Origin of the sequence: Streptomyces sp. DSM 41931 (assembly GCF_050271085.1) — a bacterium.
Lineage (GTDB): Bacteria > Actinomycetota > Actinomycetes > Streptomycetales > Streptomycetaceae > Streptomyces > Streptomyces albogriseolus.
Genome location: NZ_CP189902.1, coordinates 3,521,640 through 3,578,304 on the forward strand (window position 1 = coordinate 3,521,640; position 56,665 = coordinate 3,578,304).

Here is a 56,665-nt window from a genome sequence, read left to right on the forward strand (position 1 = left end):
CACCCTGGTCGCGCCGCTGGTCGCGCTGACCGACCTGCCGTCGTTCGACACCTCCGCGATGGACGGCTGGGCGGTCTCCGGCCCCGGCCCCTGGGACGTACGGGAGGAGGGCGTCCTCGCCGGGCACACCGCGCACGCGCCGTTGACCGACGGGGAGGCCGTGCGGATCGCCACCGGCGCGCGTATCCCGCCGGACACCACCGCCGTGCTCCGCAGCGAGCACGGCCGTACGGACGGCAAGGGCCGGCTGCACGCCACCGCCGCCACCCGGGCGCCGCACACCGTCTCGCACGGCCAGGACATCCGCCCCCGTGGCCAGGAGTGCCGCAACGGCGACCAGTTGCTGCCCGTGGGCACCCTGGTGACCCCGCCGGTGCTCGGCATGGCCGCGGCCGCCGGGTACGACACGCTCACCGTCGTCCCCCGGCCCCGCGCCGCCGTCTTCGTGCTCGGTGACGAGCTGCTCGGGGAGGGGCTGCCGCACGACGGGCTGATCCGGGACGCGCTGGGCCCGCTGCTGCCGCCGTGGCTGCGCGCGCTCGGCGCGGACGTGGTCGACGTACGGCGGGTCGGGGACCAGGAGGACGCCCTGCACCAGGCGTTGACGGCCTGTGACGCCGATGTCGTGGTCACCACCGGCGGCACCGCCGCGGGCCCGGTCGACCATGTCCATCCCACTCTGCGGCGGCTCGGCGCCGAGCTGCTGGTGGACGGGGTCGCGGTGCGTCCCGGTCACCCGATGCTGCTGGCGAGGATCTCGGAAAAGCAGTACCTCGTCGGACTGCCGGGCAACCCGCTCGCCGCCGTGTCCGGCCTGGTCACGCTCGCCGAGCCGCTGTTGCGGACCCTGGCGGCCCGGCCCGCCCCTGAGGGGTACACGCTGCCGCTCAGGGACGCGGTGCAGGGGCATCCGCACGACACGCGGCTGGTGCCCGTCGCCCTGCGCGGCGACCGGGCACTGCCGTTGCTCTACAACGGGCCGGCGATGCTGCGCGGGATCGCCGCGGCGGACGCGCTGGCCGTCGTACCGCCCGGGGGCGCGAAGCCCGGGCACGAGGCGGAACTGCTGGATCTGCCCTGGGCGTCCGGGGGAATCGGGGTGTGTTTCACGTGAAACTTCCGGGCCAGGACGCCATCGCCCGTCAGGCCGACGAACATCTGGTCACGTATCGGGTCAAGCTGCCGCGCAAACTGGTGGAACACCCGATCCGCCAGGTCGCCAAGCGACTGTCGATGGCCCTGCTGGTGCTCGTGGTGACGGCGTTCATCGTGTACGCCGACCGGGACGGGTACAACGACAACTCGGACGGTTCCCTCGACCTGCTCGACGCGTTCTACTACGCGACCGTCACCCTCTCCACCACGGGCTACGGCGACATCACGCCGGTGACGGACGCGGCCCGGCTCACCAACATCTTCGTCATCACGCCGCTGCGGGTGATGTTCCTGATCATCCTGGTCGGGACCACCCTCGAGGCCCTCACCGAACGCACCCGGGAGGAATGGCGACTGAACCGCTGGAGGTCCACCTTGCGGGATCACACCGTAGTCGTCGGGTTCGGGACCAAGGGCAGGTCCGCGATCAGGACGGTCTGTGCGACAGGGCTCCGCAAGGAGCAGGTCGTGGTGGTCGATCCCAGTGCCAAGGCGATCGAGGCGGCCACGGCGGACGGGTACGCGGGCGTCATAGGGGACGCGACGCGCAGCGAGGTGCTGAAGCGGGCCGAGCTCCAGCGGGCCCGCCAGGTCATCATCGCCACCCAGCGCGACGACACCGCGGTCCTGGTGACGCTGACGGCCCGCCAGCTCAACCGCAACGCCAAGATCGTCGCCGCGGTCCGCGAGGAGGAGAACGCGCCGCTGCTCAAGCAGTCGGGCGCCGACGCGGTCATCACCAGCGCCAGCGCGGCCGGGCGGCTGCTGGGCCTCTCCGTGCTGAGCCCGGCGGCGGGCATGGTGATGGAGGACCTGATCCAGCAGGGCACCGGGCTGGACGTCGTGGAGCGGCCGGTCATAAAGGCCGAGGTGGGCAAGACCCCGCGGGAGCTGGACGACCTGGTGGTGAGCGTGGTGCGCGGGCACCGGGTGCTCGGTTACGACGACCGTGAGCTCGGGACGCTGGAGCTGACGGACCGGCTGATCACGATCGTGCGGGCCACACCGGTCACCCAGATCGCCCCGGACGTCCGCCCGCTGCGCGGCTGAGACACGCCACGGCCCGGCCGAACGGAGAAACGGCCCCGAGGATCCGCTCCTCGGGGCCGCGCCATGCCGTGCCCGCCCTACTTGCGGTTGTACAGCCGCATCGTCACAGGTCCGAAGACGGCCACGAACAGAGCCGACCAGCCCAGCGTCCACATGACGTCCGCGGCCGGCCAGTCGCCGGCCATCAGCCCGCGGACCGCCGACGCCAGGTGGGTCACCGGGCTGTTGTTGACGAAGGCCTGGAGCCAGCCGGGCATGGTGCGCGGGTCGACGAAGACGTTGGACAGGAAGGTGAGCGGGAAGATCACCATCATGCTGACGCTCATCACCGACTTCTCGGTGCGCAGCAGCAGCCCGAACATCGTCCAGATCCACGAGAAGGCGAACGAGAACAGCAGCAGCAGCGCGATCCCGGCGACGACCCCGGGGAAGCCGCCGTCGGCGCGGTAGCCGAGCAGCAGGCCCATGGACAGCATGATCGCGGACGCGATGGTGTAGCGCAGGGCATCGCCGAGGAGATAGCCGACCATCGCCGAGGGCCGCCAGATCGGCAGCGAGCGGAAGCGGTCGAAGACGCCCTTCTCGATGTCGATGTTCACCGAGACGCCGGTGTACATGGTGATCATGACGACCGACATCACGAGGATGCCCGGCAGGACGAACTGGATGTAGTCCGTCGGCGAACCCGCCAGCGCACCGCCGAAGAGGTACGTGAACATCAGCAGGTTCATGATCGGGAAGGCGGTGACGTCGAACAGCTGCTCAGGCACGTGCTTGATCTTCAGCATGGCGCGCCAGCCGAACGTCAGGGACGTGGACAGCGAGCTGGGCCGCTGCGGCCGCTCCTTGGCGACCAGCAGTGCCGCCAGGGACTCGGTGCTGACGGGCGCGAGTTCCTTGGTCTCCGTGCTCGTGGCCGTGCTCATGCCGCCACCTCGTCCTTCGGGTCGCTTCCGGCGCCGTCCGCGGCGCCGGTGTCGTGGCCGGTCAGCGCGAGGAAGACCTCGTCGAGGCTCGGCTGGCCGAGGGAGAAGTTGTCGACGGTGACGCCGGCCCGGGACAGCTCGGTGAGCGCCCGTGCCGCCTGGTCGGCCGCGCTGTCGCTGGTCGCGGCGTTGAGCCGGGCGGTGAGGGCCACGGGATCGTGTTCCAGCTGCACCTCCGCGAGCAGCAGGTCGCGCAGCAGCCGCTCGGCGTCGGCGCGCCGCTCGGGGTCGCGCAGCCGCACATGGACGGAGCCGGCGCCCACGGACGCCTTGAGCTCGCCCTTGGTGCCCTCGGCGATCACCCGGCCCTTGTCGATCACCGCGATCCGGGAGGCGAGCTGGTCGGCCTCGTCCAGGTACTGCGTGGTCAGCAGCACGGTGGTGCCCTGGGCGACGACCGCGCGCACGATGTCCCACACCTGGTTGCGGCTGCGCGGGTCGAGTCCGGTGGTGGGCTCGTCGAGGAACAGCAGGTCGGGGGTGTTGAGGATGGACGCGGCGATGTCGATGCGGCGCCGCATGCCGCCCGAGTAGTGCTTGACCTGCTTGCCGGCCGCCTCGGTGAGACCGAACGCCTCCAGCAGCTGGGCGGCGCGCTCGCGGGCCGTGGCCTTGCGGTGACCGAGCAGCCGGCCCAGCAGGATCAGGTTCTCCGTGCCGGTGAGGTCCTCGTCCACCGACGCGTACTGGCCGGTGAGGCTCACCCGGGAGCGGACCGCGTCCGCGTCGCGCACGACGTCGTGACCGAAGACACGGGCCTCACCGCCGTCCGGGCGCAGCAGGGTGGCGAGCATCTTCACGGTGGTGGTCTTGCCGGCGCCGTTCGGTCCGAGGACGCCGTAGACCGTGCCGGTGGGCACCGTGAGGTCCACGCCGTCGACGGCCCGTGTCTCACCGAAGGTCTTGACCAGGTCGGCGGTCTCGATCGCCGGGCCGGACGTCTGCGTGCTCATGCTTCGGGTCCTTCCGCGTGCTTGGGCTACGCATGGAGAGACTTTTACCGTCGCGCAAACTCATCGGTTCCGCACGCGGATTTATCGGCGTTCGCGCCGTGTGCGGGGGCGTTCGGGGGCTCTGCCCCCGGACCCCCGTTTGCGCAGTTCCCCGCGCCCCTGGGCGCGTGGTTTCCCGGCACGGGCACTGCCTCCGTGTCGGGTGCGGGTCGTTCGGGGGCTCCGCCCCCGGGCCCCCGTTCGCGCAGTTCCCCGCGCCCCTTGGGGGGTGCAGTCCCCCCGCCCTGGGGGTGCGGGGCGTCCCGGGCATGGGTGCGGGGGCGGGGGTACCGTCCCTCTCATGCATGCGATCACGATTCCCGAACCCGGTGGACCCGAGGCGCTGGTCTGGGACGAGGTCCCCGACCCGGTGGCCGGTGAGGGCGAGGTCCTCGTCGACGTGGTGGCCACGGCTGTCAACCGGGCCGACATCCTGCAGCGCCAGGGTTTCTACGACCCGCCGCCCGGCACGTCCCCCTACCCCGGCCTGGAGTGCTCCGGTCGGGTCGCGGAGATCGGACCCGGGGTGAGCGGCTGGGCCGTCGGCGACGAGGTCTGCGCGCTGCTCTCCGGCGGCGGCTACGCCGAGAAGGTGGCCGTCCCCGCCGGGCAGCTGCTGCCCGTCCCCGAGGGGATCACCGTCGACCGTGCGGCCGGGCTGCCCGAGGTGGTGTGCACGGTCTGGTCGAACGTCTTCATGGTCGCCCACCTGCGTCCCGGCGAGACGTTCCTCGTGCACGGCGGCTCCAGCGGCATCGGCACCATGGCCATCCAGCTCGCCAAGGCGGTCGGGGCGAAGGTCGCCGTGACCGCGGGCACCAGGGAGAAGCTGGAGCGCTGCGCCGAGCTGGGCGCGGACGTCCTGATCAACTACCGCGAGCAGGACTTCGTGGCCGAGCTGCGGGAGGCCACCGGGGGCAAGGGCGCGGACGTCATCCTCGACAACATGGGCGCCAAGTACCTGGACCGCAACGTCCAGGCCCTCGCCGTGAACGGCCGGCTGGTGATCATCGGCATGCAGGGCGGGGTGAAGGGCGAGCTGAACATCGGCGCCCTGCTCGCCAAGCGCGCCGCGATCACCGCCACCACCCTGCGCGCACGGCCGGTGGAGGAGAAGGCCGCGATCGTGGCGGCCGTACGGGAGCACGTGTGGCCGCTGGTGTCCGGCGGTCACGTCCGTCCGGTGATCGACCGGGAGATCCCCATGCCGGACGCCGCTCAGGCGCACCGGATCGTCGAGGACAGCTCCCACATCGGCAAGGTCCTGCTGGTCACGCCGAGCTGACTCCCGTTCGTAGCCGACGGTCAGCGCGCCCCGCGTTCCTGACGCATCCGCAGTCCGAGGAAGGCGAGGGCGAACCCGAGGCCGATGAGGACCAGGCCGCTGCCCAGCGGCAGGATCCGCAGCACCGGCTCCACGGCGGTGCCCGCGACCGTGTCCGGTTCGGCGGCCCGCGAGGACGTGGCGGGCGCCGGGGCCGCCGCCGAGGAGTCGGACCCCGACGGCGCCGTCCCGCCGGAGTCGCCGGCCGGGGACTGCTCCGCCGCGTCGTCGTCGGCAGGGGCGGACGCGTCGAGCCGGGTGTCCGGCCGTCGCACCCCGTGGCCGTCCGGCCGTCCGGCCTCCTCGCGGGGACCCGTGTGCTCCTCTTCCGCACGGCCCCGCCGGGGCGGCGCGGTGTCCCGGGATTCCTCCCGTGTGTCCCGGGACTCCTCCCGTGCCGTCTCCGGCCGCCCGGGCCGGTCCCGTCCCTCGCCCGGCCCGCTCCCGGACCGGGACGCGGAGGGCGAGGCCGGGGCGGAGGGGGAGCGGGACTCCGCGCGGGCCCGGTCGCCGGCGTCGGAGCCCGGGGGCGTCCGCTCCGCGCCGTGGGCCACGCCGGCCGCACCCGGCGGGCCTGCGAACGGGCCGTAGGGCAAGGGCAGCAGCACGGCCCCCGCCCCCAGAACGAGCGTCGCCCCCAGTGTGCGCAGCCATGGAGTCACGGCCGGGACCTCCCGCGCCGGCCGGTGCTCGGCCGCACCGTCGGCAAGTTGGGACGGATGGACGCCCACCAGCCTGGCACCGGGGGACGGGACCGGCATGCCGGACAGGGCCGTACGGAGGACCCGCCGCCGGGGCCGCTTCCGGGGGCGCGCCGTGCCGTGAAGGGGGTGTGCGCGACAATGGCCGAATGGAGATGCCGAGGAACGAACGGTCGCCGGAGAATCCGCAGATCCTGGTCGTCGGCCAGGACGGTATGGCGCTCAGCGGCGGCAAGGGGGACGAGGACTCCCGAGAGACCCCGGTGACGGAGCAGGTGGAGCAGCCGGCGAAGGTCATGCGCATCGGCAGCATGATCAAGCAGCTGCTGGAGGAGGTGCGGGCGGCTCCTCTCGACGAGGCCAGCCGCAACCGCCTCAAGGAGATCCACGCCAGTTCGGTGAAGGAGCTCGAGGACGGCCTGGCGCCGGAGCTGGTCGCGGAGCTGGAGCGGCTCTCCCTGCCCTTCACGGACGAGGCCACCCCCAGCGACGCGGAGCTGCGCATCGCGCAGGCCCAGCTGGTGGGCTGGCTGGAGGGGCTCTTCCACGGGATCCAGACGACGCTCTTCGCCCAGCAGATGGCGGCGCGGGCCCAGCTGGAGCAGATGCGCCGCGCCCTGCCGCCCGGCGTCGGCGAGGGACCCGAGGACTCCCCCCACACGGGCGGTCGCTCGGGCGGCCCCTACCTGTAACGCGCCTGACGCGGCGGGGGACGCCCCCCGCCCCGACGCACCGAAGGGGCCCGGCACGGATGCCGGGCCCCTTCCTTATGTCCCTATGCCTGACGTCATGTCCGTATGCCTGACGTCCGCATGCGTGCGGCGCTCCGCGGGGGCGGGGCGGGCCGGGTCAGGACGTCGGCGGGTTGCCCGTCGAGACCTTGAGCGTGATCTCCGGCATGTCCTCCGGGTCGACGTCGGTGCCGGCCGGCGGGAACTGCTCGCGGACCGAGCCCTCGCCGTAGGTGTTCTCGTCCACCGTGACGATCTTGAGGTTGCCGCCCCAGCCGGCCGCCTGGAAGCACGCCTTCACCGAGGCGATGTGCTTGAACTTGAAGTCGGGCAGCCGCACCAGCTCGGGGTCGTTGTACGACTCCTGCGGCTCCTCGCACTTCTCCGGGTCGATCGTCTTGGACGTGTCGGGGCCGCGGTAGCCCTCGGGCTTCGCCGTGGCGGACGCGCTGCCGCCGCCCGCCTTCGGGTCCTTGTCGCCCCCGTTGTTCAGCGCCAGCGCCGTGACCAGACCGCCGACCGCCAGCACGGCGACCAGCACGGAGGCGACGATCACCGGGGTGTTCCGGCCGCGCCCCTGGGCGCCGCCGCCGGAGCCCTGCGGCGAGATCGTGTACGGCGCGGGCGTCGACGGGCCCTGCGGGGCGTACGGCGTCGGTGTCGGGTAGCCGCCCTGCTGCGGGTAGCCGTACGACGGGGCGGGCGTGGCCGGGGCCGGGGTGCCGTACGGGTTCGGCGGGGGCGTCGGCTGGTAGGGCGTCTGGACGCTGCCGGCGGGCGCCTGGCCGGACTGGTCGACCGGCGGGAACACCGCGGAGCCGACGCCGGCGCCGCTGGGCGTCTGGCTGCCGGGCACGATGCTCGGCGGGGCCGCCTGGAAGGACTGCGCCACCCGCAGGCACTCCCCGCGCATGGCCTCCGCGCTGGGGAAACGCTCGTTCGGGTTCTTCTTCAGGGCGCGGGTGATCAGCGCGTCCACGGCCGGCGGCAGCGAGCGGTTGATCGAGGAGGCGACCGGCGGCTCCTCCTGCACGTGCGCGTAGGCGATGGCGAGCGGCGAGTCCGCGTCGAACGGCAGCCTGCCGGTGACCAGCTGGAACAGCATGATGCCGACCGAGTACAGGTCGGAGCGGGCGTCGACGCCCCGGCCGAGCGCCTGCTCGGGGGAGAGGTACTGCGGGGTGCCGACGACCATGCCGGTCTGCGTCATCGACGTCACGCCGGACTGCATGGCGCGGGCGATGCCGAAGTCCATCACCTTGACCACGCCGCGCTTGGTCATCATCACGTTGCCCGGCTTGATGTCGCGGTGGACCAGCCCCATCTCGTGGCTGATCTCCAGCGCCGCCAGCACATCCGCGGTGATCTTCAGCGCCTTGTCGGCGGGCATCGCGCCGTGCCGCCGTACGTCCTCGTCGAGCACGGAGCCGAGCGGGCGGCCCTCCACGTACTCCATGACGATGTACGGCGTCGTCATCCCGTCGACATCGTCCTCGCCGGTGTCGAACACCGAGACGATGTTGGTGTGCGTGAGCTTCGCCACGGACTGGGCCTCGCGGCGGAAGCGCTCACGGAAGGCCTGCTCCCGGCCGAGTTCCGTGTGCAACGTCTTGATGGCGACCTGGCGGTCCAGCACCGTGTCGTAGGCGAGATGCACCGAGGCCATGCCACCCTGGCCGAGCAGGTCCCGCAGTTGGTAGCGTCCGCCCGCGAGCGCCCGCCCCGTGTGCCGGCCCTGTGCGCCGTCCTGGCTCATGTTCCGCGTCCCCCGTAGCCTCTCCGGCGTCCGGCGCCGCCGTCGGTGACTTGTCTCGTCGTAGATCGAAAGTGCTATTCCCGGCCAAGTCTGCCCCAGGGCACCGACACGTCAAGCGCGGTGCCCGTTCCGTGACCGTACGCGAAAGAAGCGTCGCGGAAGCGTTACAGCGGTCGTACGGCCGGTACACGGAATTTGCACGACAGTACGGAGAGCGGGTTTGATGACCGGTCCGTCGCGTGCCGGATCCGGCAGCCCGTCCCGGACCGGAGGCCCCGGCAAAGGCTGTAGCGTGGCCGACGGAGACCGTAACAACACCGCGCGCACCGCGGGCAGAAACGACGGCGAGGACTGATGGCACAGCAGCAGCGCGCTCAGGGCCCGTCCGACCCCGAGGCGACTGGCGGCGGCATGTCGGACGCGCCGGACAACTGGGGCAACGGCGGGCTGGTCGGCGACGGCCGGTACCGGCTCACGCACCGGCTCGGCCGGGGCGGCATGGCCGAGGTGTTCGCCGCGGAGGACGTACGCCTCGGGCGTACCGTCGCCGTGAAGCTGCTGCGCTCCGACCTGGCCGAGGACCCGGTGTCCAAGGCGCGCTTCACGCGCGAGGCCCAGTCCGTGGCCGGCCTCAACCATCACGCGATCGTCGCCGTGTACGACTCCGGCGAGGACAGGATCGGCGGCCAGTCCGTGCCGTACATCGTGATGGAGCTGGTCGAGGGCCGCACCATCCGCGATCTGCTGATGAACGCGGAGGCCCCGGGCCCGGAGCAGGCGCTGATCATCGTCTCGGGCGTCCTGGAGGCCCTGGCCTACTCGCACCAGCACAACATCGTGCACCGCGACATCAAGCCGGCCAACGTCATCATCACCCACAACGGCGCCGTGAAGGTGATGGACTTCGGTATCGCCCGCGCCATGCACGGCGCGTCCACGACGATGACGCAGACCGGCATGGTCATGGGCACCCCGCAGTACCTCTCCCCGGAGCAGGCGCTCGGCAAGGCCGTCGACCACCGCTCCGACCTGTACGCCACCGGCTGCCTGATGTACGAACTGCTGGCGCTGCGCCCGCCGTTCACCGGCGAGACGCCGCTGTCGGTGGTCTACCAGCACGTCCAGGACATCCCCACGCCCCCCTCCGAGGCCTCGGACGCCTGTCCGCCCGAGCTGGACGGGCTGGTGATGCGCTCCCTCGCCAAGGACCCGGACGACCGGTTCCAGACGGCCGAGGAGATGCGCGGGCTGGTCCAGTACGCGCTGCAGATGCTCTACGACCAGGGCGGCCACACCGGCACCTGGAACACCGGCCCGGTCGACATGCACGAGGGGCCGCGCACGCCCGCGGCCGGATACGCCGGCGCCGCGGCCATGCCGCACCCGGAGCAGTCCGGCACCACGGCCATCCCGCAGCCGATCCTGCCGGGCGGGTACGGCGGCGGTGACGACGGCGGCTTCGAGGGCCACGGCGACCGGGGCAGCGGCCGCGGCAAGCTGTGGATCCTCGCCGTGCTCGCGGTGGTCGCCGTCGCGGCCGGCGTCGCCCTCGCGCTGAACAACGGCGGCGGCGGGGGCGAGGGAGGCAAGACCGACACCTCGCCGTCCGTCTCGCAGAGCACGAAGGAAGAGCCGGCCAGCGAGTCGCCGACCGACGAGGAGACCGAGGAGACCACCGGTCCTGACACCGACCCGGGCTCCGGCTCCGGCGGCAACGGCGGCTGGACCCCCAGCTACGAGCCGTCCTGGACCCCGACCCAGCCGGACACGGAGCAGCCGACGGAGGAGCCGACGGCGACGCAGCCCACCGAGACGGGCGGCACCGAGGACGGTGGCACCGAGAACGGTGGCACCGAGGACGGCGGCACGGAGACCGGCGGCACCGAGACCGGCGGTGCTGGTCCCGGCGGTGCGGACGCAGGCGGCGCCGACGCGGGCGGGCTCAGCGCCGGAGTGCCCGGCGGCTCGGGCGGCTGACCGGCGTTATCGCCCCCCAACCGAACAATTCGCCCTCCCCGAGGGCACCCCGTGACTTCCCCGGCGGCACCCCGTGCCGCCGGGGAAGTTTGCTCTTCCCGTGTCCGGCTCGGCCGGGATAACGTGCCGTTGCTCCGGCCTCCTGCAAGGCTGTGACCAGCGAGCCTTCCGGGCCTACCCCGATTTACTTGGATATCCAAGCAAAATCGCAGGTCAGAGGGGGTTTCACAGAAATGTGGAGCACTGGGTAACGTGCTGTGTGCAGGGCGCTCGCCGGGGCACCTGTCACGCCTGTTCCCGGTCGAGTGGCACCCACCCCGTGCCCGGTGGTCGGAACAGGTGAGCCGCACTGGCCTACCGGCAACCCCGGGGGCCGGACCGACGGAGGAGCACACGTGACCGTGGAGAGCACTGCCGCGCGCACACCGCGACGCAGCGCCGGAAACAAGGCCGGCACCACCGGCACCAAGCGCACCACCAGCACCACCAAGAAGGCCACCGGCGCCGGGAAGAGCGCCGAGCCCGCCCTCGTCCAGCTGCTGACGCCCGAGGGCAAGCGCGTCAAGAACGCCGAGTTCGACACGTACGTCGCCGACATCACGGCCGAGGATCTGCGCGGTCTGTACCGCGACATGGTGCTCACCCGTCGCTTCGACGCCGAGGCCACCGCGCTCCAGCGCCAGGGCGAGCTGGGCCTGTGGGCCTCGCTGCTCGGGCAGGAGGCGGCGCAGATCGGCTCCGGCCGGGCGCTGCGCGACGACGACTACGTCTTCCCCACCTACCGTGAGCACGGCGTCGCCTGGTGCCGCGGGGTGGACCCGACGAACCTGCTCGGCATGTTCCGCGGCGTCAACAACGGCGGCTGGGACCCGAACAGCAACAACTTCCACCTGTACACGATCGTCATCGGCTCCCAGACGCTGCACGCCACGGGTTACGCGATGGGCATCACCAAGGACGGCGCCGACAGCGCGGTCATCGCGTACTTCGGCGACGGCGCCTCCAGCCAGGGCGACGTGGCCGAGGCCTTCACCTTCTCCGCGGTCTACAACGCTCCCGTGGTGTTCTTCTGCCAGAACAACCAGTGGGCGATCTCCGAGCCGACCGAGAAGCAGTCCCGCGTGCCGCTGTACCAGCGCGCGCAGGGCTACGGCTTCCCGGGCGTGCGCGTGGACGGCAACGACGTGCTGGCGAACCTGGCCGTCACCAAGTGGGCCCTGGAGCGGGCCCGCGTCGGCGAGGGACCGACGCTCGTCGAGGCGTTCACGTACCGCATGGGCGCGCACACCACCTCCGACGACCCGACCCGCTACCGCACGGACGACGAGCGGATCGCCTGGGAGGCGAAGGACCCGATCCTGCGTCTGCGCCGCCATCTCGAGGCCGCAAACCACGCGGACGAGGGATTCTTCGCGGAACTGGAGACCGAGTCCGAGGCGTTGGGCAAACGAGTGCGCGAAGCGGTCCGTGCCATGCCGGACCCGGACCACTTCGCCATCTTCGAGAACGTGTACGCGGACGGCCACGCGCTGGTGGACGAGGAGCGGGCGCAGTTCGCCGCCTACCAGGCGTCGTTCGCGGACGAAGACGGGGGTAAGTGACATGGCTGAGAAGATGGCTCTGGCCAAGGCGATCAACGAGTCGCTGCGGCGCGCCCTGGACACGGACCCGAAGGTCGTCGTCATGGGCGAGGACGTCGGCAAGCTGGGCGGCGTGTTCCGGGTGACGGACGGCCTGCAGAAGGACTTCGGCGAGAGCCGTGTCATCGACACGCCGCTCGCCGAGTCGGGCATCGTCGGCACCGCGATCGGCCTGGCCCTGCGCGGCTACCGCCCGGTGGTGGAGATCCAGTTCGACGGCTTCGTCTTCCCCGCGTACGACCAGATCGTCACGCAGCTCGCGAAGATGCACGCCCGTGCGCTGGGCAAGGTCAAGATGCCCGTCGTCGTGCGCATCCCCTACGGCGGCGGCATCGGCGCGGTGGAGCACCACTCGGAGTCGCCCGAGGCGCTGTTCGCGCACGTGGCCGGTCTGAAGATCGTCTCGCCGTCGAACGCGTCCGACGCGTACTGGATGATGCAGCAGGCCATCCAGAGCGACGACCCGGTGATCTTCTTCGAGCCGAAGCGGCGCTACTGGGACAAGGGCGAGGTCGACACCGAGGCGATCCCCGGCCCGCTGCACGCCGCGCGCGTGGTGCGCGAGGGCACGGACCTGACCCTCGCCGCGTACGGCCCGATGGTGAAGCTCTGCCAGGAGGTCGCCGACGCGGCCGCCGAGGAGGGCCGCAGCCTGGAGGTCCTCGACCTGCGCTCGGTCTCCCCGATCGACTTCAACGCCGTCCAGGCGTCGGTGGAGAAGACCCGCCGTCTGGTCGTCGTCCACGAGGCGCCGGTGTTCTTCGGCTCCGGCGCGGAGATCGCCGCCCGGATCACGGAGCGCTGCTTCTACCATCTGGAGGCCCCGGTGCTCCGGGTGGGCGGATACCACGCCCCGTACCCGCCGGCCCGTCTGGAGGAGTCCTACCTCCCGGACCTGGACCGGGTGCTCGATGCCGTCGACCGCTCGCTGGCGTACTGAGGAGAGGGTCGTGACGACGATGACGAACGCGTCCGTACGCGAGTTCAAGATGCCGGACGTGGGCGAGGGCCTCACCGAGGCCGAGATCCTCAAGTGGTACGTCCAGCCCGGTGACACCGTCACCGACGGCCAGGTGGTCTGCGAGGTGGAGACGGCGAAGGCCGCCGTCGAGCTGCCCATCCCCTACGACGGCGTGGTCCGTTCCCTGCACTTCCCCGAGGGCACCACGGTCGACGTGGGCACGTCCATCATCGCGGTGGAGGTGGCGGGCGGCGCGGCCCCGCCGCAGCAGGAGGCCCCCGCGGTCCCCGCCCCCGCCGCGGAGCCGGAGAAGCCCGCCGAGCAGCCCCCGGCCCGTCAGCCGGTGCTGGTCGGTTACGGCGTCGCCACGTCCTCCACCCGCCGCCGCCCGCGCAAGCAGGCGCCGGACACCGCGGCCGGGCAGGCCGCCTCCGCGGTCCAGTCCGAGCTGAACGGGCACGGGGCCGCTCCGGCCGCTCCGGTCACCCCGCCCGCTCCGGCCGTCCCGGCGGCCCCCGCGCAGCGTCCGCTGGCGAAGCCGCCGGTGCGCAAGCTGGCGAAGGACCTGGGCGTGGACCTGGCCACGGTCACCCCGACCGGCCCGGACGGGGTCATCACCCGCGAGGACGTCCACGCGGCCGTCGCCGCGGCCCAGGCCCCGCAGCAGGCGGCCCCCGCGGACCGGCCCGCCGCCCCGGCCGTCTCCGCCCCCGACCGGCCCGCGGCCCCGGTGTCGTACGACTCCGCCCGCGAGACGCGCGTCCCCGTCAAGGGCGTCCGCAAGGCGACGGCGGCGGCGATGGTCGGCTCGGCGTTCACCGCGCCGCACGTCACGGAGTTCGTGACGGTCGACGTGACCCGGACGATGAAGCTGGTCGAGGAGCTGAAGCAGGACAAGGAGTTCGCGGGCCTGCGCGTGAACCCCTTGCTGCTGATCGCCAAGGCCCTGCTGGTCGCCATCCGGCGGAACCCCGACATCAACGCCTCCTGGGACGAGGCGGCGCAGGAGATCGTGGTCAAGCACTACGTGAACCTGGGCATCGCGGCGGCCACCCCGCGCGGCCTGATCGTGCCGAACATCAAGGACGCCCACGCCAAGACGCTGCCCGAACTGGCCGCGTCCCTGGGCGAACTGGTGTCCACGGCCCGGGAGGGCAAGACCTCCCCGTCCGCCATGCAGGGCGGCACGGTCACGATCACCAACGTCGGCGTCTTCGGCGTCGACACGGGCACGCCCCTGCTCAACCCGGGCGAGTCCGCGATCCTCGCGGTCGGATCGATCAAGCTCCAGCCGTGGGTCCACAAGGGCAAGGTCAAGCCGCGCCAGGTCACCACCCTGGCCCTCTCCTTCGACCACCGCCTGGTCGACGGCGAGCTCGGCTCCAAGGTCCTCGCCGACGTGGCGGCGGTCCTGGAGCAGCCGAAGCGGCTGATCACCTGGGCCTGACGGCCGGCCGTACGACAGGAGGGGCGCCGCACACCTGGTGTGCGGCGCCCCTCCGCGCGTCCGGGGGATCCGGATGGGTCAGATCTTGCTGAACGCGTAGTTCATGAGGGCCTTCGCGTCCTTCTCGCGCTGGGCGGCGGAGGAGGAGGCGAGGACGGTGCCGATGACCGTCTTGCCGTTCCGGGTCGCGGCGAAGACCAGGCAGTACTTGGCCGTCGGGCCCGAGCCGGTCTTCACGCCGATGGTGCCGCTGTAGCTGTTCAGCAGGGTGTTGGTGTTGACCCACGGCGCCATCGTGCGGGTGCCGCCGGTCCTGGTCTTCGTCTTCGCCGTGTACTTCTTCGTCTTCACGATCGCGCGGAACGTGGCGTTCTTCATCGCGCTGCCGGCGATCTTCGTCAGGTCGCGCGGCGTCGACCAGTTCTTGCCGTTGCCGATGCCGTCGAACGAGTCGAAGTGGGTGTTCTTCAGGCCCAGCTTCTTCGCGTCGGCGTTCATCTTGCCGATGAACGACTTCACGCGGGCCGCGCGGGTCGAGCCGGTGCCGAACTTGTCGGCCAGCGCGTACGCGGCGTCGCAGCCGGACGGCAGCATCAGCCCGTACAGGAGCTGGCGGACGGTGACCTTGTCGCCGACGATCAGCCGCGCGGACGAGGCGTTCTTCGACACGATGTAGTCGCTGTACGCCTTCTGGATCGTGACCGTGGCGTTCAGGTTCAGGTTCTTCTGGGCGAGCACCACCTTGGCGGTCATGATCTTGGTGGTGGAGCCGGTGGCGCGGCGGGTGTCCCCGAGCTTCGTGTACAGCGTCTTGCCGTTCGCGTTGTTGATCACGAAGCCGCCCTTGGCGACGACGGACGGAACGGGGGCGGCGGCCTGCGCCGGCGCCGCGTAGAGCGCTCCGGAGGCGAGCACGGCGCCGGTGGTGACGACGACGCCGGCGGCTCTGCGGAAACGGATGCCCTGGATGCCGATATTCAAGTCAGATACCCCGATTTACCGTGAATGGCCGTGCTGCTCGGCCGGGTTGAGGAGCGGCCGCGCGGAAGGGGCCGCACGTGTCTGACGCGCACGGCGAAGAGATGGTTGTACGGGGGAAGGGCGCATTTTCCGGCGTGCGCCGTTCCGCATCGTGGACGCGCCCCTCCATGCGTACGTGTTGTATCTATGCTGTCCGCATGAGTGTGTCCGCCCCCGCGAAGCGTCCCCCCGCAGCCGACCGCGTCTACGCCCACGTCAAGCAGGGCGTCCTGGAGCGCACGTACGAGGGCGGGACGCTGCTCACGGAGGGCGAGCTGGCCGAGGCCGTGGGCGTCTCCCGCACGCCCGTGCGCGAGGCCCTGCTGCGGCTCGAGGCGGAGGGGCTGATCAAGCTCTACCCGAAGAAGGGCGCGCTCGTGCTGCCGGTCTCCGCGCAGGAGATCGCCGACGTGGTGGAGACGCGGCTGCTCGTCGAGGAGCACGCGGCGCGCAAGGCCGTGCCCGCGCCCCCCGGTCTCATCGCGCGCCTGGAGGAGCTGCTCGCGCGCCAGAAGGAGGAGGCGGCCGCCGGCGACTTCGCCGCGGCCTCCGTCACGGACCGGTGCTTCCACGCCGAGATCGTCCGCAGCGGCGGCAACGAGATCCTCTCCCGCCTCTACGACCAGCTGCGCGACCGTCAGCTGCGCATGGGCCAGGCCGTGATGCACTCCCATCCCGACCGCATCGCCAAGACCCTCGCCGAGCACGAGGAGATCCTCCGCGCCCTGCGCTCCGGGGACGCCGACGCGGCCGTGGAGGTCGTCCACCGGCACGTCGGCTGGTTCTCCCACCTCGCCCGGGGAGAGGTGCGATGAGCGGCACCACCATGCGCGGCGCCTGCACGCTGCCCGGCGACCCTCCCGGGGGGCGGCGCGCGCTCGCCGTCTGGGGGATCGGCGTCTCCGTCTACTTCGTCGCCGTCATCTTCCGCACGTCCCTGGGCGTGGCGGGTCTCGACGCGGCCGACCGCTTCGACGTGGGCGCCTCCGCCCTCTCGACGTTCTCCATCCTCCAGCTGCTGGTCTACGCGGGCATGCAGATACCCGTCGGCCTGCTGGTGGACCGGCTCGGCACCAAGAAGGTGCTGAGCCTGGGCGCGGTGCTGTTCACCCTCGGACAGCTCGGCTTCGCCCTCTCCCCGTCGTACGGCATGGCGCTCGCCGCCCGCGCGCTGCTCGGCTGCGGCGACGCGATGACCTTCATCAGCGTGCTGCGGCTGGGCTCGCGGTGGTTCCCCGCGCGGCGCGGGCCGCTGGTCGGGCAGATGGCCGGACTGATCGGCATGGCCGGCAACCTCGTCTCCACGCTGGTCCTGGCCCGGCTGCTGCACGGCATCGGCTGGACGCCGGCGTTCGCGGGCAGCTCGCTCGCGGGTGTCGTGGTCCTCGTCCTGGTGCTGCTGTTCCTCAAGGACCACCCCGAGGGCCACGAGCCGAAGCCGGCCTCCCATCAGGGCGCCGCCTACGTCCGCCGGCAGATCGCCCGGTCCTGGCGGGAACCGGGGACCCGGCTGGGACTGTGGGTGCACTTCACCACGCAGTTCCCGGCGATGGTGTTCCTGCTGCTGTGGGGCATGCCGTTCCTGGTGCAGGCGCAGGGGCTGTCCCGCGCGGTGGCCGGTGAGCTGCTCACCCTGGTGGTGCTGGCCAACATGGCCGTCGGTCTCGTCTACGGCCAGGTCGTCGCCCGGCACCACGGGGCGCGGCTGCCGCTGGCGCTCGGCACGGTGGGCGCGACGGCCCTGCTGTGGGCCGTGACGCTGGCCTGGCCGGGGGACAGGGCGCCGATGTGGCTGCTGGTCGTGCTGTGCGCGGTGCTGGGGGCCTGCGGCCCGGCGTCGATGATCGGCTTCGACTTCGCCCGCCCGGCCAACCCGCCGGAGCGGCAGGGCACCGCCTCCGGCATCACCAACATGGGCGGCTTCGTCGCCTCCATGACGACCCTCTTCGCGATCGGCGTGCTGCTGGACGCCACCGGCGACGACTACACGGTCGCCTTCTCGGCGGTCTTCGTCCTCCAGGCGCTGGGCGTCACCCAGATCCTCCGCCTCCGCCGCCGCGCGGCCCGCCGCGAACGGGAACGACTGGTCGCCAGCAGGGTCTCGACGGTCCACGTCCCGGCCTGACGGCCCGGAGGGCCGCCGGGCCGGACGGGACGGTTCGCGGAGGTGCCCTGCCGCCTTGGGCCGCGGCCCGTGAGCCGTTCACCGGCACCCCGGCGTTCCGCGTGGCGGGTGCGTCCGGGCGCTGAGCGCGTGCCGGGTGCCGCCCGCGCCCCCACAGCCGCCGCCCCGGCGGCACGACCACCCGCTGTCCGAGTCGCCTCGGGGGCGCGGGAAACCGCGCGAGCGGCCACGTACAACCGGCACCCGGCGTCCGGGTGGCCGTACGGCGTCGCACACGACTCGGTGCCGCCGGGGTACCGCCCGCGCCCGTCCGTGCCGTCTCAGCGGCACGACCGCCCGCGGGCTGCGAGGGCCGCGGGCCGGACGGGGTGAGGGGTCGTGCCCCTGGTCAGGGCGTCACCGCGAAGTGGCGCAGGATCGCCGCGGCCAGGTCCTGGTCGCCCTCCGTCTTCACCCGGTCCGTGACCGCCTCCGGCGTCACGCGGCCGCAGGCCAGGCGGACGTAGGTCTCCCAGTCGAGGGTGAGGGCGGCGGCCGGGCCGAGGGCCGGGGCGGTTTCCAGCGTGCCGCGGCCCTGGATGTCGACGCGGACCGTGCGCAGGAACTCCACCGGGCCGTGCACGTCGACGACCACCGCGGAGCTGCGCGGCGCCTGCGCCAGGTCGGCGACGACGCGCGGCAGTTCGTCGAGCAGGACGTCGCGGGCGACATGGGCGCCGGGGGAGTCGAGGTTTCCGGGGCGGCCGAGGGCCGTGCGCAGGTCCTGCTCGTGCGCCCACACGGCGAAGGCGTGCCGGCGCATCGACTCCTCCAGGGTCAGCTCGGTGCCCAGCGGCCCGCGCACCTTGGTGCCCGGGTCGCGGGACTCGTTCCGCAGCTGGCGGTTGCGCCGGATGATCATCAGTTCCAGCTCGGAGGTCATCTCCGGCGCCGTGTGGTGGCGGCGCACGTCGACCTGCATCTCCATGTACCGCTGGTGGTCGTTGGTGACGTGGAACAGGTCGCGCGGCAGCGTGTGGATCGGCCGGGGGTCGCCGTACATCTCCGAGTCGAGGCCGATGACGTGCGAGACCACGTCACGGACCGACCAGCCCGGGCAGGGCGTACGCCGGTTCCAGTCGGCCTCCGGCAGCGGCTGCACCAGCTCGGATATCGCCTCGATGGAGTGGGACCAGGCGTCGGCGTAGGGCTGGAGGGCGGGATGCAGACTCACGGAACGGGACCCCTCGGCGGTCGGTACACGGGCAGGTTGTGGCGGCGGTGCCAGTGGGTGATGGCTGCACTGCGCGGGTGTCTCGGGCATCCCCCGGTTCTCGGCTTCGCTCGAACCGGCGGGACCCCCAAGTTACGCTGCTGACAGGCACCCCGGCAGTGCTTTCGTGTGACGATCGTAGGCCCGTGGACGCGGGTCGAATGCCAGGACGGTGGTAGTGTGCGCGCTTCCTTGCTGCAAGTCGCCGTGAACGAGGACGAACCGGTCGAATCGCGTCGGCGCCGGGTGGCCGCCCTGGTACGCGATCAGGCCGGTGCGGACCTCGTCGTCCTCCCCGAGCTGTGGACCACGGGCGCCTTCGCCTACGAGGGGTTCGGCACCGAGGCGGAACCGCTGGAGGGACCGACCTACGAGGCGATGGCCAAGGCGGCGAGCGAGGCCGGCGTCTGGCTGCACGCGGGGTCCGTCCCGGAGCGGGACCCCGACGGCACCCTCTACAACACCTCCCTGGTCTTCACCCCCTCCGGAGAACTCGCCGCGTCCTACCGGAAGATCCACCGCTTCGGCTTCGACAAGGGCGAGGCCGTGCTGATGGGGGCGGGCGAGGAGCTGGTGACGGTCCGTCTGCCGGACACCGTCGTGGGCGTGGCGACCTGTTACGACCTGCGCTTCCCCGAGCTCTTCCGCGGTCTGGTCGACGCCGGCGCGGAGACTTTCGTCGTCCCGGCGGGCTGGCCCGAACGGCGCCGCGGCCACTGGACGCTGCTGGCGCGGGCGCGCGCCGTGGAGAACCAGGCGTTCGTCCTCGCGTGCGGAACGGCCGGGACGCACGCGGGAGTTCCGCAGGCGGGCCACTCGGTCGTGGTGGACCCGTGGGGCGAGGTCCTCGCCGAGGCGGGTCCCGGCGAGGAGGTCCTCACGGTCGACTTCGACCCGGCGTCGGTGGCGGGCACCCGGGACCGCTTCCCGGCGCTCATGGACCGCGTCCTGGGCCTGGACCGCCCCCGCCGCTGACCGGGCGGGCCCGCGCCGGCCCTACGGACCCGGGGGCTACTCCTCCCGCTCCTTCTCCGCCAGATGGATCACGCACACCGCCACCGCGATCAGCAGCGCCGGGTCGGCGTCGTCGCGCACGACGTCGACGCCGTAGCTGTCGCGGAGGGTGTGCCAGCGGCGGGAGATCACCGCGAGGAGTTCGCCGTCGTACTCGACGGCGAACTCGCGGTCGAGGATCCGCCCGCTGACGTCCAGCTCGGTGCTGCCGTCCGCCAGGGACACCCGGAAGTGGTTGCGCAGCAGCGACAGCCGCTTGCGCCGCACCGTCGCGAGCGGCTCGCCGCCCCGCTCGATCACCATGGTGTCCCGCAGCGCGAGCATCTTCTTGCGGATGTCGATGAGCACGCGCCCCTCGGTGTCCTTCAGCTCGAAGGTGTCCCGCAGCCGCATCGCCTTGCCGTCGACGAGGAAGACCTTGTTGCCGCGGTCGTCCTCGATCCAGTAGTCGTCCCCGATGCCGAGGATCCGGTCCCGTACGAGAAATCTCATGCGCCGAGGGGTTCCCCGCCCCGCCCGGTCCGACGCCGTCACTAGGCCGACGGGCGGAGTCCGCCCCACCCGCCGCGCGGCGCTCCCCGGTGGCACGCTGGACGTATGGACGACGCCGCCTCCGCTCCCCCCGTCCGCCGCTCCGCACGCGTGCGGGCGCCCGAGCTCGCGGGCAAGGGCGGCTGGCTGAACACGGGCGGCGCCGCGTACACCCTCGCCGGCCTGCGCGGACGCGTGGTCCTGCTCGACTTCTGGACGTTCTGCTGCGTGAACTGCCTGCACGTCGTCGACGAGCTGCGGGAGCTGGAGGAGCGGCACCGGGACACCCTCGTGGTCATCGGCGTGCACTCGCCGAAGTTCCCGCACGAGGCGGAGCACGCGGCGGTGGCGGACGCCGTGGAGCGGTACGCGGTCGCGCACCCCGTCCTGGACGACCCCGAGCTGACGACGTGGACGCAGTACGCGGTGCGGGCCTGGCCGACGCTGGTGGTCGTCGACCCCGAGGGGTACGTCGTGGCGACGTACTCCGGGGAGGGGCACGTGCCCGAGATCGAGCGGCTGGTGACCGAGCTGGAGGCCGAGCACGCGGCGAAGGGCACCCTCCGGCGCGGCGACCTCCCCTACGCGCCGCCGGAGCCGGAGCCGACGGTGCTGCGGTTCCCCGGCAAGGTGCTGCGGCTGCCGTCGGGGACGTTCCTGGTCACGGACACCACCCGGCACCAGGTGGTGGAGCTGGCAGAGGACGCGGAGACGGTCCTCAGGCGGTTCGGCGACGGCGAGCGCGGACTGGTGGACGGCCCGTCCGGCCGGGCCCGCTTCCAGGAGCCGCAGGGGCTCGCCCTGCTCCCGGACGGCGCGGTGGTCGTCGCCGACACCGTCAACCACGCCCTGAGGCGCCTCGACCCCGGGACCGGCGAGGTCACCACGCTCGCCGGCACCGGCTCCCCCTGGCGCCGCGGGGACGCGACGGACGGCCCGGCCCGGGAGGTGAACCTCTCCTCCCCCTGGGACGTCATCTGGTGGCGGGACAGGGTGTGGATCGCCATGGCCGGCATCCACCAGCTCTGGTCCTGCGACCCCGCCGCCGGCACGGTCGCCCGCGAGGCGGGGACCGGCGGGGAGCAACTGGTCGACGGACCGGCCAAGGAGGCCCTGTTCGCGCAGCCCTCGGGGCTCGCGGTGACGGCGGAGGGGCTGTGGGTGGCCGACTCGGAGAGCTCCGCTCTGCGCCTGCTGGGTCCGGACGGGGAGGTGCGCACCGCGGTCGGCGCGGGACTGTTCGCCTTCGGGTACCGGGACGGGCCCGCGGACGGGGCGCTGCTCCAGCACCCGCTCGGGGTGAGCGCGCTGCCCGACGGCTCCCTGGCCGTCTGCGACACCTACAACCACGCCCTGCGCCGCTACGACCCGGCCACCGGCGAGGTGACCACCCTGGCCGGCGATCTGCGCGAGCCCAGCGGCGCCGTGGCCGTCGGCGAGGACGTCGTGGTGGTGGAGTCGGCGCGGCACCGGCTGACCCGGCTGCGGCTCCCCGCGGAGGTGCTGGGCCCGCGGACGGACACGGAGCGGTCCGTGACCGGGATCGCCATCGGCCCCGTGCACCTGGACGTGGTCTTCACACCCCCGCCCGGACAGAAGCTCGACACGCGGGACGGCCCCGCGACCCGCCTGCTGGTGTCCGCCTCACCGCCCGCGCTTCTGCGCAGCGGAGAGGGCGCGGGGAGTGACCTCTCCCGCGCCCTCGAGACCGACCCCGCCGTGGGGCAGGGGGTGCTGCATGTCGTGGCGACGGCGGCCGCGTGCGACGCCGGTCCTGAGGTGCTCCATCCGGCCTGCCATGTGCACCGCCGTGAGTGGCGGCTGCCCGTGCGTCCCCTCGTGGGAGGCGCGGACCGGCTGGTGGTGGAGCTGTCCGGTGCGGACGGCGCGGGGCGGGCGCCCGGTCAGGCGCCGTACCCGTCGCTGTAGCCGTCGCGGGTGTGGTGGTGCGGACGTGCCGGGTCGTCGATCACCGGAGTGGCGGGGGGTACCACGACCCGCCGCCGCCGGGCGATGCTGCTGAAGGTCGCGACGCCGATCAGTCCGACGATCATGAAGATGACGCCGACCAGGTCAAGGTTGACACCCTGCATGTCCCAGTCGGTCGCGAACGTGAGGATTGCTCCCACGGCGATGAGGATGATGCATCCGCCGAGGCCCATGAGTGTCGCCTCCCTGTCCGGTGTTTCCGGTGCGACCCGGGTACCCGGAGGGACGGCTCCCATGCGCCGGAGCGCGCACGGGAGTTGGCCGCCGCTCAGGGCGTCGGCGGCTTCCGCCGTCCGAACTAGCCTTCCAGGAACGCCGTCAGCGCGTTCGCCAGCAGGAACGGGTCCTTGGCGCCGCAGAGTTCGCGGACGCTGTGCATCGACAGGATGGCCACGCCGATGTCGACCGTGCGGATGCCGTGGCGGGCCGCGGTGATCGGGCCGATCGTGGTGCCGCACGGCATCGCGTTGTTGGAGACGAACGTCTGGAAGGGCACCCCGGCCTTCTCGCAGGCCGCCGCGAACACCGCGCGCCCCGAACCGTCCGTGGCGTAGCGGTTGTTGACGTTGACCTTGAGGATGGGGCCGCCGTCGACGCGCGGGTGGTGCGTCGGGTCGTGCCGCTCCGCGTAGTTGGGGTGCACGGCGTGGCCGGTGTCGGAGGACAGGCAGACGGTCCCGGCGAGGGCGCGCGCCCGGTCCTCCAGGGAGCCGCCGCGCGCGTGCACGGAGCGCTCCAGGACGGTGCCGAGCAGCGGGCCGTCCGCGCCGGTGTCGGACTGGGAGCCGTTCTCCTCGTGGTCGAAGGCGGCGAGCACGGGGATGGACGGCAGTCCGGAGCCGCGTCCGGCCGCGGCGGCGAGCGCGGCCGTGCCGGCGTGCACGGACAGCAGGTTGTCCATGCGCGGGCCCGCCACCAGCTCGCGGTCGCGGCCCAGGTAGGCGGGCGGCTCGACGGGGTGCACCATCAGGTCCCAGCCGGTGACCGAGCCGTCCGGCAGCCCCGCGGTCTCCTCCAGGAAGGCGATGAGGTCGCCGTCGCGAACGTCCTCGCCCAGGCCCCACACCGGCTGCATGTGCCGCTGCTTGTCGAGCTTGAGGCCGTCGGAGTTCACCGCGCGGTCCAGGTGGATGGCGAGCTGGGGGACCCGCAGCAGCGGCCGGTCCACGTCGACCAGACGGGTCGTGCCGTCGCGCAGGGACAGCCGCCCGGCCAGGCCGAGGTCGCGGTCGAGCCAGGAGTTGAGCAGCGGCCCGCCGTAGATCTCCACGGCCACCTGGCGCCAGCCGTGCGCCCCGCTGTCGGGCCGCGGCTTGACGCGCAGATTCGGGGAGTCGGTGTGCGCGCCGACGATCCGGAACGGCGTGTGCGCCTCGGCCCCTTCGGGGACGTACCAGGCGACGATCGCGCCGCCGCGCAGCAGGTACTTGCCGCCTGCCGTGCCGTCCCAGGCGTCCGTCTCCGCGACCTGCCTGAAGCCCGCCTTCTCCAGCCGCTCGGCGGCGTTCGCCACGGCGTGGTACGGCGTGGGGCTCGCCGCGAGGAAGGACATCAGGTCGTCGGTGTGGCCGCGGTCGAAGCGGGGGGGTTCGCTCATGGGTTCACCTTAACGAGCGCGAGGGCCCGCTTCCCTGTGCGGGAGCGGGCCCTCGCGGGGCGGGAAGCGACTAGAACGCCGCCTCGTCCAGTTCCATCAGGTCCAGCTCGACGCCCTCGGCGACCTTGCGGGCCAGGGTGACGCCCGGCAGGACGTTGGCCGCGAAGAACTTCGCCGCCGCGATCTTGCCGGTGTAGAACGCCTTGTCCCTGGCGGAGGCCGTCGGGAGCTTCTCGGCGGCGATCGCGGCGTGCTTGAGCAGCAGGTAGCCGACGACGACGTCACCGGAGGCCATCAGCAGGCGGGTGGTGTTCAGGCCCACCTTGTAGATGTTCTTGACGTCCTTCTCGGTGGCCGCGAGGTCGGTGAGCATCAGGCCGACGATGGCCTCCAGCTCGACGGCGGCCTTGGCCAGGTGCTCGCGGGCGCCCGCCAGCTCCTCGCCGCCCTCGCCGACCGCGAGGAACTTCTTGATGTCCTCGGCCAGCGAGTTCAGCGCGGCGCCCTGGTTGCGGACGATCTTCCGGAAGAAGAAGTCCTGGCCCTGGATCGCGGTGGTGCCCTCGTAGAGGGTGTCGATCTTGGCGTCCCGGATGTACTGCTCGATCGGGTACTCCTGGAGGAAGCCGGAGCCGCCGAAGGTCTGGAGCGACTGGGCGAGCTGCTCGTAGGCCTTCTCGGAGCCGTAGCCCTTGACGATCGGCAGGAGCAGGTCGTTCATCGCGTGCTCGGTGGAGGCGTCCTCGCCGTTCGCCTCCTTGAGCTGGATGGCGTCCTGGACCGACGCGGTGTACATCACCAGGGCGCGCATGCCCTCCGCGTACGCCTTCTGCGTCATGAGCGAGCGGCGCACGTCGGGGTGGTGGGTGATGGTGACCTTGGGGGCGGTCTTGTCCATGAAGTTCGCCAGGTCGGGGCCCTGGACGCGCTCCTTGGCGTACTCCAGCGCGTTCAGGTAGCCCGTGGACAGCGTGGAGATCGCCTTCGTGCCGACCATCATGCGGGCGAACTCGATGATGCGGAACATCTGGCGGATGCCGTCGTGCTTGTCGCCGATCAGCCAGCCCTTGGCGGGGTGCTTGTCGCCGAACGTCATCTCGCAGGTGTTGGAGGCCTTGAGGCCCATCTTGTGCTCGACGTTCGTGGCGTACACGCCGTTGCGCTCGCCCAGCTCGCCGGTCTCGAAGTCGAAGAGGTACTTCGGGACGAGGAAGAGGGACAGGCCCTTGGTGCCGGGTCCTGCGCCCTCGGGGCGGGCGAGCACGTAGTGAAGGATGTTCTCCGACATGTCGTGCTCACCGGACGTGATGAAGCGCTTCACGCCCTCGATGTGCCAGGAGCCGTCCTCCTGCTGCACGGCCTTGGTGCGGCCGGCGCCGACGTCCGAGCCGGCGTCCGGCTCGGTGAGCACCATCGTGGAGCCCCACTGCTTCTCCGTGGCGATCTTCGCGATGTGCTTCTGGACCTCGTTGCCCTCCTCGAAGAGGATGCCCGCGAAGGCGGGGCCCGAGGAGTACATCCACACGGCCGGGTTGGCGCCCAGGATCAGCTCGGCGTAGGCCCAGATGAGGGAGCGGGGCGCGGTGGTGCCGCCGATCTCCTCGGGCAGGCCGAGCCGCCAGTACTCGGAGTCCATGAAGGCCTGGTAGCTCTTCTTGAAGGACGCGGGGACCGGCGCGGTGTTGGTCTCCGGGTCGAAGACCGGCGGGTTGCGGTCGGCGTCGGCGAAGGACTCCGCGAGCTCGTTCTCGGAGAGGCGGGCCAGCTCCTCCAGGATGCTCTTCGCGGTGTCGACGTCCATCTCCTCGAACGGGCCCGTGCCGTACAGCTTGTCGCGCCCGAGTACCTCGAAGAGGTTGAACTCGATGTCGCGGAGATTCGACTTGTAGTGCCCCATGGCGACGGCTCCGTTTGAGAGGGATCGGCGAGGGACTGGTTCCTCGCGACTGATTCACGTACCGACAAGTAGCTCCGATGATGCTACCCGTCGGTAATAAGAAGCAACCCCGATCCGGACATCTGTGACCCAGCCCTCGCGCGGGGTCAGTAGTCTGTGCGCCATGTACGGCTACGACCAGAGTGCGGGGACCCAGCAGGGTTACGTGCCGCCGCAGCAGCAGATGCCGGGCGGGTACGGGCAGCAGGCGCCGGCGTATCCCGAACCGTCCGCGCCGTCGCTCGCCGACGCCGTGCGTGCGTTCACCACGGGCCAGATGGCGGCGGAGGACTTCCAGCAGATCTTCGCGACGTCCAAGGTCTACTGCCCGCGCGGTGACAACCCCGGCTTCCTCGCCCTGCACAACACCCAGCAGCCCGTGATCCCGATGTTCACCTCGCTCAAGGAGCTGCGGCGCTATGCCGGCAAGGAGTCCAAGTACTTCGTGATCACCGGCGCCGAGGTGATCGACCTGCTGCCCACGGGCTACGGCTTCGTGCTGGACATGGAGGGCGAGCACCGGATGGTGTTCGACGCCAAGGCCGTGGAGCAGATGGTCGAGTTCGCGATGCGCCGCATGTACGGCTGACGCCGGACCCTGTGACCGCCGAACGGAGCCCGGAGGGAATTTCCCTCCGGGCTTTGTCGGTTCCAGGTGGCAGGAAGTTCAACGCTCAACTAAAGTGGGCGTACCCGAGGAGGTACCGATGCCTGCAGTGACCGTCGAGAACCCGTTGACGCTGCCCCGTGTGACCGCTCCCGCCGACGCCGTGGCACGCCCCGTGCTGGCCGTCACGACCGCTCCCAGCGGTTTCGAGGGCGAGGGCTTCCCGGTGCGCCGGGCGTTCGCGGGGATCAACTACCGCCATCTCGACCCGTTCATCATGATGGACCAGATGGGTGAGGTGGAGTACGCGCCGGGCGAGCCCAAGGGCACCCCCTGGCACCCCCACCGCGGCTTCGAGACCGTCACCTACATCATCGACGGGATCTTCGACCACCAGGACTCCAACGGCGGTGGCGGCACCATCACCAACGGCGACACCCAGTGGATGACGGCCGGCTCCGGCCTGCTCCACATCGAGGCGCCGCCGGAGCACCTGGTGATGTCCGGCGGGCTGTTCCACGGCCTCCAGCTGTGGGTGAACCTCCCCGCCAAGGACAAGATGATGGCGCCCCGCTACCAGGACATCCGCAGCGGCAGCGTCCAGCTGCTCACCTCGCCGGACGGCGGCGCGCTGCTCCGTGTCATCGCCGGCGAGCTGGACGGCCACGAGGGCCCGGGCATCACGCACACGCCGATCACGATGATCCACGCCACGCTCGCCCCGGGCGCGGAGGTCACCCTGCCCTGGCGGGAGGACTTCAACGGCCTGGCGTACGTCATGGCCGGGCGCGGCGCGGTGGGCGCCGAGCGGCGTCCGGTCCACCTCGGCCAGACCGCGGTGTTCGGCGCCGGCGGCTCGCTGACCGTCCGCGCGGACGAGAAGCAGGACTCGCACACTCCGGACCTGGAGATCGTCCTGCTCGGCGGCCGGCCCATCCGTGAGCCGATGGCGCACTACGGGCCGTTCGTGATGAACACCAAGGACGAGCTGATGCAGGCCTTCGAGGACTTCCAGAAGGGCCGCCTCGGCACCGTCCCCGCCGTGCACGGCATGACGGAGAAGGGCCCGGACCAGGACTGAGTCCTCGTCCCGCGCAGGGCGTCGCGGCGACGGCCCCGGTCAGCCGGGGCCGTCGCCGTTCCTCTGTTCGTAGAGCTCGAACCAGATGCTCTTGCCGCGGCCGCGGGGGGCGACGCCCCAGGTGTGGGCGAGGAGTTCGATCAGCAGCAGGCCGCGGCCGGAGGAGGCCAGCTCGCCCGGGCGGCGCAGGTGCGGGAGGTCGTCGCCGGAGTCGGTGACCTCGACCCGGATGCGGCGGCCGTCGCCGCCGTCCGTGACCTCGGCCAGCAGCAGCGCGTCCGAGTCGGTGTGCACCAGCACGTTGGTCAGCACCTCCGACAGCAGCAGCACCGCCGAGTCCACCTGGTCCGGCGAGGCCCAGTCGTGCAGCAGCTCCCGCAGCTGCTGCCGGGCGACGGACACCCGCTCCGACGCGGCCTGTGCCACCGTGAGCGCCGTGCGGCGCACCGGAGGCGGCGCCGTGTCCTCCGCGCCGCAGCCGCAGGTGGCGCCCTGCCGGGTGAGCAGCAGCAGTGCTATGTCGTCCTCGCGGCGGTCGGCCAGCGGGCCGGTGGTGTGGTGCGAGGAGGGGCCGTGCACCGCCTGCACCAGCGCGTCGGCCAGCTCCTCCTGGGTGCCGCGGTGCCGCTCCAGGATCTCCCGCAGCCGCTGCCAGCCGGTGTCCAGATCGTGCCCGCCGGTCTCGATCAGCCCGTCCGTGCAGATCAGCAGGGTCTCGCCGGGCTCCAGGATCAGCCGGGTGGTCGGGTAGTCGGCGTCCGGGTCGATGCCCAGCGGCAGCCCGCCCTCCGTCGGCCGGGTCAGCACCGTCCCGTCGGCCATCCGGATCACCGGCTCGGGATGCCCGGCGCGGGCCACCTCCAGCACCCCCGTCGCCGGGTCGACCTCGGCGTACAGACACGTCGCGAAGCGCAGCTCGGCCGGGTCCTCGCCGATGCCGTGCAGGAAGCGGGAGGCGCGGGACAGCACGGCGTCCGGCCGGTGTCCCTCCGAGGCGTACGCCCGCAGCGCTATCCGCAGCTGGCCCATCAGCCCCGCCGCCCGCACGTCGTGGCCCTGCACGTCGCCGATGACCAGCGCGAACCGCCCTCCCCCGGACGTCGTCCCGGAGGCGCCCCCGGGCAGCGGGATCACGTCGTACCAGTCGCCGCCGACCTGGAGTCCTCCGCCGGTCGGGACGTAGCGGGCGGTGACGTCCATGCCCGGGATGCCCGGACCGAGCTTCGGCATCATCGTCCGCTGGAGGCCCTCGGTCAGCTCCTTCTCGGTCTCGGCCGTGCCCGCGCGGGACAGCGCCTGCGCGAGCATCCGGGCCACCGTGGTCAGCACGGAACGCTCGTCGGGGGTGAAGGCGACCGGGTAGGCGAAGGCGGCCAGCCAGGCGCCCATGGTGCGGCCGGAGGCGGTCAGCGGCAGGAAGGCCCAGGACTGGCGGCCGAAGCGCTGCGCGAGCGGCCAGGTGAGCGGGTAGCGCGCTTTGTACTCCTCCGGAGAGGAGAGGTAGACCGCCCGGCCGGTGCGCACCACCTCGGTGGCCGGGTAGTCCGTGTCGAGCGGCATGTAGAAGGGGCTGTCGGCGCCGGGCTCGTGCCCGTGGTGGCCGATGATCGTGAGCCGGTCGCCCTCCACCCCGAACACCGCCTGGCCGTCCGGGGTGAAGCCCGGCATCGAGAGATTGGCGGCGACCCGCAACACCTCCTGGGTGGAGCGCGCCTCCGCCAGGGCGCGTCCTGCGTCCAGCAGGAACGCCTCACGGGAGCGCCTCCAGTCGCCGGTGACCGCGCTGCGCGCTGCGGGTGTGCCCGGCGCCGGCTCGGTCACCTCCTGGAGGGTCCCGGTCAGGACATAGGCCTTGCGTTCGGGTTCGAAGGAGGGCTTGGAGCGGCTGCGGACGACGCGGACGACGTTGTTCTGGCCGTCCATGATCCGGATGCGCACCTCGGCGAGGGTGCTCTCGGCGACGGCCAGCTGGACGATCCCGGTGATCTCGTTCCAGTCGACGGGGTGGAAACGGGCCCGGACCTGGGCCTCCGTGAGGGTGGCCGGCTCGGCGGGCAGCCCGAGCAGCCCGGCTGCGACGGCATCGACCGTGACCTCTCCGGATGCGGTGTCCCAGTGCCACACGCCGGTTCCGAGGGCGGCGAGGACGTCCCCCAGGGCGGGCAGGGGCTCACCAGTGCGCATTGCACCACTTTATGAAGATGCTCCCGAAAACTTCCACCCATGTCGTTTGCCCGGTCCCGGGAAAAGGGCGGGGCAGTGATCTTGGGCCGGCCGGTAGGCTTGGGGCAGTTTCACGTGAAACAACGACCCCGATCCGCGAAGGCTGGATGAACGACGATGCATCGGTACAGGTCCCACACCTGCGGCGAGCTCCGCGCCTCTGACGTCGGCACCGACGTCCGGCTGAGTGGCTGGCTGCACAATCGGCGCGACCTGGGCGGCATCCTCTTCATCGATCTGCGCGATCACTACGGCATCACGCAGCTCGTGGCCCGTCCGGGCACCGAGGCGTACGAGGCGCTCGACAAGCTGTCCAAGGAGACCGTGGTCCGCGTCGACGGCAAGGTCGTCTCGCGCGGTGCGGAGAACGTCAACCCCGACCTGCCGACCGGTGAGGTCGAGGTCGAGGTCTCCGTGGTCGAGGTGCTGGGCGAGGCGGCCCCGCTGCCCTTCACCATCAACACCGAGGACGGTGTCAACGAGGAGCGGCGCCTGGAGTACCGCTTCCTCGACCTGCGCCGCGAGCGCATGCACCGCAACATCCTGCTGCGCACGTCGGTCATCTCGGCGATGCGCCACAAGATGACGGCCATGGGCTTCAACGAGATGGCGACGCCGATCCTGAGCGCCACCTCCCCCGAGGGCGCCCGCGACTTCGTGGTCCCCTCCCGCCTGAACCCCGGCAAGTTCTACGCGCTGCCGCAGGCCCCGCAGCAGTTCAAGCAGCTGCTGATGATCTCGGGCTTCGACCGCTACTTCCAGATCGCGCCCTGCTTCCGCGACGAGGACGCCCGCGCCGACCGCTCGCCGGGCGAGTTCTACCAGCTCGACGTCGAGATGAGCTTCGTCGAGCAGGAGGACGTCTTCCAGCCGATCGAGAAGCTGATGACCGAGCTGTTCGAGGAGTTCGGCAACGGCCGCCACGTCACCTCGCCGTTCCCGCGGATCCCGTTCCGCGAGGCGATGCTGAAGTACGGCTCGGACAAGCCGGACCTGCGGGCCCAGCTGGAGCTCGTCGACATCACCGACATCTTCGAGGGCTCGGAGTTCAAGGCGTTCGCCGGCAAGCACGTGCGCGCGCTGCCGGTGCCGGACGTCTCCGGCCAGCCCCGCAAGTTCTTCGACCAGCTCGGCGACTACGCGGTCTCCCAGGGCGCGAAGGGCCTGGCCTGGGTGCGCGTCGGCGAGGACGGCGCGCTGACCGGGCCGATCGCGAAGTTCCTCACCGAGGAGAACGTCGCGGAGCTGACCAAGCGGCTCTCCCTGGCCCCCGGCCACGCGGTGTTCTTCGGCGCGGGCGAGTTCGACGAGGTCTCGAAGATCATGGGCGCGGTGCGGGTCGAGGCCGCCAAGCGCGCCGGCCACTTCGAGGAGAACGTCTTCCGCTTCTGCTGGATCGTCGACTTCCCGATGTACGAGAAGGACGAGGAGACCGGCGCGATCGACTTCTCGCACAACCCCTTCTCGATGCCGCAGGGCGGCCTGGAGGCCCTGGAGACCCAGGACCCGCTGGACATCCTGGGCTGGCAGTACGACATCGTCTGCAACGGCGTCGAGCTGTCCTCGGGCGCGATCCGGAACCATGAGCCGGAGATCATGCTCAAGGCGTTCGAGATCGCGGGCTACGACCGCGAGACCGTCGAGGAGAAGTTCGCCGGCATGCTCCGCGCGTTCCGCTTCGGCGCCCCGCCGCACGGCGGCATCGCCCCCGGCGTCGACCGCATCGTGATGCTCCTCGCCGACGAGCCGAACATCCGCGAGACCATCGCCTTCCCGCTCAACGGCAACGCCCAGGACCTGATGATGGGCGCCCCGACGGAGCTGGAGGAGGCACGGCTGAAGGAACTGCACCTGACGGTGCGGAAGCCTCAGCCGAAGTAGTCGCCGCGTAGGCGTAGAGGAAGGGCCCGGAACCGTCTCGGTTCCGGGCCCCTCTCCGTTACCGTTCCTGGCCGGACGGGCCCGTCGGCGCTCCTCATCGGCCCACTCCCGGGCCCGTGAGCCCCCGATCGGGTCAGCGGGCGACGAACTGGGTGAGGATGGCCTGGACCTCGTAGATGTCGACGCCCTTCGTGAAGGTCTTCTGGATGGGGGCCGGGGAGCCGGAGATCCAGATCTTGAGTTCGGCGTCGAGGTCGAAGTGGCCGGCGGTCTCCACGGCGAAGTGGGAGATGCTGCGGTACGGGATCGAGTGGTACTCGGTCTTCTTGCCGGTGATGCCCTGCTTGTCGACCAGGATCAGGCGGCGGTCCGTGAACAGGATCGTGTCGCGTATCAGGAGGAACGCCGCGTGCACCTGCTCGCCGTGGCCCAGGAGCCGGGCGTAGTCCTGCTGGGCCTTGGCCGGGTCGACGGTGTGCGCGTTGCCGAAGAGTGCCATGGTTCGTGTTCCCCCACGTGTGGTCGTCCGCGGCCGGACGTTCGGCCGCCTTGACGCGATCTTCGCAAGCCGGACGGCCCCGGGAGAAGGGATGTTCTCTCCCGGGGCCGTCCTGTGGCGAGCGTGTTACGCGGTGGGCTTCTCCTCCAGGCGGGGGAAGAGGACCGCGCCCTTGGTGACCGTGGAGCCGGCCGGGAGGAGGCCCCAGGCGGCGGACTCCTGGACCTTCTGGTCCGCGAGGGCGCCGAGACCGGCTTCCGCGCCGAGGGAGTCCCAGAGCTTCTGGGAGGTCTCCGGCATGACCGGGTTGAGGAGGACGGCCACGGCGCGCAGCGACTCCGCCGCCGTGTAGAGGATCGTCGCCAGGCGGGCCTTGCCCTCCGGCGAGTCGTCCTTCGCGACCTTCCAGGGCTCCTGCTCGGTGATGTAGCCGTTGACCTGCTTCACGAAGTCGAAGACCGCCAGGATGCCGCCCTGGAAGTCCAGCTCCTCGCCGATCTTCCGGTCCGCCTCCGCGACCGCCTTCGCCAGGCCGTCGTGGATCGCCTTCTCCGCATCGCCGTCGGCCGTCGCGGCCGGCAGCTCGCCGCCGAAGTACTTGCCGACCATCGCCGCCACGCGGGAGGCGAGGTTGCCGTAGTCGTTCGCCAGCTCGCTGGTGTAGCGGGCGGAGAAGTCCTCCCAGGAGAAGGAGCCGTCCTGGCCGAACGCGATCGCGCGCAGGAAGTACCAGCGGTACGCGTCCACGCCGAAGTGCGAGGTCAGGTCCTGCGGCTTGATGCCGGTCAGGTTGGACTTGCTCATCTTCTCGCCGCCGACCATCAGCCAGCCGTTCGCGGCGACCTTCCCGGGGAGGGGGAGGCCCTGCGCCATCAGCATGGCCGGCCAGATGATCGCGTGGAAGCGGAGGATGTCCTTGCCCACCAGGTGCACGTCGGCGGGGAACGTCGACTCGAACTTCTCGGGGTTCTCGTTGTAGCCGACCGCCGTCGCGTAGTTCAGCAGCGCGTCGACCCACACGTAGATCACGTGCTTGTCGTCCCACGGGACCTTGACGCCCCAGTCGAACGTCGAGCGCGAGATGGAGAGGTCCTGCAGGCCCTGGCGGACGAAGTTCACGACCTCGTTGCGCGCGGACTCGGGCTGGATGAAGCCCGGGTTGGCCTCGTAGTGCGCGAGCAGCTTCTCGCTGTACTCGCTGAGCTTGAAGAAGTAGTTCTCCTCGCTGAGGATCTCCACCGGCTTCTTGTGGATCGCGCACAGCTTCTGGCCCGCGTACTCGCCCTCGCCGTCGAGCAGCTCGCCGGGGAGCTTGTACTCCTCGCAGCCCACGCAGTACGGGCCCTCGTAGCCGCCCTTGTAGATCTCGCCCTTGTCGTACAGGTCCTGCACGAACTCCTGGACGCGGTCGGTGTGCCGCTTCTGCGTGGTGCGGATGAAGTCGTCGTTCGCGATGTCGAGGTGCTCCCACAGGGGCTGCCAGGCCTCCGTGACGAGCTTGTCGGCCCAGGCCTGCGGGGTGACCCCGTTCGCCTCGGCCGTGCGCATGATCTTCTGACCGTGCTCGTCCGTGCCGGTGAGGTACCACACCTTCTCGCCCCGCTGGCGGTGCCAGCGGGTGAGCACGTCGCCTGCGACGGTCGTGTAGGCGTGGCCCAGGTGAGGAGCGTCGTTGACGTAGTAGATGGGGGTCGTGACGTAGTACGCCTTCGCCCCCTGCTTCTCTGATCCAGTGGCCGCCATGGGCGAAATCCTACTGGTCCCGGGGAGATCGACTCACACGCGTTTCGGGGGGTGGACGGGGGTGGACGGGGTTCCCGTCCGTTCCTCCGTCCACCCCCCGGGGGGTCGCTGAGGGCAGGGGTTCCTACGGGCGCCAGTTCGCCAGTACGCCCTCGTACAGCTCCTTGTCCGTGAGCTCGCGCGGGGCCGGGCCCGCGTGGAAGAAGGACGTGTTGTCCGACTTGAGCTTGCGGAGGTAGTCGAACGCCTTGTTGTCGTGCTCGCCGAAGGCGACGAAGGAGAAGAACACGGCGGGGTGGCTCTTCGCGGCGTCGGTGAGGGCCTTGGTGGCCGGGGTCTTGGCGTCGGGGGCGCCGTCCGTCTGGAAGATCACCAGGGCGGGGGTGCCGGCGGGCTCCTTGGCGTGCTGCTCGAGGACGGCCTCGACGGCCGCGTGGTAGCTGGTACGGCCCATCCGGCCGAGCCCTGCGTGCAGCTCGTCGATCTTGTTCTCGTGGTCGGTGAGGGTCAGCTCGCCGGTGCCGTCCAGCTCGGTGGAGAAGAACGTCACGTGGAGCGTGGCCTCGGTGTCCAGGTGCGCGGCCAGGGCGAGGGTCTGCTCGGCGAGGGCCTGGGCGGAGCCGTCCTTGTAGTACGGGCGCATGGAGGCGGAGCGGTCGAGGACGAGGTGGACCTTGGCGCGGGCGCCGGTGAGGTTGTGTGCGTCGAGGACGGTGCCGGCGGCTTTGTACGCGGTGGTGAGGGTGGTGTTGGAGAGGGCGGAGGCGGGGGTGGCGGGGGTTTCGGCCTCGGCCTCGGCTTCGCCTTCGGCCGCCTTTTCGTTCCCACCCGCACCACCCGTGCGGATTTCGTCGTCGGGTGCGGGTGGCCCCTGGGGGGCCTGCTCGCCGTCGGCGGCTGCGGGGGTCGCCTCCGGCGTGGGCTCCGGGTCCGGGGCCGGCGCCTGAGTTGCGGGCTCCGGTTCCGCCTTCGCCTCCGGCTCGGCCTTCGCTTCGACCTCTGCCTCGGCGTTCGGCTCGGTCTTCGGCTCGGCCTCGGGCTCGGTCTTGGGCTCGGCGGTCGCCTTGGCCTCCGGTTCGGCCTTCGCGTCGGCCTCTGCCTCTGCCTCTGCCTCTGCCTCGGCCTTCGGCTCGGGCTCCGGTTCCGCCTTCGCCTCCGGCTCGGCCTTCGCTTCGGCTTCCGCCTCAAGTTCCGCGGCAGCCTCCGGCTTGGGTTCGGGTTCGGCAGCCGCCGCCGGTTCCGGAGTCGCTTCCGGCTTGGCCTCGGCCTCCGGCTCGGGCTCGGGGGTCGGTTCCGGTTTGGCCTCGGCCTCGGGCTCCGGAGTCGCTTCGGGTGCCGGCTCCGGGGCGGGGGCCGCCGTGGCCTCCGGCTGCACGGTCTCCGGCTCCGTGACCTCCGGCTGCACGGTCTTCGGCTCCGTGACCTCCTGCTGCACGGTCTTCGGCTCCGTGACCTCCTGCTGCACGGTCTTCGGCTCCGTGGCCTCCGGCTCCGCGGTCTTCGGCTCTGCCTCGGCCTTGGTCGGCGCCTCGGCCTCCGCGGGGGCCTCCAGGGGCTCCGGGTCGGCCTCCGGTTCCGTCTTCGCCTCGGGCGTCGGCTGCGGCTCCGGGGCGAGGGCGGGCTCGGGTGTCGGCTCCGGGGTGGCGGGGGTCTTCCTCGCCTCCGCGGGCGGCTCCTCCGTCGTGGACGGCCGCGCGGGGCGCGGGACCGCCACCTTGTCGAAGGCCGACTTCACCAGGTCGTGCTCGTCGCTTTCGCGCTGTTCCGGGACCGTCGGGGACGGAGGAGTCGTCGTCGGGGTCTCCGTCGCGGCGGCGGACGGGTCGGGCGTCGTCGGAGCGGCCGTTTCCGTCGCCTCGGCGGCCGGCGCCGCACCCTCCGCTTCGGCGGACCTCGCTTTCCGTGACCGGCCGAACGCGTTCCGCAGGAGAGTGAGAATGCCCATGTGCGCAACCCTTCGCGTGAGTTGATGCCCGTCAAACCCTGGCCAGGACGGACACGTAAGGTTAGCGGCCCTTGGGGGCGATCTTGGGCAGGGTGGGGTGTGCGGGATCGTATCTGTCAAGGGTGTGATCAGGCCTGTGTGGGGTCGGTCCCCTGCTCCGGCGTACGCCCGTGATGCCGCTCCGGGTTCACCCGCCGTTCACTCCCGCGCCCGGTCGTCGCACCCGTGTGCTCCTACGGTCGCGCTGACACCACGGGCACGCCAAGGAGAGAACACGTGCGAAAGCTGCTGCCGTTGATCGGAACGCCGTCCGGTTCGCACCCCGGCGGCCGGTCCGCCCTGACCTGCCGTTTCCGGTGTGGTGACGCCTGCTTCCACGAGGTGCCCAACACCAGTGACAACGAGTACGTCGGCGACGTCGTCGCCGGCGCCCTCAGCCGCCGTTCGATGATGCGGGCCGCCGCCGTCGTGACCGTCGCCGCGGCGGGCGCCGGCGCGGCCGGTGTCGCCGCCGCGCCGCAGGCGGAGGCGGCCGCGGCCGCCTCCGCCAAGCGTCCCCGGCCGCAGAAGAGCGCCCGCGGGCTCCGCTTCACCCCCGTCCCGCCCAACACCCGTGACGCCGTCACCGTGCCGGAGGGCTACCGGCAGAACGTCGTCATCCGCTGGGGCGAGCCCATCCTGCGCGGCGCGCCCGCCTTCGACCCGGAGCGCCAGAGCGCCAAGGCGCAGGCAGGGCAGTTCGGGTACAACTGCGACTTCCTCGCGCTGCTGCCCCTGAAGGGCGAGCGGAACCGGCAGTTGCTGGTCGCCAACCACGAGTACACCGACGAGATCCTGATGTTCCGGGACTACGACCCGGAGAACCCGACCCGTGAGCAGGTGGAGATCGCCTGGGCCGCGCACGGTCTCGCCGTCGTCGCCGTGGAGGAGGAGCACCGGAGCGGCAGGCTCACGGCCGTGGGACGGCATCACCTCAACCGGCGGCTCACCGCCACCTCCGAGTTCCGGCTCACCGGGCCCGCCGCCGGGTCCGACCTGGTGAAGACCTCCGCCGACCCGACCGGCACCCGCGTGCTCGGCACCCTGAACAACTGCTCCGGCGGCACCACCCCGTGGGGCACCACCCTGCACGGCGAGGAGAACTTCAACCAGTACTTCGCCCACGGCAGCAGTGCCACCGACAAGCGGTACGGGATCGGCACCGGGGCGACCGAGCGCAAGTGGGAGCGGTTCGACAAGCGGTTCGACCTCGCCCAGGAGCCGAACGAGGCGCACCGCTTCGGTTACGTCGTCGAACTCGACCCGTACGACCCCGACTCCACGCCCCGCAAGCACACCGCGCTCGGCCGGTTCAAGCACGAGGCGGCGACCGTGCGGCTGACGCACGACGGGCGGCCGGTCGTCTACTCCGGCGACGACGAGCGGTTCGACTACTTCTACAAGTTCGTGAGCAGCAAGCGGATGCGGCACGGCGACAGCCGCGCGGCCCGCGCGCACAACCTCACGCTGCTCGACGAGGGCACGCTCTACGTCGCCAGGCTCACCGGCGACTCGCCCGCGATCGAGATCGACGGCACGGGGAAGCTGCCGAAGGACGGCGAGTTCGACGGCAGCGGCGAGTGGATCCCGCTGGCCACCGCCACCGCGCACGGCGCCGTCTCGCACGTGGAGGGCATGACCGCCGAGGAGGTCTTCGTCTTCACGCGGCTCGCCGGCGACAAGGTGGGCGCCACGAAGATGGACCGCCCCGAGGACATCGAGCCCAACCCGGTCACCGGCAAGGTGTACGTCGCGCTCACCAACAACTCCAGGCGCGGTGTCGACGCCAACCCGAAGGCCGACGAGGCCAATCCGCGCCACGCCAACAAGCACGGCCACGTGCTGGAGCTGACCGAGCGCTTCAACCGGCCGGAGAGCACCCGCTTCGCCTGGTCGCTGTTCCTCGTCGCGGGCGACCCGGAGGACCCGGCGACGTACTTCGCCGGCTTCCCGAAGGACGCCGTCAGCCCGATCTCCTGCCCGGACAACGTCGCCTTCGACGCGCACGGCAACCTGTGGATCTCCACGGACGGCAGCGCCCTCGGCTCCCACGACGGCCTCTTCGGCGTGGCCACGCGCGGGGAGCGGCGCGGTGAGCTGAAGCAGTTCCTGACCGTGCCGGCGGGCGCGGAGACCTGCGGGCCGGTGGTGCAGGAGCGGCGGGTGCTGGTCGCCGTGCAGCACCCGGGCGAGGTGGACGGGGCGACCGTGGAGCGGCCCGCCAGCACCTGGCCGGACGGGCCCGGCTCGTACGTGCGTCCCGCGGTCGTCGCGGTGTGGCGCGCGGACGGGCGGGACATCGGCGTCTGACGCCGGGCCGGCAGCGCCGGGGGTCCTCAGGCCCCCGGCACCAGCTCCTCCAGCCACTCCCGGTACGCGGGGGCCTGCCGGGCCACCTCCTGGTAGGCGTCCGCCAGGTGCGGGTACACGCCGTCCAGTTCCGTGTCCGTACGCGCCGCCAGCAGCAGCCGTACGCCCAGCGGGTCGCCGGCGATGCGGCGGACGGCCGTGTCGGGGCGGGAGGGGGAGGTCGGCTGGCAGACGGTGACGACCTCGCCGATCGCGACCAGGGACGCGGCCGTGTGGTAGTCGCCGTGCAGCACGGGCGGGTCGATCCCCGCCTCGCGCAGCATCCGCCGTACCGCGTCCCACTCGCCGTCGACCGCCGGGTCGATCATCCAGCGGTCGTGGGCCAGGTCGCAGAGGTGGACGACCGGACGGGCGGCGGCCGGGTGGTCGGCGGGCAGGGACACGAACTGCGGTTCGCGGGCGATGAGGACGCGGGTGCGCAGACCGTCGGGGACGCGCAGCGGCCAGCCCTCCACCTCGTGCACGAACGCCACGTCGAGCTGGCCGTCGGCGACCATGCGCAGCAGGGCGTTGGCGGAGACGTCCATGTGCAGGGTGGGTTCCTGCCAGTGCCGGCGCAGGCGGCGCAGCCAGCCGGCCAGCGCGCGGCTGGCGGTGGACCCGATGCGCAGCTGACGGCCGCCGACGGCGGCGGCGCGGGCCTCGGTCACCAGGGAGCGCAGCTCGGTGACGAGCGGGCGGGCGCGGCTGAGCACCAGCCGGCCCAGTGGGGTGGGGCGGCAGCCCGTGCGCGCGCGGACGAACAGGGCACCGCCCAGCTCCTGTTCGATGCGCCGCAGCTGCGTGCTCAGCGAGGGCTGGGCCACGCCGAGCTGGCGTACGGCGCGGTGCAGACTGCCCGTGTCGGCGATCGCGCACAGCGCCCTGAGGTGCCGGACCTCAAGCTCCATGCCCTGGGAGGGTAAGCGGGAAGTTCAGGTTTCACCAGACACCCAAACCCCGTCTGTGCAGGCGTAGTCGGGCTTCTGCGACACCCCGACCGGGGAGCCGCGCGGCACGTGGCCGGACCGCGGCGATAGCCCGGTCCTATCACCGGTTGCCATCATCACAGCCGCCGCCGCGGGCGCGGACACTCACCGGTGACACATGGCTCACCCCCCACCGAAGGAGTCATCGATGCGCCTGCGCATGCCCCTGTCCGTGCTGTCCGCCGCCGGTCTGAGCCTGACCGCGCTCGGTCTGGGCGCCGCCCCGGCCGGCGCCGCCGAGGCCCCCCTCGCGCCCGCCGACTCGTACGCCGCGTACGCCGGTTCGTCCGAGGAGGCCGCGGCCAACCGCGCGTTCTTCGAGGCCGTGCTGGAGTCCGTCGCCGAGAAGCGGGCCGCCGACCCCACCGGCGCCGCCGCCGTCACCGTCGTCTACAACGCCTCCCAGGCGCCGACGTTCGCCACCCAGATAGCGCGGAGCGCCCAGATCTGGAACAGCTCGGTCTCCAACGTGAGACTCCAGTCGGGCACCTCGGGCGCCGACTTCTCGTACCGCGAGGGCAACGACTCGCGCGGTTCGTACGCCTCGACCGACGGCCACGGCCGCGGCTACATCTTCCTCGACTACGCCCAGAACCGGACCTACGACTCGACGCGGGTCACCGCGCACGAGACCGGTCACGTGCTGGGTCTGCCGGACCACTACTCCGGTCCGTGCAGCGAGCTGATGTCCGGCGGCGGCCCCGGCCCGTCCTGCACCAACGCCTACCCGAACTCGGCCGAGCGGTCGCGGGTGAACCAGCTGTGGGCCAACGGCTTCGCCGCCGCGCTCGACCAGGCGGAGAAGGCGCTTCAGAAGTCCGGCCGCTGATCCGCGCGCGTCCCGTCCGGTGCGGGCCGTCCCTTCCGCGGGGCGGCCCGCACCGCCGTTCGCGCCGGCCAGGTCACCTCGGCCGCTCCGCGGTGACCGGGGCGCCGGTCGGGGCCGGGGTGGCGGCGGGCGGCGCGGGCGGGGCGGGGCGTCCGCGGCGGAGGGCGGGCCCGCCGGTCAGCCGGCAGGTCAGGGCCACCGCCGCGCCCACGGCGAGGAGCAGCCAGGACGCCGTGCGCAGGGTGGCCGTGAGGGCGTCGTAGACCGCGCCGGCCGCCGGGCGGTGGACGGTGTCCGGGAGGTCGGCCAGGGTCAGCCGGCGGCCGGCCGCGACCGCCAGGGCGAGCAGGGCGCCGCCCAGCGCGGTGCCCGATCCGGCGGCGGTGAGGGTGCGACGGCGGGACGCGGCGACCGCGACGCCGGTCACGGCGAGGGCGACGGCGGTGAGGGGCAGCCAGAGGGCGGCGGCGTCCAGCAGACGGTAGCCCTGGCGCAGCCCGGCCACCTCCTCGGCCGGGACCACCGGGACCTCGGTGTGCGCGACGGGGATGCGGTGCGCGTAGGGCATGTGCTCGGCCTCGAGCCGCTGCTTCACCTGCGCGGTGACGGGCGCGAGATCGACGGTGACGGGGCCGCCGGAGGGCGCGTCGTCGCGGAGGGCGTGCAGCACCGCGTCGTGGACGGCCCTGTTCCCCGCCTCCCACGCGGTGCGGAATGCGTCCGTACGGGTGAACGACTCGATCGCGTCCCGCACGAACGGCCCGAGGGCGGCCTCGTCCGTGGTCCGCGTCTCCAGCTCCCGTACGACCTCGTCGCCGACGGCGTCCGCGACGGCCTCCCGCACGGCGGGGTCACCGGCCAGCGGGGCCACGGTACGGACGTACCGCCCGGTGTCGGCGAGCCCCAGCGCGGCCCACCCGGCGAGCACGCCGAGCGGCACGAGCAGACACGCGACGGCGACGCACACCGCCCCGATCCCGTCCCGCACCCGCCGGGCGCCACTCCACGAAGCCACCCCTCCAGGCAACCGGTCCGCCTCCGCGGCCGCGAGCGGTACACCCCCGAACGGGCGGCGGACGGAGGTCCCCGTCTCACTCCAGGCGGTGCCCCTCCGCGTCCTCCTTCGTGTAGTAGCGGTAGAACATGATCGCGAAGGTGCCGGCCATGACGCCCACGCCCAGGGCCACCGAACGGTAGATGCTGCCGTTGGACTGGCTGAAGAGGAAGCCGACCGCGCAGCCGGCGAAGGCGGCCCAGACCAGGGCGTGGAGTTCGCGGCGGAGTTTCGGCGCCACGGTGAGCAGGGTGATGAGGACGACGGCGAAGACGAGCGCGGTGAGGAAGCCGAACAGCAGGTTCCAGCCGGTGATGGGGCCGCCGTAGCGGCGGTTCGCCGCGGCCCAGAAGCCGTAGACCAGCGCCGCGAGGACGGGCAGGACGACCCGGGCCACGCGATGGGCGCGGGCGTCGAAGACGTCGGTGGTGCGGCCCTGTTCGATCATGCCCCGGGTCCGGGGCGCCGCATGCGCCATGGGAGCACTCCTTCCTCCGTCCCCCGCCCCTCCAGGGCACACCTGCCGCGCCCGTGCGGCAACTCGACCGCCCTCCCGCCGGGTCCGCGCGCCCGGCGGGAGGGGATGCGGCCGTCACGGGCACGTGTTTCGCTGGGGCCGTGAGTCCGGCCACCACAGGACACGCCCTGCCCGAGCCGTACCCGACGGCCGGCCCGGACGACGTCGTGGAGCGGCAGATACTGCTGCGGGTACGGGGCCGCAGCGTCGCCTGGGTGCCGCCCCTGCTGCTGCTCGTCGCGATCGCGGTGACCGACTACAACACCACCGGCGAGTTCCGGATCATCTCCTGGATCGTGCTGGTGCCGGGCATCGCGGCCGCGCTGTGCGGGGTGTGGGGCACGGCGGTGTTCGCGGTGCTGTCCATGGGCACGTACACGGTCGTCGACAGCGCCTGGCCGCACCAGTTCCAGGCGGGCCTGCCCGACTTCATCCTGGTCGCCCTCGGCGGCGTCCTCGCCACGCTGGCGTGCGCGGTGCGGGTGCGCGGCGAGCGGCGGGCGCTGCACCTGCGGGACGTGACGGACACGGTGCGGCGTACCGTGCTGCGGCCGCTGCCGCCCGGCTGGGGCGGCCTGGAGCACGCGGGCGTGTATCTCACCGCCGACGCCCGGGCCCGGGTCGGCGGCGACTTCTACGACATCCAGCCCGGCCCGCACGGGACCCGTGTCCTCGTCGGGGACGTGCAGGGCAAGGGGCTGGGCGCGGTGGAGACGGCGGCGGTGCTGCTCGGCACGTTCCGCGAGGCGGGGTTCCACGAGGCGGACCTGGCGGTGGTCGCCGACCGGCTGGAGGCGCGGATGGTGCGGCACCGCGCGTACACGACCGCCCTCGGCCGCGCGGACGGCGACCGGTTCGCCACGGCCGTGCTGCTCGCCTTCCCCGCGGACGAGGACGACGCCGTCGACACCGTCGTCTTCGGCCATGAACCCCCGCTGGCGGTGGGCCCGTCGGGGGTCCGGCGCCTGCCGGTGGCCGGAGGTCTGCCGCTCGGCTACCGCGACCTGGCGCCCGAGGGCCCCCCGGTGCGCCGGGTGCGCCTGGACGCCGACGAGACGCTGCTGGTGGTGACGGACGGGGTGACGGAGGCCCGGGACCGGGAGGGCCGCTTCTTCAAGGTCGCCGAGGAGGTGCGGCGGGCCGTGGCCGCCGACCCGCGGCTGACGGCCCCCCGCCGGCTGGCGCGGGTCGTACGGGACGGGACGCTGCGGCACTGCCGGGGTCATCTCGTGGACGACACCACCGTGTTCGCGGTGCGGCGCGGCCGGGGCACGGGGGTCGAACGTCGCGAAGGGGGACGTTCACCGCTGTGACGCCCCCGTTTGCGACCGCAGCGGTTACGGTGCTGCCGTGGGTGATCGACAGGGGGAGGGGACCATGCCCGGGACCGTGCTGCTGCTGGCGGCGTCGCCGCTGGGCCGTGGACGGCTGGTGGACGCGGCGTCCGTGCTCCCCGTGCTCGCGGCGGTGCCCCCGTCGGTGCTGTCCGGCGCGGACACCGCGAACGTCGTGGAGCTGGCCGACCCGCTGGAGCCGCAGGCGGTGCTGACCCGGCTGCGCGCGGCGGCCGCGGCGCCCGGCCCGCTGACCGTGTACGTGGCGGGGGAGCTGCGGCTGGACCGCAGACAGCGGCTGCCGCACCTGGCGCTGGCCCGCACCACCCCGGCGACCGTGCGGTACACGGCGCTGCCCTGGCACTGGTTCCGGGACGAGCTGCGGCTGCGCCCGGCCGGCGCGACGACGCTGTTCCTCGATCTGCGCGCCGACGCGGACACCTGGCGGGCGCTGTGCGCGCCGCCCGCGCCGGGCCGTCCGTTCCCGCTGGACTGCGGCCGTGACGCCGCCGTCTACGGTCGCGTCGCGCCCCCGCCGGCGCGGCGCGGGGTGGCGGCACCGGCGTACATGAAGGCGCTGGCGACGCTGTTGCGCAGCGGGCGGCGGCTGCCGGACGAGGAGCTGCACCAGCGGACGCTGGCCCGGATCGCGCCGGAGGGCGCGGGCGCCGACCTGGTGCTGGCGCAGCGCGGGCCGCTGCCGGGCGACCCGCACGCGGCGGTCACGGCGGCCGTGCGCGCGGGGCGGCACGCGGAGGCGGACGCGCTGGCCGCGCGGCTGGAGCAGGCGGCGGGGCTGGCGCACGGCCCGGTGTCGGAGGAGGCGCTGCACTGGACGGAGGTCCGCGCGGACCTGGCGATGCTGGCGGGCGACGCGGCGCGCAGCTGCCGCGCGTGGATGGCGCTGGCGGACACCCGGCTGGCCGCCGGGCAGCCGGCCGACGCGCCCGCCGTGGAGGCGGCCGTGGACCGCGCCCACCATCAGTGGGGCCGGATCGACGACCCGGTGCGGGCGGGTGAACTGGGTGTGCGGCTCGTGGAGTTGAGGAGCCGGGTGCCGGGGCGCCGGGAGGGGGCCGTGGAGCATGTGCGGCGCCGGTTGCGGGAGGTGCAGGGGCGTGGGGCGATGCCCGCAGGGCACCTGCGTACGGACCCTCCCCAGGGGGCGACCGCGGTGCCATGATGGGGAGTTATGGCTGAGGGGGATGGAGTGGCCGACCAGGACGTCCGCGTACGGCTGGACGGGAGCGCGACGGAGGGCGACGTCACCGCCCTGCGCAACTGGCTGGAGCGGGAGAAACCGCTGGACGATCTGTTGCGGGACGGGAAGCTGCGGATCCGCGAACGGCCGGCCGCCGATCACGACGGCGCCCCGATGGGGACGAGTCAGGAGATCGTCATCGCCATCACGTCGGCGGGCGCCACCGTGGTGTTCCAGGAACTGCTGGAGCGGGTCAAGCGCGGTGTGGTGGCCTGGCGGGACAACCGCCGCGAGGTCGAGAACGGCGAACCGCCGCAGGGCCGAGTCGAACCGGTGAACCGCGACGACAGGTAGGCCGGTGCAGCCTGAGGACGCGGGGGAGCCGATGGACCGGGCGCTGCTGATCGGTGTGTCCGACTACCGCTTCACGAAACGGCCGCACGGGGTGCCGGGCAAGCTGCCGGCCGTCGAGCACAACGTGCCCGTGCTGCACGAGGCGCTGGTGCGTGCGGGGGTGTTCGCCGACGAGGAGATCGTGTCCCTGCAGTCGCCCGACTTCGCCGAGGCGGCACGGGAGCTGCAACGGGTCGCCAGGGAGGCCCGCGGGCTGCTGCTGGTCTACTTCGCCGGACACGGCGCGATCCCCAGCGGGGGCGACGAGCTGTATCTGCAGCTGCGTGACGCCCAGGTGTTCGCCGGCGAGCACACGGTGTTCAACGGCGCCGTGTCGTTCAGCGACCTGATGGGGACGGTGCTGGTCACGAGCCGCGCGGACCGCGTCGTGGTGGTCCTCGACTGCTGCTTCGCGGGCAACGCGGCCCGGGTGTGGGAGCACTTCGAGGACAAGCGGCGCGTCGTGCTGCTGATGAGCGTGCAGGCCAACCACCGCATCGACGCGGGCGATCCGGGCACCCCCACGCCGTACACGGAGAACCTGGCGGAGCTGCTCGGCGAGGAGGACGGCACGACCGTCTCCCGGCTCGCCGCCCGGCTGCGGGAGCGCATGGCCGAGCAGAAGCGCCGCACCCTGCGCAACGAACCCTGGGAGCCGCAGCTGCGCGCCGACGCGGGCGCCGACGCCGTGAGGCTGGGGAAGGAAGGCCCGCAGGTCCCGCTCCTGTCACCGGACGGGACCGGCCCGTCCGGCACGGCCCCGCGTCCCCCGCGTCCCCCTCGTCCCCCGCGCCGTCGGCTGCCGGCGTGGACGGCGGCGTTGTGGCGGCGCCCGCGCGCCCTGGCGGCGGCGTGGTCCCGTGCCCGGCGGCGGCGCCGGCACTCCCGGTCCGGCGCGGGCGGGGGGACGCGGCCGTCCCGCCGCATCCTGTTCCGGCTCGCCCTGCCGGTGCTGCTCGCCCTCGGCATGCTCGGCGTGGGTCTGTACGGGCCGCTGGGCCTGGCCGGCGGGGACGACACCCACTGCGACCCGCCGCTCGAACTGCGCGTGCTGACCGACCCGGACCTGGAGGAGGCCTTCCGCACGGCCGCCGACGCCTATCTCACCTCCGACGCCAACACCACGGACGCGGGCTGCCGGCACACCGGCATCACCGTCCACAGCGCCGGGTCCTCCGACGTGGTCGACGCGCTGCGCCGGCACACGGACGACTGGAAGGAGCCCGAGGGCGACGAGGTCAACCCGCAGCGCGACATCGGCCCGCAGCCCGACGTGTGGATACCCGGCTCCCGTGCCGAGGTCGACCGGGTGCTGGAGGAGCAGGACACGGACGCCGTCGCGGAGCTGGAGCCCGCGGAGTCGCCCCTCGCCTACTCCCCCGTCGTGCTCGCCGTGCCCGACCATCTCGCCCCCGAGCCGCTGAACGAGGTCACCGGACGGCCCCTGACCACGATGATCGACGCTCTGACCGTGCGCGCCGAGGACGCGGCCGTGCGCCGCCCCGACCCCGAGTTCACCGACTCGGGGCTGCTCGCCACCGTCGGCCTGTACGGGGACGCGTCGGCCGTCGCCCGCGGGGAGGCCATGGTCGCGCAGCCGGGACCGCCCTCCCCCACGGCCGGCGACCTGCTGTGCGCCCTGCCCGACGACGACGCCGTGGACGACCGCACCGCCGCCCTCGTACCGGAGTTCCTGCTCATCAGCGGGGTCGACTGCGAGGACATCACCCGCGCCCCGCGCACGGCCCTGTACCCCGCCGACGTGCCCGGGATGGACCCGGTGTTCGTGCGGGTGCGCTGGGACGACGGCGACGTCGACGCCACGGCCCGGGACGCGTCGGTGGCCTCCTTCCACGACTGGCTGGCCGGTGACGGCGGCCGTGAGGTGTTCGCCCGGTTCGGCTTCCGCGACCCCGGCACGCGGGAGCCGCTCGACGAGGACCAGGACGTCGACGCCGTGAAGTACGCGCCGAGCCCCCTCGACGAGTCGGCCGGGCGGAACGAGATGGAGCAGGCCCTGAGCGCCTACCAGGCGTACGGCGGTCCCGGCCGGGTGCTGTTCCTGCTGGACAGCTCCGGTTCCATGGCCGGCGTGTGGCAGGGGCCGAGCGGCGGCCCCGGTCTGCTGCGGCAGACGCTGGGCGGGCTGGGCGCCGACGACGAGTACGGCGCCTGGTCGGTCGCGGACACCGGTGACGGCCCGTACGAGACGCTGCTGGGGTTCGGCAGGCATGCGCGGGAGGACGCCGAGAGGGCCGTCGACGAGCGGGCGCGGGTGCGCGACGCCTCGGCCGACCCGCACGCGGCGCTGCTCGCGGCGTTCGACGAGATGGAGGACCGGGGGGACGACGGGCGGCCCCAGCTGATCGTGCACCTCACCGACGGCCGGCACGGTGACCGCCTGAGCGGCGGACGGCTGAGGGAGGTGCTGGACCGGGCCGAGGCGAGCCGGGTGCCGGTGACCGTCGCGGTCCTGGGAAGCGGGGGCTGTGACGAGGGCCGTCCGGACCGCCGGATCGCCGATGTGAGCGGCGGGCGCTGTCTGGACGCGGGGGACGACGTGGGCGCCGCCCTGCACGACGAGATCGCCCGCATCGGAACGGGGGACGACTGATGCCGCGACGGCTCACCGCGCTGCTCGCGCTGCTGCTGCTCGCCGCCTGCACGGGCGGCGGGGACGGGACGCCCGACCAGGCCGACGAGGAGCGGCCCGGCACGATCGTCGTGGCCAGCGGCCGGGACGTCACCGGCAGCAACGGCGTGCGGCAGCGGCTCATCGACGCGTGGAACCGTGCGCAGCAGGAGGCGGGCTCGGAGTACCAGGCGCGGCTGGTGGAGCTGCCGGGCAGCGCGGACGAGCAGCGCAGCCAGCTGCTGGGCGCCCTCCAGTCCGGCAGCGCCCGGTACGACGTGGTGAACCTGGACGTGACCTGGGTGCCGGAGTTCGCGGAGGCAGGGCTGGTGCGGGCGCTGCCGGACGACCTCGTGGACGCGGACGTGATCGATCCGGTCGCCGGGACGGCCCGGTGGGACGGGAAGGTCTACGCGGTGCCGTTCAACAGCGACGTCGGCCTGCTGTACTACCGGATCGACCTGTTGCGGAAGGCCGGTGTCGAGAAGCCGTACGTCCCGGAGGGCTTCACCTGGGAGCAGCTGCGCGGGCGCATCGCCGCCCTGGGCAAGAAGCTCGACGCCGCCGACTACGTCAACGGCTGGACCACCCAGCTCGCCCCGTACGAGGGCCGCACGGTCAACGCGGTGGAGGCGTTCGCCACGGCGGTGCCCGGCCTGAGGCTGGTGGACGAGGACGGCCGTTACACGGGGGACGTGGAGGAGCTGAGACGGGGCGTGAAGGAACTCACCCGCCGCGTCGACCAGGCGTACATCTCCCCGAGCGCGGGCAAGCAGGACGAGACGGAGTCGACCAGCGAGTTCGCCGCGGGGCGTACGGCCTTCCTGCGCGCCTGGCCGTCCGCCTACCCCACGCTGTACCGGGTGTTCGGCGACCGGCTCGGGGTGGCGTCGCTGCCCGGGCGGGCGGTGCTCGGCGGGCAGAACCTGGCGGTGACCACGACGTCGGAGCGGGCGCGGAAGGCGACCGAGCTGATCCGGTTCCTCACCGGGCGGCAGAGTGAACGCTGCCTGCTGGAGGCCGGGTTCGCGGCGACCCGTGCGTCGGCCTTCGGCCGTTCGGCGCGGTGCCCCGCCGAGATCTCCGCCACGCCCGCCCCCTCCCCGACGGGGGAGGCCGACGAGGTGCCGCGCGGCGACGACGGACGTCCCGGTTTCCCGGACGAAAAGCTGAAGGAGGCGCTGGAGCGGGCCGTGCACCGTCCGAGGACGCCGCTCTACGGTGCGTTCACGCAGACCCTCATCACCCAGCTCGGGCCGCTCGTCGAGGGCGGCTCGGCCGACGACGAGGAGCTGGCGCGACGCCTGGACGAGGCGCTGCGCCGGGCCTTGCCCGGCTGAGGTGCTCCGGCGGGTGCCGTCCTACCGCTCCGCGGCCTCCACCTCCACCGGCGCGGTGGTCCCGTGGTCGGCGTCCGGGCCGACGGCCTTGGCCGGGCCCGCGTTCGCCGCCAGGACCAGCGCCGCGACCGCGGCGAGAGCCGCGATGAAGCCACGGGCGTAACGCTCGGTGGGGCGGGTGCGTTGCAGCACGGCGACCTCGCAACAGCGACGGGTTAAGCGGGTTTAATTCGCGGTTTAACCTAGGGGCTGTCCGACGCGAACGGCAAGGGGCACTGGGGGAGTTGGCATGGGGGAGCGGGACGAGCCGGGCACGATCGGACGGCGGGTGCAGCAGCTGCGCGTGGCGCGCGGACTGACACAGAGACAGCTGGCGGAGCCGGTGTACACCCCGGCCTACATCTCCACCCTGGAGGCCGGCCGGGTGCGGCCCTCCGACGAGGCGCTGCGGCATCTCTCCGAGCGGCTGGGAGTCGAGTTCGACGAACTGGCGACCGGGCGCTCGGCGCGCCGGGTGACCGAACTGAGGCTGCGGCTGACCGAGGCGCAGCGCGCCCTCGCCGTCGGCGAGGCGGAGTCGGCGGTGGAGCAGTACGCGGCGCTGCTGGCCGAGGCGGAGGCGCAGGAGCTGCCGGAGGAGCAGGCCGCCGCGCTGCTCGGGCTCGGGGAGTGCGCGCTGGACACCGGCGAGCTCGCGGACGGGCGGCGGTTCTTCGAGGAGGCGGAGGCGCGGCTCGCGGACGCGCCGCTGCCCGCGCGGGTGCCGGCGCTGCGCGGCCGGGCCGTCGCGCACTACCTCGCGGGCGAGCTGCGGTACGCGGTGTATCTGCTGGAGAGCACGATCGACGAGCTGAACCGGGGCGGCCTGCACGACCCGGACGCGCTGCTCCTGCTGTACGCCAGCGTCATCGGGCCGTACATGGACATGGGCGCGCACGCGCGGGCCGCGCAGGCCGCGGAGTTCGCGCTGGCGCTCGCCCCGCAGTCCGGCGACCCGGCGCTGGTGGCGCGCATGCACCGGTCGGTGGCCCGCACCCTGCTCGCCGAGGGCCGCCTGGCGGAGGCGGACGCGTCGCTGGCCAAGGCGGCCGAGCTGTACCGGGGGCTGCACCTGCGCACCGAGCTGGCCAACTGCCACTGGATGCGCGGGTACGTGTACGCGCAGAACGGCGAACTGGAGCGGGCCGAGGCGGAGATGCGGGAGGCGCTGCACATGCTGTCCGCGACCCGCGCGACCCTGTACAGCAGCCAGCTCACCGTCGAGCTCGCCGACGTGCTGCACCGGCGCGGTCGGTCCGAGGAGGCGGCGGAGCTGCTGCGGGACGTGCTGGGCGGGCTCTCGCCCGAGCGGGGCGCGGTGCACGCGGCGGCCGCGCACCGGCTGCTCGGCATCATCGCCGAGGACGCCCGCGCCACGGAGCAGGCGGAGGAGCACTACGTGCGCGCGCTCAGCCTGCTGGAACGCGCGGGCGCGGCGGGCGACCTGGCCGACCTGTGCCGCCTCCTCGGCGACCTCCTCCGCCGCACGGGCCGCGTGGAGGCGGCGTTGGACGCGTACCGCACCGGCCTGGGCCACCGCACGGCCCCGGGCACGACGACCCTGGGGCCCGCGCCGGCGCAGCCTCCGGTGTGAGGGACGGGGTACGGGACCTGACCCGGCCCGCGGGACCCCTCCGGTTTCGCACCCCCCGCCTCGGGTAGTCGGACGGGGTTTCCGCTGGTGAGGGGATGTGGTCGGCGTGCGGCCCGGGGACGGCCCGGGGGATGGACAGGGGGACGGCGCGTACGAGCGGGCGGTCGGCGCCGTCGCGGCGGGGCTGCGCGGGGCCGGGCCCGCCGAGGCGCCCGGGCGGCTGTGCGCGGTGGCGGTGGATCTGCTGCCGGTGGACGGCGCCTCCGTGTCGCTGCGCGGTGACAGCATGCCCCTCCGGCTGGCGGCGTCCGGGGACGTCGCCGCGCGGCTGGCGGAGCTTCAGGCCACCCTCGGTGACGGCCCCTGCCACCACGTGCTGCGCACCGGCGCCCCCGTCCTCGCCCGCGACCTGACGGACGCCGCCTGCGCCGAGCGCTGGCCGGTGTTCGCGCAGCAGGCCCTGGGCTCCGGCGTGCGCGCCGTGTACGCGCTTCCCCTCGGCTCCACCGCCGTCTGCGTCGGCACCCTCGACCTCTACAGCGCCTCCCCCGGCGGCCTCACCGCGCACGAGCTGCACGTGGCCCTGCTGGTGGCCGGCGTGATGACCGTCGCGCTGACGGACCTGCCGAACGACGCTCGGGACGCCGGGGAGGGCTGGCTCAGCGGGCTGGCCGCCGGCCACGACCGGGTGCACCAGGCGGTCGGCATGATCATGGCCCAGCTCGGCGTGGGCGCCGTCGAGGCCCTGGCCCGGCTGCGCGGCGACGCCTTCGCGCACGACCTCACCGTGCTGGAGGCGGCCCTCGACGTCGTCGACCGCCGACGCCGCTTCGACACGCCCTGACCGGTCGGCCCGATGGTCAACTGCCGTACACGGCCTAGGCTTTCCGGCCATGGAGACAACCATCCTCTTCCTCACCTGCGTCGTCGTCCTCGGCGTGATCTCGATCCAGACCCAGCTGACCCGCTCCGAGCGCCGAGTCGCCCGCGTGGAGCGCAAACTCGACGCGGTCATGCGGCACTTGGGCCTGGAGGAGGAGGTGCCGAGGAGGGACGAGATCCTCGCCCTGGTGCGGGACGGCAAGCAGGTGCAGGCCGTCAAGCTGTACCGCGAGGCCACCGGCGCGGGCCTGCTGGAGGCCAAGCAGGCCGTCGATGCGATGAGCTGAGCGCGGGCCGTCAGGGGCCCGTCGTCCTACGGCCCGGGCGGCGCCGGGACCGGCGGTCGTCGCCTTCCGTGCCGAACGCCCGCCGGTTCGCGCGTACCGCGGGCGGGCCGGGGCGGCTGGGACGACGTTCCCGGTCATGGCGGCACCGTGCGTCCCCGACGGTCGCCCCTGCCGAGCGGCAGCGCGGCGACCCCGGCGTAGCTCTCGGGCGAGCCGGCGACGAGCGGCACGATCGAGGAGGAGCCCTCGCGCACCTGGCACCGAGGGCCGGCCCCACCGGCCTTCAGACCCGCAGCCGTCCCAGCCGCGCGACCTCCGCGAGCCGGTCCGCGGCGAGCTGGGCCATCGCCCGGGTGACCTCGGCCCGCACCTCACCGAACCCGCCGTTGGTGAGGACGACCGCGTCCTCGCCGACGCGGATCGCCGCGAGGTCCACGGTGAGCCGGGCCGGGGCGGCGTCCGGCTCACCGCCGGTCAGCGTCACCCGCAGGGCGGCGCGGGCGTCCCCGGCCGTGTCCGGCAGGGGCAGCTCCGTCACCTCGACGTCCTGCGCGCCGGACCCGGCGGTCGCCGCGCGGAAGGTCCCGCACTTCTCCGGCAGCGTGGCCAGCCAGGCCAGCGCGCGCTCCACGTCGTCCGGCCGGTGCGCGCCGATCTGCTCGCGCAGCTGGGCGCCCTCGGCGGTGTCGTCCAGGGTCACCGAGGCGCGCGGCCCCACCGGGACGCCGAACGGCTCCTCCGTGTAGAGGACCTCCAGCAGCCGCCGGCAGTCGCCGTCGTCCGCGGTCGCCTTCAGCGTGCCGTCCCGCCACAGAGCGGGCCCCTGGGCGTCGGCCCACGGCGGGCCCAGGTCCGCCTCGGCGATCAGCGCGGCCCTCAGCTGCTCGTCGTTCAGCACGGGCGTGGACCGCCCGGTCACCGCGGAGGAGGACGCCGTCGCCGACGGGGAGGGCGAGGCCGCGGCGGGCGGTTCGGACACCCCCTGGGGCAGCGCCCGCGGCACGTCCCGGCCGGAGCCCGCGCAGGCCGCCGTGATCAGCAGGACGGTGACCGACAGGGCGGAGGCGAGGAGGGTGCGGGCGCGGGCCGGGGCACGGGTCATCGGGATGCCTCCTGGGAGCCGGGCCGTCCACGGGCGGACGTGGCGGTCGTGGTGGACGTGCTCCTACGGCACCACCGGGACAGGCCCCCCACCAGCGCGGCGAGCCGTCCGGGTGAGCACCCCGCACCCTCCCGCCGGCGCCGCGAAAACCGCGTGCGCCCGCCGGTCACCCGTTGCTAGCGTCCGCCTCATGCAGCGCGCCCGTGTGTCCCGCACGACGACGCCGGAGACCGTCCCGGCGCGCTGACAGCTGACCACTGACGAAGCCCCGGGGCGAGTGCCCCGGGGCTTCGCCGCGCGTGGTGCTCGCCTCCCGACCCCGAGGAGGGCGCCGTGCACGACCACCGACGCCTCGGCCGTGAACTCGGCCTGTTCGACACCGACCCGCTGATGGGCGCGGGCCTGCCCTACTGGCTCCCCGACGGCGCCGTCGTACGGCACACCCTGGAGGAGTACGTCCGCGAGGCGGAACGCGCGGCCGGCTACCGGCACGTGTACTCGCCCGTGCTCGGCAAGCGCGAGCTGTACGAGCTCTCCGGGCACTGGGACCACTACCGCGACGACATGTATCCGCCGATGGAGCTGGGCGGGGAGCAGATGCTGCTGCGCCCCAGCCTGTGCCCGCACCACGCCCTGATCTTCCGCTCCCGCACCCGCAGCCACCGCGAACTGCCGCTGCGGATGGCCGAGCTGGGCGGCATGTACCGCTCGGAGCGGTCCGGCGTGCTCGGCGGGCTGACCCGGGTGCGGGCCATCCAGCTCAACGACGCGCACATCTTCTGCACCCCGGACCAGGCCGCCGAGGAGGCCGCCGGGGCCCTCGCGCTCATCTCCCGCGCCTACGCCGACCTGGGCATCCGCGCCTCCCGCCACCGGCTGTCACTGCCGGGCGGCGGCGGGAAGTACGTCGCCGGCCCGGCCCTGTGGCGGCGGGCCACCGCCCTGCTGCGCGAGGCGCTGGACGCGTCCGGCGTGGCGTACGAGGCCGTCGAGGGCGAGGCCGCCTTCTACGGCCCGAAGATCGACGTGCAGATCACCGACCCCGCGGGCCGCGAGACCACCCTGTCCACCGTCCAGATCGACTTCCACCAGCCGGAGCGCTTCGGCCTGCGTCACACCGGCCCGGACGGCGCCCGGCACCGGCCGGTCATGGTGCACCGCAGCGTCATCGGCAGCGTGGAGCGGGCCGTCGCCCATCTGCTGGAGGAGCACGGCGGCGCCTTCCCGCCGTGGCTGGCCCCGGTGCAGCTGGTGGTGCTGCCGGTGGGCGAGGACCAGGAGGAACGCGCCCACGCCGTGGTGCGGGAAGCCACTGCACTCGGGCTGCGGGCCGAGGTGAGCGGCCCCGCCGAGGGCAGTCTCGGCGCCCGGATCCGCCGGGCCCGGCTGGTGCCGTACCAGGCGGTGCTCGGGGCGCGGGAGGCCGCGGACGGCCTGCTCGCCGTACGGCTGCGGGACGGACGGCGGCCCGGAGTGCTGCCGGCGGCGGCATTCCTGCGACGCGTCGAGCAGCGGGTGCGCGCACGCGGCACCGCGCTCTGGGAGCCCGCGTAAGGTCGACGGGCAGACCCGCCCGAAGAAGGAGTCCGTCGTGCGCAACGGCCGGCAGCCGGTCCCGGTGATCATCGACTGCGACACCGGCGTCGACGACGCCCTGGCCCTGCTGTTCGCCGTACGGCACCCCGGGATCGACCTGCGGGCCGTCACCTGCGTGGCCGGGAACACGGACGTGGACGGCGTCGTACACAACACGCTGACCGTGCTGGAGCGGGCGGGCGCGGCGGACGTGCCGGTGGCGCGGGGCGCCGCGCGTCCGCTGATCGAGGCGCCGCGCTCCGCCCGCCACGTCCACGGCCACGACGGCATGGGCGACCTCGCCCTGCCCGCCCCGCGCCGCACCCCGGTGGACGCGGACGCGGTGACGCTGCTGCGCCGCGAGATCCTCGCCTCGCCCCGCCCGGTCACCCTCGTGCCCACCGCACCGCTCACCAACATCGCCCTGCTGCTGCGGACCCACCCCGAGGTGACCCGCAACATCGAGCGGATCGTGTTCATGGGCGGCGCGGCGGGCGCGGGGAACGCCACCCCGGTGGCCGAGTTCAACGTCTGGCACGACCCGGAGGCCGCCGCGATCACGCTCACCGCGGGCGTGCCGATCACCATGTACGGGCTGGACGTGTTCACCCGGGTCGTCGTCCCCGGCGACGACGTGCGGCGGCTGCGCGCGAGCGCCGAGCCGGGCGCCCGGCTGGCCGGCGACCTGCTCGCCCACCGCCCCGCCCACCCGGGCAGCCGCCCCGACGACCCCGGCGAGGACTCCGGCGGCCTCGGCGACGCGGGCGCGGTGTGCGCGGTCGCCGACCCGGAGGGGCTGACCACCCACCGCCTCCCGGTCGAGGTGTCCCTGGCGCCCGGCCCGGCGCGCGGCCAGACGATCGTCGACCGCCGCCCTCGCATCGGGGAGTCGGAACTCCACGAGGGCACCCGCGAGCAGACCCTGGTGGACGTCGGCCTGGACGTGGACGTGGAGCGCTACGTGCGTCTGTACCTGGCGACGGTCGAACGCCCCCCGGCGTAGCCGGTCCCCAGGGGCGGAACGCCCGGATCACCGATGAAGGCGACTCGGCGACACCCGGAGTAATCACTCCTGTCGGTGGAGTGTTCGCTTTTACGGTGGTGTGGACAGATTCTCTGCCGGTACCCGCACACCCAGAGGAGACCCCCGCGTGACCGACCGACCCACCGTGGCCGACCCCCGGCCGCCGCATCCCGCCCCCGACGCCACGCCCGACCTCTCCTCCCGCGACCCCGACTGGTGGCGGCAGGCCGTCGTCTACCAGATCTACCCCCGCAGCTTCGCCGACGCCGACGGCGACGGCCTGGGCGACCTGCGCGGCATCACGCGGCGTCTCACGCATCTGGCCGCCCTGGGCGTCGACGCCCTGTGGCTCAGCCCGTTCTACCCGTCCGAGCTGGCCGACGGCGGCTACGACGTCGCCGACCCGCGCGACGTCGACCCGCGCCTGGGCACCCTCGACGACTTCGACGCGCTGGTCCGCGAGGCGCACCGGCTCGGCCTGAAGGTGATCGTCGACGTCGTCCCCAACCACACCTCCCGCCAGCACGTCTGGTTCCAGGAGGCGCTGCGCGCCGGGCCCGGCTCCCCGGCCCGCGACCGCTACGTCTTCCGTGACGGCCGCGGCGAGAACGGCGAGCTGCCGCCCACCGACTGGCAGTCCGTGTTCGGCGGCAGCGCGTGGCAGCGGGTGCCGGACGGGCAGTGGTACCTGCATCTGTTCGCCGCCGAGCAGCCCGACCTGAACTGGGACCACCCGGACGTCCGCGAGGACTTCCGCACCACCCTGCGCTTCTGGTCCGACCGGGGCGTGGACGGCTTCCGCGTCGACGTGGCGCACGCCCTCACCAAGGACCTCGAGGAGCCGCTGCGCGACCTCGGCGACCACGCGGCGGGCGGCGAGGCGGCCCTCGCCGACTTCGCGCCCGGCACGCATCCGTTCTACGACCGTGACGAGGTGCACGAGATCTACCGCGACTGGCGGAAGATCTTCGACACGTACACCCCGCCCCGCACGGCCGTGGCGGAGGCGTGGGTGCCCGGCGCCCGGCGCGCCCTGTACGCCCGTCCGGACGAGCTGGGCCAGGCCTTCAACTTCGAGTACCTCGAGGCCGCGTGGGACGCGGAGGAACTGCGCCAGGTCATCACCGACTCGCTGGCGACCGCGCAGGCGGCCGGCGCCTCGGCGACCTGGGTGCTGTCCAACCACGACGTGGTGCGGCACGCCTCCCGGCTGATGCTGCCGCCCGGCACGGACACCAACGCCTGGCTGCTGTCCGGCGGCCACGCCCCCACCGTCGACCCGGAGGCGGGTCTGCGGCGGGCCCGCGCCGCCACCCTGCTGA

General features: G+C 73.0%; 47 protein-coding genes (2 of these 47 only partly in view). 28 read left to right on the top strand and 19 right to left on the bottom strand.

Annotated elements, in window-relative coordinates; translation table 11 throughout:
• Together ACP7TJ_RS16355 and ACP7TJ_RS16360 are read left to right on the top strand one after the other, a co-directional pair.
• Window positions 1–1,114, top strand: partial view of a molybdopterin molybdotransferase MoeA gene (locus ACP7TJ_RS16355; RefSeq protein ID WP_427763619.1) — the 3' portion only. 287 nt of this gene lie to the left of the window's left edge; 1,114 of the gene's 1,401 nt are visible here — the last part of the coding sequence; the start codon falls outside the window, past its left edge; the stop codon is at window positions 1,112–1,114.
• A complete protein-coding gene (locus ACP7TJ_RS16360) occupies window positions 1,111–2,205 on the top strand; it encodes a potassium channel family protein (protein ID WP_093764335.1) in 1,095 nt (364 codons plus the stop codon). Before ACP7TJ_RS16355 ends, ACP7TJ_RS16360 begins: the two co-directional genes overlap by 4 nt.
• A 77-nt stretch (window positions 2,206–2,282) precedes the next feature.
• Here the strand turns inward: ACP7TJ_RS16360 and ACP7TJ_RS16365 are convergent, their stop codons facing one another.
• Together ACP7TJ_RS16365 and ACP7TJ_RS16370 are read right to left on the bottom strand one after the other, a co-directional pair.
• A complete protein-coding gene (locus ACP7TJ_RS16365) occupies window positions 2,283–3,131 on the bottom strand; it encodes an ABC transporter permease (protein ID WP_427763622.1) in 849 nt (282 codons plus the stop codon).
• Window positions 3,128–4,144 (bottom strand): ATP-binding cassette domain-containing protein, encoded by a 1,017-nt coding sequence (locus tag ACP7TJ_RS16370; RefSeq protein WP_427763624.1) that lies wholly within the window; start codon window positions 4,142–4,144, stop codon window positions 3,128–3,130. Before ACP7TJ_RS16370 ends, ACP7TJ_RS16365 begins: the two co-directional genes overlap by 4 nt.
• Before the next feature lie 340 nt (window positions 4,145–4,484).
• Between ACP7TJ_RS16370 and ACP7TJ_RS16375 the strand changes: the two genes are divergently transcribed.
• On the top strand, window positions 4,485–5,468 hold the full coding sequence (locus tag ACP7TJ_RS16375) for an NAD(P)H-quinone oxidoreductase (RefSeq protein ID WP_167741347.1): 984 nt from the start codon (window positions 4,485–4,487) through the stop codon (window positions 5,466–5,468).
• A gap of 20 nt (window positions 5,469–5,488) precedes the next feature.
• Here the strand turns inward: ACP7TJ_RS16375 and ACP7TJ_RS16380 are convergent, their stop codons facing one another.
• A complete protein-coding gene (locus tag ACP7TJ_RS16380) occupies window positions 5,489–6,169 on the bottom strand; it encodes a hypothetical protein (RefSeq protein WP_391634471.1) in 681 nt (226 codons plus the stop codon).
• Between the two features lie 188 nt (window positions 6,170–6,357).
• On the opposite strand from ACP7TJ_RS16380, the gene ACP7TJ_RS16385 reads away from it, so the two are divergent.
• Entirely contained in the window at window positions 6,358–6,900 is a 543-nt protein-coding gene (locus ACP7TJ_RS16385) for a bacterial proteasome activator family protein (RefSeq protein WP_093764340.1), read from the top strand.
• Between the two features lie 157 nt (window positions 6,901–7,057).
• Here the strand turns inward: ACP7TJ_RS16385 and ACP7TJ_RS16390 are convergent, their stop codons facing one another.
• Window positions 7,058–8,695: a protein kinase domain-containing protein gene (locus ACP7TJ_RS16390; RefSeq protein ID WP_266398844.1), complete on the bottom strand. Its 1,638-nt coding sequence runs from the start codon at window positions 8,693–8,695 to the stop codon at window positions 7,058–7,060.
• A 354-nt stretch (window positions 8,696–9,049) separates the two neighbouring features.
• Between ACP7TJ_RS16390 and ACP7TJ_RS16395 the strand changes: the two genes are divergently transcribed.
• The 4 genes from ACP7TJ_RS16395 (at window position 9,050) to ACP7TJ_RS16410 (ending at window position 14,720) form a co-directional block, all read left to right on the top strand.
• Entirely contained in the window at window positions 9,050–10,672 is a 1,623-nt protein-coding gene (locus ACP7TJ_RS16395) for a protein kinase domain-containing protein (protein ID WP_427763627.1), read from the top strand.
• 395 nt (window positions 10,673–11,067) lie between these two features.
• Complete coding sequence (gene pdhA / locus ACP7TJ_RS16400) at window positions 11,068–12,273, top strand: pyruvate dehydrogenase (acetyl-transferring) E1 component subunit alpha (RefSeq protein ID WP_427763629.1); 1,206 nt, start codon at window positions 11,068–11,070, stop codon at window positions 12,271–12,273.
• A 1-nt stretch (window position 12,274) separates the two neighbouring features.
• Entirely contained in the window at window positions 12,275–13,252 is a 978-nt protein-coding gene (locus tag ACP7TJ_RS16405) for an alpha-ketoacid dehydrogenase subunit beta (protein ID WP_427763631.1), read from the top strand.
• A gap of 19 nt (window positions 13,253–13,271) precedes the next feature.
• Complete coding sequence (locus tag ACP7TJ_RS16410; RefSeq protein ID WP_427767380.1) at window positions 13,272–14,720, top strand: dihydrolipoamide acetyltransferase family protein; 1,449 nt, start codon at window positions 13,272–13,274, stop codon at window positions 14,718–14,720.
• Between the two features lie 78 nt (window positions 14,721–14,798).
• On the opposite strand, the gene ACP7TJ_RS16415 is transcribed toward ACP7TJ_RS16410, so the two are convergent.
• A complete protein-coding gene (locus tag ACP7TJ_RS16415; RefSeq protein WP_093764345.1) occupies window positions 14,799–15,701 on the bottom strand; it encodes a D-alanyl-D-alanine carboxypeptidase family protein in 903 nt (300 codons plus the stop codon).
• Between the two features lie 197 nt (window positions 15,702–15,898).
• On the opposite strand from ACP7TJ_RS16415, the gene ACP7TJ_RS16420 reads away from it, so the two are divergent.
• Window positions 15,899–16,555 carry a GntR family transcriptional regulator gene (locus tag ACP7TJ_RS16420; RefSeq protein ID WP_370163890.1) on the top strand — a complete coding sequence of 219 codons (657 nt, stop codon included), beginning with the start codon at window positions 15,899–15,901 and terminating at the stop codon, window positions 16,553–16,555.
• Window positions 16,552–17,865 carry an MFS transporter gene (locus tag ACP7TJ_RS16425; protein ID WP_427763634.1) on the top strand — a complete coding sequence of 438 codons (1,314 nt, stop codon included), beginning with the start codon at window positions 16,552–16,554 and terminating at the stop codon, window positions 17,863–17,865. The genes ACP7TJ_RS16420 and ACP7TJ_RS16425 overlap by 4 nt, the downstream gene beginning before the upstream one ends.
• 388 nt (window positions 17,866–18,253) lie before the next feature.
• Here ACP7TJ_RS16425 and ACP7TJ_RS16430 read toward each other — a convergent pair whose 3' ends face one another.
• Window positions 18,254–19,078 carry a maleylpyruvate isomerase family mycothiol-dependent enzyme gene (locus tag ACP7TJ_RS16430; RefSeq protein ID WP_093764347.1) on the bottom strand — a complete coding sequence of 275 codons (825 nt, stop codon included), beginning with the start codon at window positions 19,076–19,078 and terminating at the stop codon, window positions 18,254–18,256.
• A gap of 219 nt (window positions 19,079–19,297) precedes the next feature.
• On the opposite strand from ACP7TJ_RS16430, the gene ACP7TJ_RS16435 reads away from it, so the two are divergent.
• The gene (locus ACP7TJ_RS16435; protein ID WP_387792291.1) at window positions 19,298–20,092 is read left to right on the top strand and encodes a carbon-nitrogen family hydrolase; all 795 of its coding nucleotides are present in this window, start codon (window positions 19,298–19,300) and stop codon (window positions 20,090–20,092) included.
• Window positions 20,093–20,128: 36 nt separating this feature from the next.
• Here ACP7TJ_RS16435 and ACP7TJ_RS16440 read toward each other — a convergent pair whose 3' ends face one another.
• On the bottom strand, window positions 20,129–20,623 hold the full coding sequence (locus ACP7TJ_RS16440) for an LURP-one-related/scramblase family protein (protein WP_228920974.1): 495 nt from the start codon (window positions 20,621–20,623) through the stop codon (window positions 20,129–20,131).
• Between the two features lie 105 nt (window positions 20,624–20,728).
• Here ACP7TJ_RS16440 and ACP7TJ_RS16445 point away from each other — a divergent pair, with 105 nt between their 5' ends.
• Window positions 20,729–22,591, top strand: coding sequence for an NHL domain-containing thioredoxin family protein (locus ACP7TJ_RS16445; protein ID WP_387792290.1), 1,863 nt, complete (start codon window positions 20,729–20,731; stop codon window positions 22,589–22,591).
• Here ACP7TJ_RS16445 and ACP7TJ_RS16450 read toward each other — a convergent pair.
• From ACP7TJ_RS16450 to ACP7TJ_RS16460, 3 genes are all read right to left on the bottom strand, one after another.
• On the bottom strand, window positions 22,567–22,824 hold the full coding sequence (locus ACP7TJ_RS16450) for a DUF6458 family protein (RefSeq protein ID WP_093764351.1): 258 nt from the start codon (window positions 22,822–22,824) through the stop codon (window positions 22,567–22,569). The two genes, ACP7TJ_RS16445 and ACP7TJ_RS16450, sit on opposite strands and share 25 nt — an antisense overlap.
• A gap of 125 nt (window positions 22,825–22,949) precedes the next feature.
• The gene (locus ACP7TJ_RS16455) at window positions 22,950–24,248 is read right to left on the bottom strand and encodes a M18 family aminopeptidase (protein WP_189910094.1); all 1,299 of its coding nucleotides are present in this window, start codon (window positions 24,246–24,248) and stop codon (window positions 22,950–22,952) included.
• A 70-nt stretch (window positions 24,249–24,318) separates the two neighbouring features.
• Window positions 24,319–26,145 (bottom strand): acyl-CoA dehydrogenase, encoded by a 1,827-nt coding sequence (locus ACP7TJ_RS16460; protein ID WP_189910095.1) that lies wholly within the window; start codon window positions 26,143–26,145, stop codon window positions 24,319–24,321.
• 163 nt (window positions 26,146–26,308) lie between these two features.
• On the opposite strand from ACP7TJ_RS16460, the gene ACP7TJ_RS16465 reads away from it, so the two are divergent.
• Both ACP7TJ_RS16465 and ACP7TJ_RS16470 read left to right on the top strand, forming a co-directional pair.
• Complete coding sequence (locus ACP7TJ_RS16465; RefSeq protein WP_019525905.1) at window positions 26,309–26,773, top strand: SseB family protein; 465 nt, start codon at window positions 26,309–26,311, stop codon at window positions 26,771–26,773.
• 118 nt (window positions 26,774–26,891) lie between these two features.
• Window positions 26,892–27,872 carry a pirin family protein gene (locus ACP7TJ_RS16470; protein ID WP_093764354.1) on the top strand — a complete coding sequence of 327 codons (981 nt, stop codon included), beginning with the start codon at window positions 26,892–26,894 and terminating at the stop codon, window positions 27,870–27,872.
• A 39-nt stretch (window positions 27,873–27,911) separates the two neighbouring features.
• Here ACP7TJ_RS16470 and ACP7TJ_RS16475 read toward each other — a convergent pair whose 3' ends face one another.
• Window positions 27,912–30,056 (bottom strand): SpoIIE family protein phosphatase, encoded by a 2,145-nt coding sequence (locus tag ACP7TJ_RS16475; RefSeq protein WP_427763639.1) that lies wholly within the window; start codon window positions 30,054–30,056, stop codon window positions 27,912–27,914.
• Between the two features lie 156 nt (window positions 30,057–30,212).
• Here ACP7TJ_RS16475 and aspS point away from each other — a divergent pair, with 156 nt between their 5' ends.
• Window positions 30,213–31,976, top strand: coding sequence for an aspartate--tRNA ligase (aspS, locus tag ACP7TJ_RS16480; protein WP_367472393.1), 1,764 nt, complete (start codon window positions 30,213–30,215; stop codon window positions 31,974–31,976).
• 133 nt (window positions 31,977–32,109) lie between these two features.
• Here aspS and ACP7TJ_RS16485 read toward each other — a convergent pair whose 3' ends face one another.
• From ACP7TJ_RS16485 to ACP7TJ_RS16495, 3 genes are all read right to left on the bottom strand, one after another.
• Window positions 32,110–32,475, bottom strand: coding sequence for a PH domain-containing protein (locus tag ACP7TJ_RS16485; protein ID WP_093764358.1), 366 nt, complete (start codon window positions 32,473–32,475; stop codon window positions 32,110–32,112).
• 126 nt (window positions 32,476–32,601) lie between these two features.
• The gene (gene metG, locus ACP7TJ_RS16490) at window positions 32,602–34,218 is read right to left on the bottom strand and encodes a methionine--tRNA ligase (protein ID WP_167741325.1); all 1,617 of its coding nucleotides are present in this window, start codon (window positions 34,216–34,218) and stop codon (window positions 32,602–32,604) included.
• Between the two features lie 124 nt (window positions 34,219–34,342).
• On the bottom strand, window positions 34,343–36,163 hold the full coding sequence (locus ACP7TJ_RS16495; RefSeq protein WP_427763642.1) for a VWA domain-containing protein: 1,821 nt from the start codon (window positions 36,161–36,163) through the stop codon (window positions 34,343–34,345).
• A gap of 276 nt (window positions 36,164–36,439) precedes the next feature.
• On the opposite strand from ACP7TJ_RS16495, the gene ACP7TJ_RS16500 reads away from it, so the two are divergent.
• Entirely contained in the window at window positions 36,440–38,512 is a 2,073-nt protein-coding gene (locus ACP7TJ_RS16500; RefSeq protein ID WP_193457828.1) for a PhoX family protein, read from the top strand.
• 26 nt (window positions 38,513–38,538) lie between these two features.
• Here the strand turns inward: ACP7TJ_RS16500 and ACP7TJ_RS16505 are convergent, their stop codons facing one another.
• Window positions 38,539–39,462 carry a LysR family transcriptional regulator gene (locus ACP7TJ_RS16505; protein ID WP_427763644.1) on the bottom strand — a complete coding sequence of 308 codons (924 nt, stop codon included), beginning with the start codon at window positions 39,460–39,462 and terminating at the stop codon, window positions 38,539–38,541.
• A 226-nt stretch (window positions 39,463–39,688) separates the two neighbouring features.
• Between ACP7TJ_RS16505 and snpA the strand changes: the two genes are divergently transcribed.
• Complete coding sequence (gene snpA, locus ACP7TJ_RS16510; RefSeq protein ID WP_093764363.1) at window positions 39,689–40,369, top strand: snapalysin; 681 nt, start codon at window positions 39,689–39,691, stop codon at window positions 40,367–40,369.
• Window positions 40,370–40,442: 73 nt separating this feature from the next.
• Here snpA and ACP7TJ_RS16515 read toward each other — a convergent pair whose 3' ends face one another.
• A complete protein-coding gene (locus ACP7TJ_RS16515; RefSeq protein ID WP_401407314.1) occupies window positions 40,443–41,384 on the bottom strand; it encodes a hypothetical protein in 942 nt (313 codons plus the stop codon).
• Between the two features lie 76 nt (window positions 41,385–41,460).
• A complete protein-coding gene (locus ACP7TJ_RS16520; protein ID WP_093764365.1) occupies window positions 41,461–41,901 on the bottom strand; it encodes a hypothetical protein in 441 nt (146 codons plus the stop codon).
• Between the two features lie 140 nt (window positions 41,902–42,041).
• On the opposite strand from ACP7TJ_RS16520, the gene ACP7TJ_RS16525 reads away from it, so the two are divergent.
• The 5 genes from ACP7TJ_RS16525 (at window position 42,042) to ACP7TJ_RS16545 (ending at window position 48,840) form a co-directional block, all read left to right on the top strand.
• Window positions 42,042–43,253 carry a PP2C family protein-serine/threonine phosphatase gene (locus ACP7TJ_RS16525; RefSeq protein WP_189910100.1) on the top strand — a complete coding sequence of 404 codons (1,212 nt, stop codon included), beginning with the start codon at window positions 42,042–42,044 and terminating at the stop codon, window positions 43,251–43,253.
• 64 nt (window positions 43,254–43,317) lie between these two features.
• Window positions 43,318–44,457 carry a hypothetical protein gene (locus ACP7TJ_RS16530; RefSeq protein ID WP_367542853.1) on the top strand — a complete coding sequence of 380 codons (1,140 nt, stop codon included), beginning with the start codon at window positions 43,318–43,320 and terminating at the stop codon, window positions 44,455–44,457.
• A gap of 27 nt (window positions 44,458–44,484) precedes the next feature.
• Entirely contained in the window at window positions 44,485–44,829 is a 345-nt protein-coding gene (locus tag ACP7TJ_RS16535) for a hypothetical protein (protein ID WP_167741493.1), read from the top strand.
• A 4-nt stretch (window positions 44,830–44,833) separates the two neighbouring features.
• Window positions 44,834–47,482, top strand: coding sequence for a vWA domain-containing protein (locus ACP7TJ_RS16540; protein ID WP_401541656.1), 2,649 nt, complete (start codon window positions 44,834–44,836; stop codon window positions 47,480–47,482).
• Complete coding sequence (locus tag ACP7TJ_RS16545) at window positions 47,482–48,840, top strand: extracellular solute-binding protein (protein ID WP_193457827.1); 1,359 nt, start codon at window positions 47,482–47,484, stop codon at window positions 48,838–48,840. Before ACP7TJ_RS16540 ends, ACP7TJ_RS16545 begins: the two co-directional genes overlap by 1 nt.
• 21 nt (window positions 48,841–48,861) lie before the next feature.
• Here ACP7TJ_RS16545 and ACP7TJ_RS16550 read toward each other — a convergent pair whose 3' ends face one another.
• Window positions 48,862–49,032 (bottom strand): hypothetical protein, encoded by a 171-nt coding sequence (locus ACP7TJ_RS16550; protein ID WP_167741310.1) that lies wholly within the window; start codon window positions 49,030–49,032, stop codon window positions 48,862–48,864.
• A 97-nt stretch (window positions 49,033–49,129) separates the two neighbouring features.
• On the opposite strand from ACP7TJ_RS16550, the gene ACP7TJ_RS16555 reads away from it, so the two are divergent.
• From ACP7TJ_RS16555 to ACP7TJ_RS16565, 3 genes are all read left to right on the top strand, one after another.
• Window positions 49,130–50,473, top strand: coding sequence for a helix-turn-helix domain-containing protein (locus ACP7TJ_RS16555; RefSeq protein ID WP_167741308.1), 1,344 nt, complete (start codon window positions 49,130–49,132; stop codon window positions 50,471–50,473).
• Window positions 50,474–50,570: 97 nt separating this feature from the next.
• Window positions 50,571–51,317, top strand: a complete 747-nt coding sequence (locus ACP7TJ_RS16560; RefSeq protein ID WP_427763649.1) for a GAF and ANTAR domain-containing protein — start codon at window positions 50,571–50,573, stop codon at window positions 51,315–51,317.
• 49 nt (window positions 51,318–51,366) lie between these two features.
• Window positions 51,367–51,642 carry a hypothetical protein gene (locus tag ACP7TJ_RS16565; RefSeq protein ID WP_093764373.1) on the top strand — a complete coding sequence of 92 codons (276 nt, stop codon included), beginning with the start codon at window positions 51,367–51,369 and terminating at the stop codon, window positions 51,640–51,642.
• Window positions 51,643–51,925: 283 nt separating this feature from the next.
• Here the strand turns inward: ACP7TJ_RS16565 and ACP7TJ_RS16570 are convergent, their stop codons facing one another.
• Window positions 51,926–52,744 carry a hypothetical protein gene (locus ACP7TJ_RS16570; RefSeq protein WP_427763651.1) on the bottom strand — a complete coding sequence of 273 codons (819 nt, stop codon included), beginning with the start codon at window positions 52,742–52,744 and terminating at the stop codon, window positions 51,926–51,928.
• A gap of 333 nt (window positions 52,745–53,077) precedes the next feature.
• Here ACP7TJ_RS16570 and thrS point away from each other — a divergent pair, with 333 nt between their 5' ends.
• From thrS to ACP7TJ_RS16585, 3 genes are all read left to right on the top strand, one after another.
• On the top strand, window positions 53,078–54,298 hold the full coding sequence (thrS, locus tag ACP7TJ_RS16575; RefSeq protein ID WP_387792275.1) for a threonine--tRNA ligase: 1,221 nt from the start codon (window positions 53,078–53,080) through the stop codon (window positions 54,296–54,298).
• Window positions 54,299–54,335: 37 nt separating this feature from the next.
• Window positions 54,336–55,322: a nucleoside hydrolase gene (locus ACP7TJ_RS16580; RefSeq protein ID WP_387792274.1), complete on the top strand. Its 987-nt coding sequence runs from the start codon at window positions 54,336–54,338 to the stop codon at window positions 55,320–55,322.
• Between the two features lie 148 nt (window positions 55,323–55,470).
• Window positions 55,471–56,665, top strand: the 5' portion of a protein-coding gene (locus ACP7TJ_RS16585) for an alpha-amylase family glycosyl hydrolase (RefSeq protein WP_425822414.1). It continues 509 nt past the right edge of the window; the window shows 1,195 of its 1,704 coding nt (coding positions 1–1,195); its start codon is at window positions 55,471–55,473; its stop codon lies off the right edge, out of view.

Excerpts from the sequence above, each read along its gene's own strand:
- ACP7TJ_RS16365 (WP_427763622.1), bottom strand. The coding sequence starts at position 3,131 with ATGAGCACGGCCACGAGCACGGAGACCAAGGAACTCGCGCCCGTCAGC.
- ACP7TJ_RS16370 (WP_427763624.1), bottom strand. The coding sequence starts at position 4,144 with ATGAGCACGCAGACGTCCGGCCCGGCGATCGAGACCGCCGACCTGGTC.
- ACP7TJ_RS16375 (WP_167741347.1), top strand. The coding sequence starts at position 4,485 with ATGCATGCGATCACGATTCCCGAACCCGGTGGACCCGAGGCGCTGGTC.
- ACP7TJ_RS16385 (WP_093764340.1), top strand. The coding sequence starts at position 6,358 with ATGGAGATGCCGAGGAACGAACGGTCGCCGGAGAATCCGCAGATCCTG.
- ACP7TJ_RS16390 (WP_266398844.1), bottom strand. The coding sequence starts at position 8,695 with ATGAGCCAGGACGGCGCACAGGGCCGGCACACGGGGCGGGCGCTCGCG.
- ACP7TJ_RS16395 (WP_427763627.1), top strand. The coding sequence starts at position 9,050 with ATGGCACAGCAGCAGCGCGCTCAGGGCCCGTCCGACCCCGAGGCGACT.
- ACP7TJ_RS16405 (WP_427763631.1), top strand. The coding sequence starts at position 12,275 with ATGGCTGAGAAGATGGCTCTGGCCAAGGCGATCAACGAGTCGCTGCGG.
- ACP7TJ_RS16410 (WP_427767380.1), top strand. The coding sequence starts at position 13,272 with ATGACGAACGCGTCCGTACGCGAGTTCAAGATGCCGGACGTGGGCGAG.
- ACP7TJ_RS16420 (WP_370163890.1), top strand. The coding sequence starts at position 15,899 with ATGAGTGTGTCCGCCCCCGCGAAGCGTCCCCCCGCAGCCGACCGCGTC.
- ACP7TJ_RS16425 (WP_427763634.1), top strand. The coding sequence starts at position 16,552 with ATGAGCGGCACCACCATGCGCGGCGCCTGCACGCTGCCCGGCGACCCT.
- ACP7TJ_RS16440 (WP_228920974.1), bottom strand. The coding sequence starts at position 20,623 with ATGAGATTTCTCGTACGGGACCGGATCCTCGGCATCGGGGACGACTAC.
- ACP7TJ_RS16445 (WP_387792290.1), top strand. The coding sequence starts at position 20,729 with ATGGACGACGCCGCCTCCGCTCCCCCCGTCCGCCGCTCCGCACGCGTG.
- ACP7TJ_RS16450 (WP_093764351.1), bottom strand. The coding sequence starts at position 22,824 with ATGGGCCTCGGCGGATGCATCATCCTCATCGCCGTGGGAGCAATCCTC.
- ACP7TJ_RS16455 (WP_189910094.1), bottom strand. The coding sequence starts at position 24,248 with ATGAGCGAACCCCCCCGCTTCGACCGCGGCCACACCGACGACCTGATG.
- ACP7TJ_RS16460 (WP_189910095.1), bottom strand. The coding sequence starts at position 26,145 with ATGGGGCACTACAAGTCGAATCTCCGCGACATCGAGTTCAACCTCTTC.
- ACP7TJ_RS16465 (WP_019525905.1), top strand. The coding sequence starts at position 26,309 with ATGTACGGCTACGACCAGAGTGCGGGGACCCAGCAGGGTTACGTGCCG.
- ACP7TJ_RS16470 (WP_093764354.1), top strand. The coding sequence starts at position 26,892 with ATGCCTGCAGTGACCGTCGAGAACCCGTTGACGCTGCCCCGTGTGACC.
- ACP7TJ_RS16475 (WP_427763639.1), bottom strand. The coding sequence starts at position 30,056 with ATGCGCACTGGTGAGCCCCTGCCCGCCCTGGGGGACGTCCTCGCCGCC.
- aspS (WP_367472393.1), top strand. The coding sequence starts at position 30,213 with ATGCATCGGTACAGGTCCCACACCTGCGGCGAGCTCCGCGCCTCTGAC.
- ACP7TJ_RS16485 (WP_093764358.1), bottom strand. The coding sequence starts at position 32,475 with ATGGCACTCTTCGGCAACGCGCACACCGTCGACCCGGCCAAGGCCCAG.
- metG (WP_167741325.1), bottom strand. The coding sequence starts at position 34,218 with ATGGCGGCCACTGGATCAGAGAAGCAGGGGGCGAAGGCGTACTACGTC.
- ACP7TJ_RS16495 (WP_427763642.1), bottom strand. The coding sequence starts at position 36,163 with ATGGGCATTCTCACTCTCCTGCGGAACGCGTTCGGCCGGTCACGGAAA.
- ACP7TJ_RS16505 (WP_427763644.1), bottom strand. The coding sequence starts at position 39,462 with ATGGAGCTTGAGGTCCGGCACCTCAGGGCGCTGTGCGCGATCGCCGAC.
- snpA (WP_093764363.1), top strand. The coding sequence starts at position 39,689 with ATGCGCCTGCGCATGCCCCTGTCCGTGCTGTCCGCCGCCGGTCTGAGC.
- ACP7TJ_RS16520 (WP_093764365.1), bottom strand. The coding sequence starts at position 41,901 with ATGGCGCATGCGGCGCCCCGGACCCGGGGCATGATCGAACAGGGCCGC.
- ACP7TJ_RS16530 (WP_367542853.1), top strand. The coding sequence starts at position 43,318 with ATGCCCGGGACCGTGCTGCTGCTGGCGGCGTCGCCGCTGGGCCGTGGA.
- ACP7TJ_RS16545 (WP_193457827.1), top strand. The coding sequence starts at position 47,482 with ATGCCGCGACGGCTCACCGCGCTGCTCGCGCTGCTGCTGCTCGCCGCC.
- ACP7TJ_RS16555 (WP_167741308.1), top strand. The coding sequence starts at position 49,130 with ATGGGGGAGCGGGACGAGCCGGGCACGATCGGACGGCGGGTGCAGCAG.
- ACP7TJ_RS16565 (WP_093764373.1), top strand. The coding sequence starts at position 51,367 with ATGGAGACAACCATCCTCTTCCTCACCTGCGTCGTCGTCCTCGGCGTG.
- ACP7TJ_RS16570 (WP_427763651.1), bottom strand. The coding sequence starts at position 52,744 with ATGACCCGTGCCCCGGCCCGCGCCCGCACCCTCCTCGCCTCCGCCCTG.